General features: G+C 65.1%; 48 protein-coding genes and 2 pseudogenes (1 of these 50 running past the window's edge). 13 read left to right on the plus strand and 37 right to left on the minus strand.

Annotated features, from left to right (window positions below; all coding sequences use genetic code 11):
- The first annotated feature begins 372 nt into the window (after nt 1-372).
- Nucleotides 373-816, plus strand: a complete 444-nt coding sequence (locus ACPEES_RS07480) for a hypothetical protein (RefSeq protein ID WP_435102653.1) — start codon at nt 373-375, stop codon at nt 814-816.
- Here the strand turns inward: ACPEES_RS07480 and ACPEES_RS07485 are convergent.
- Nucleotides 810-1,058: pseudogene (locus ACPEES_RS07485) on the minus strand (integrase core domain-containing protein); the annotation flags it as partial. The gene ACPEES_RS07480 and the pseudogene ACPEES_RS07485 sit on opposite strands and share 7 nt — an antisense overlap.
- Between ACPEES_RS07485 and ACPEES_RS07490 the strand changes: the two are divergent.
- On the plus strand, nt 1,018-1,626 hold the full coding sequence (locus ACPEES_RS07490; RefSeq protein WP_435102655.1) for an RHS repeat-associated core domain-containing protein: 609 nt from the start codon (nt 1,018-1,020) through the stop codon (nt 1,624-1,626). The pseudogene ACPEES_RS07485 and the gene ACPEES_RS07490 overlap by 41 nt on opposite strands.
- 314 nt (nt 1,627-1,940) lie before the next feature.
- Nucleotides 1,941-3,434: a protein adenylyltransferase SelO gene (locus ACPEES_RS07495; protein WP_435102657.1), complete on the plus strand. Its 1,494-nt coding sequence runs from the start codon at nt 1,941-1,943 to the stop codon at nt 3,432-3,434.
- 128 nt (nt 3,435-3,562) lie between these two features.
- Here ACPEES_RS07495 and ACPEES_RS07500 read toward each other — a convergent pair whose 3' ends face one another.
- From ACPEES_RS07500 to ACPEES_RS07520, 5 genes are all read right to left on the minus strand, one after another.
- Nucleotides 3,563-4,648 (minus strand): BMP family ABC transporter substrate-binding protein, encoded by a 1,086-nt coding sequence (locus tag ACPEES_RS07500; protein ID WP_435102659.1) that lies wholly within the window; start codon nt 4,646-4,648, stop codon nt 3,563-3,565.
- A 43-nt stretch (nt 4,649-4,691) separates the two neighbouring features.
- Nucleotides 4,692-5,627: an ABC transporter permease gene (locus ACPEES_RS07505; protein WP_435102661.1), complete on the minus strand. Its 936-nt coding sequence runs from the start codon at nt 5,625-5,627 to the stop codon at nt 4,692-4,694.
- Nucleotides 5,624-6,703 (minus strand): ABC transporter permease, encoded by a 1,080-nt coding sequence (locus ACPEES_RS07510; RefSeq protein ID WP_435102663.1) that lies wholly within the window; start codon nt 6,701-6,703, stop codon nt 5,624-5,626. Before ACPEES_RS07510 ends, ACPEES_RS07505 begins: the two co-directional genes overlap by 4 nt.
- Nucleotides 6,693-8,288 (minus strand): ABC transporter ATP-binding protein, encoded by a 1,596-nt coding sequence (locus tag ACPEES_RS07515; RefSeq protein ID WP_435102665.1) that lies wholly within the window; start codon nt 8,286-8,288, stop codon nt 6,693-6,695. Before ACPEES_RS07515 ends, ACPEES_RS07510 begins: the two co-directional genes overlap by 11 nt.
- A 522-nt stretch (nt 8,289-8,810) precedes the next feature.
- The gene (locus ACPEES_RS07520) at nt 8,811-9,716 is read right to left on the minus strand and encodes a LysR family transcriptional regulator (RefSeq protein WP_435102667.1); all 906 of its coding nucleotides are present in this window, start codon (nt 9,714-9,716) and stop codon (nt 8,811-8,813) included.
- Between the two features lie 139 nt (nt 9,717-9,855).
- On the opposite strand from ACPEES_RS07520, the gene ACPEES_RS07525 reads away from it, so the two are divergent.
- Together ACPEES_RS07525 and ACPEES_RS07530 are read left to right on the plus strand one after the other, a co-directional pair.
- Nucleotides 9,856-10,629 carry an SDR family oxidoreductase gene (locus tag ACPEES_RS07525; protein ID WP_435102669.1) on the plus strand — a complete coding sequence of 258 codons (774 nt, stop codon included), beginning with the start codon at nt 9,856-9,858 and terminating at the stop codon, nt 10,627-10,629.
- 152 nt (nt 10,630-10,781) lie between these two features.
- Nucleotides 10,782-11,159, plus strand: a complete 378-nt coding sequence (locus ACPEES_RS07530) for a potassium channel family protein (protein WP_435102671.1) — start codon at nt 10,782-10,784, stop codon at nt 11,157-11,159.
- 482 nt (nt 11,160-11,641) lie between these two features.
- On the opposite strand, the gene ACPEES_RS07535 is transcribed toward ACPEES_RS07530, so the two are convergent.
- The 5 genes from ACPEES_RS07535 to ACPEES_RS07555 all read right to left on the minus strand — a co-directional run bounded on the left by ACPEES_RS07535 (nt 11,642) and on the right by ACPEES_RS07555 (nt 15,988).
- Nucleotides 11,642-12,760 (minus strand): TRAP transporter substrate-binding protein, encoded by a 1,119-nt coding sequence (locus ACPEES_RS07535; RefSeq protein WP_435102673.1) that lies wholly within the window; start codon nt 12,758-12,760, stop codon nt 11,642-11,644.
- Nucleotides 12,761-12,834: 74 nt separating this feature from the next.
- Nucleotides 12,835-14,157: a TRAP transporter large permease gene (locus ACPEES_RS07540; RefSeq protein ID WP_435102675.1), complete on the minus strand. Its 1,323-nt coding sequence runs from the start codon at nt 14,155-14,157 to the stop codon at nt 12,835-12,837.
- Nucleotides 14,154-14,729, minus strand: a complete 576-nt coding sequence (locus ACPEES_RS07545) for a TRAP transporter small permease subunit (protein WP_435102677.1) — start codon at nt 14,727-14,729, stop codon at nt 14,154-14,156. The genes ACPEES_RS07540 and ACPEES_RS07545 overlap by 4 nt, the downstream gene beginning before the upstream one ends.
- 249 nt (nt 14,730-14,978) lie before the next feature.
- The gene (locus tag ACPEES_RS07550) at nt 14,979-15,323 is read right to left on the minus strand and encodes a DUF2782 domain-containing protein (protein WP_435102679.1); all 345 of its coding nucleotides are present in this window, start codon (nt 15,321-15,323) and stop codon (nt 14,979-14,981) included.
- On the minus strand, nt 15,320-15,988 hold the full coding sequence (locus tag ACPEES_RS07555) for a TIGR00730 family Rossman fold protein (protein WP_435102906.1): 669 nt from the start codon (nt 15,986-15,988) through the stop codon (nt 15,320-15,322). The genes ACPEES_RS07550 and ACPEES_RS07555 overlap by 4 nt, the downstream gene beginning before the upstream one ends.
- Nucleotides 15,989-16,207: 219 nt before the next feature.
- Between ACPEES_RS07555 and polA the strand changes: the two genes are divergently transcribed.
- The gene (polA, locus tag ACPEES_RS07560; protein WP_435102681.1) at nt 16,208-18,931 is read left to right on the plus strand and encodes a DNA polymerase I; all 2,724 of its coding nucleotides are present in this window, start codon (nt 16,208-16,210) and stop codon (nt 18,929-18,931) included.
- A gap of 582 nt (nt 18,932-19,513) precedes the next feature.
- On the opposite strand, the gene yihA is transcribed toward polA, so the two are convergent.
- The 9 genes and pseudogenes from yihA to ACPEES_RS07605 form a co-directional block, all read right to left on the minus strand.
- Nucleotides 19,514-20,137, minus strand: coding sequence for a ribosome biogenesis GTP-binding protein YihA/YsxC (yihA, locus tag ACPEES_RS07565; RefSeq protein WP_435102683.1), 624 nt, complete (start codon nt 20,135-20,137; stop codon nt 19,514-19,516).
- A gap of 162 nt (nt 20,138-20,299) precedes the next feature.
- On the minus strand, nt 20,300-21,277 hold the full coding sequence (locus ACPEES_RS07570) for a helix-turn-helix transcriptional regulator (protein WP_435102685.1): 978 nt from the start codon (nt 21,275-21,277) through the stop codon (nt 20,300-20,302).
- Between the two features lie 264 nt (nt 21,278-21,541).
- Entirely contained in the window at nt 21,542-22,786 is a 1,245-nt protein-coding gene (locus ACPEES_RS07575) for an MFS transporter (protein WP_435102687.1), read from the minus strand.
- The gene (locus ACPEES_RS07580) at nt 22,783-23,829 is read right to left on the minus strand and encodes a methyltransferase (protein WP_435102689.1); all 1,047 of its coding nucleotides are present in this window, start codon (nt 23,827-23,829) and stop codon (nt 22,783-22,785) included. The genes ACPEES_RS07575 and ACPEES_RS07580 overlap by 4 nt, the downstream gene beginning before the upstream one ends.
- 10 nt (nt 23,830-23,839) lie before the next feature.
- Nucleotides 23,840-25,756 carry a TonB-dependent receptor gene (locus tag ACPEES_RS07585; RefSeq protein WP_435102691.1) on the minus strand — a complete coding sequence of 639 codons (1,917 nt, stop codon included), beginning with the start codon at nt 25,754-25,756 and terminating at the stop codon, nt 23,840-23,842.
- A gap of 264 nt (nt 25,757-26,020) precedes the next feature.
- Nucleotides 26,021-26,566, minus strand: a complete 546-nt coding sequence (locus ACPEES_RS07590) for a hypothetical protein (RefSeq protein WP_435102693.1) — start codon at nt 26,564-26,566, stop codon at nt 26,021-26,023.
- The gene (locus tag ACPEES_RS07595; RefSeq protein ID WP_435102695.1) at nt 26,563-27,807 is read right to left on the minus strand and encodes an MFS transporter; all 1,245 of its coding nucleotides are present in this window, start codon (nt 27,805-27,807) and stop codon (nt 26,563-26,565) included. The genes ACPEES_RS07590 and ACPEES_RS07595 overlap by 4 nt, the downstream gene beginning before the upstream one ends.
- Entirely contained in the window at nt 27,804-28,091 is a 288-nt protein-coding gene (locus tag ACPEES_RS07600; protein ID WP_435102908.1) for an acyl-CoA dehydrogenase family protein, read from the minus strand. The genes ACPEES_RS07595 and ACPEES_RS07600 overlap by 4 nt, the downstream gene beginning before the upstream one ends.
- Before the next feature lie 24 nt (nt 28,092-28,115).
- Nucleotides 28,116-28,408, minus strand: a pseudogene (locus ACPEES_RS07605) (ThiF family adenylyltransferase); the annotation flags it as partial.
- Nucleotides 28,409-28,688: 280 nt separating this feature from the next.
- Between ACPEES_RS07605 and ACPEES_RS07610 the strand changes: the two are divergent.
- The 3 genes from ACPEES_RS07610 (at nt 28,689) to ACPEES_RS07620 (ending at nt 31,373) form a co-directional block, all read left to right on the plus strand.
- Nucleotides 28,689-29,330, plus strand: a complete 642-nt coding sequence (locus ACPEES_RS07610) for a c-type cytochrome (RefSeq protein ID WP_435102697.1) — start codon at nt 28,689-28,691, stop codon at nt 29,328-29,330.
- A gap of 368 nt (nt 29,331-29,698) precedes the next feature.
- Complete coding sequence (locus ACPEES_RS07615) at nt 29,699-30,316, plus strand: thiol:disulfide interchange protein DsbA/DsbL (protein WP_435102699.1); 618 nt, start codon at nt 29,699-29,701, stop codon at nt 30,314-30,316.
- Between the two features lie 241 nt (nt 30,317-30,557).
- The gene (locus ACPEES_RS07620) at nt 30,558-31,373 is read left to right on the plus strand and encodes an endonuclease/exonuclease/phosphatase family protein (protein WP_435102910.1); all 816 of its coding nucleotides are present in this window, start codon (nt 30,558-30,560) and stop codon (nt 31,371-31,373) included.
- 9 nt (nt 31,374-31,382) lie between these two features.
- Here ACPEES_RS07620 and ACPEES_RS07625 read toward each other — a convergent pair whose 3' ends face one another.
- The 3 genes from ACPEES_RS07625 to ACPEES_RS07635 all read right to left on the minus strand — a co-directional run bounded on the left by ACPEES_RS07625 (nt 31,383) and on the right by ACPEES_RS07635 (nt 36,662).
- Nucleotides 31,383-33,566, minus strand: coding sequence for a sensor domain-containing protein (locus ACPEES_RS07625; protein WP_435102701.1), 2,184 nt, complete (start codon nt 33,564-33,566; stop codon nt 31,383-31,385).
- A 163-nt stretch (nt 33,567-33,729) separates the two neighbouring features.
- Nucleotides 33,730-35,109: an aminotransferase gene (locus tag ACPEES_RS07630; protein WP_435102703.1), complete on the minus strand. Its 1,380-nt coding sequence runs from the start codon at nt 35,107-35,109 to the stop codon at nt 33,730-33,732.
- Between the two features lie 50 nt (nt 35,110-35,159).
- The gene (locus ACPEES_RS07635; RefSeq protein WP_435102705.1) at nt 35,160-36,662 is read right to left on the minus strand and encodes an aldehyde dehydrogenase; all 1,503 of its coding nucleotides are present in this window, start codon (nt 36,660-36,662) and stop codon (nt 35,160-35,162) included.
- A gap of 130 nt (nt 36,663-36,792) precedes the next feature.
- Between ACPEES_RS07635 and ACPEES_RS07640 the strand changes: the two genes are divergently transcribed.
- Nucleotides 36,793-37,611, plus strand: a complete 819-nt coding sequence (locus ACPEES_RS07640) for a gamma-glutamyl-gamma-aminobutyrate hydrolase family protein (RefSeq protein WP_435102707.1) — start codon at nt 36,793-36,795, stop codon at nt 37,609-37,611.
- A 184-nt stretch (nt 37,612-37,795) separates the two neighbouring features.
- Here ACPEES_RS07640 and ACPEES_RS07645 read toward each other — a convergent pair whose 3' ends face one another.
- Nucleotides 37,796-38,515, minus strand: a complete 720-nt coding sequence (locus tag ACPEES_RS07645) for a GntR family transcriptional regulator (protein ID WP_435102709.1) — start codon at nt 38,513-38,515, stop codon at nt 37,796-37,798.
- A gap of 157 nt (nt 38,516-38,672) precedes the next feature.
- Here ACPEES_RS07645 and ACPEES_RS07650 point away from each other — a divergent pair, with 157 nt between their 5' ends.
- From ACPEES_RS07650 to speB, 3 genes are all read left to right on the plus strand, one after another.
- Nucleotides 38,673-40,049, plus strand: coding sequence for a glutamine synthetase family protein (locus tag ACPEES_RS07650; RefSeq protein ID WP_435102711.1), 1,377 nt, complete (start codon nt 38,673-38,675; stop codon nt 40,047-40,049).
- A gap of 18 nt (nt 40,050-40,067) precedes the next feature.
- Nucleotides 40,068-41,414 (plus strand): FAD-binding oxidoreductase, encoded by a 1,347-nt coding sequence (locus ACPEES_RS07655; RefSeq protein WP_435102713.1) that lies wholly within the window; start codon nt 40,068-40,070, stop codon nt 41,412-41,414.
- Nucleotides 41,415-41,567: 153 nt separating this feature from the next.
- The gene (gene speB / locus ACPEES_RS07660; protein ID WP_435102715.1) at nt 41,568-42,527 is read left to right on the plus strand and encodes an agmatinase; all 960 of its coding nucleotides are present in this window, start codon (nt 41,568-41,570) and stop codon (nt 42,525-42,527) included.
- Between the two features lie 362 nt (nt 42,528-42,889).
- On the opposite strand, the gene ACPEES_RS07665 is transcribed toward speB, so the two are convergent.
- The 13 genes from ACPEES_RS07665 to ACPEES_RS07725 form a co-directional block, all read right to left on the minus strand.
- Entirely contained in the window at nt 42,890-43,636 is a 747-nt protein-coding gene (locus ACPEES_RS07665) for a LuxR C-terminal-related transcriptional regulator (protein WP_435102717.1), read from the minus strand.
- Nucleotides 43,637-43,715: 79 nt separating this feature from the next.
- A complete protein-coding gene (locus ACPEES_RS07670; RefSeq protein WP_435102719.1) occupies nt 43,716-43,940 on the minus strand; it encodes a hypothetical protein in 225 nt (74 codons plus the stop codon).
- A gap of 49 nt (nt 43,941-43,989) precedes the next feature.
- Nucleotides 43,990-44,940: an ATP-grasp domain-containing protein gene (locus tag ACPEES_RS07675; protein WP_435102721.1), complete on the minus strand. Its 951-nt coding sequence runs from the start codon at nt 44,938-44,940 to the stop codon at nt 43,990-43,992.
- Nucleotides 44,918-47,038: a peptidase domain-containing ABC transporter gene (locus ACPEES_RS07680; protein WP_435102723.1), complete on the minus strand. Its 2,121-nt coding sequence runs from the start codon at nt 47,036-47,038 to the stop codon at nt 44,918-44,920. Before ACPEES_RS07680 ends, ACPEES_RS07675 begins: the two co-directional genes overlap by 23 nt.
- Entirely contained in the window at nt 47,039-48,286 is a 1,248-nt protein-coding gene (locus ACPEES_RS07685) for an HlyD family secretion protein (protein WP_435102725.1), read from the minus strand.
- Nucleotides 48,283-49,629: a TolC family outer membrane protein gene (locus ACPEES_RS07690; protein WP_435102727.1), complete on the minus strand. Its 1,347-nt coding sequence runs from the start codon at nt 49,627-49,629 to the stop codon at nt 48,283-48,285. The genes ACPEES_RS07685 and ACPEES_RS07690 overlap by 4 nt, the downstream gene beginning before the upstream one ends.
- Before the next feature lie 880 nt (nt 49,630-50,509).
- Nucleotides 50,510-50,671 carry a hypothetical protein gene (locus ACPEES_RS07695; RefSeq protein WP_435102729.1) on the minus strand — a complete coding sequence of 54 codons (162 nt, stop codon included), beginning with the start codon at nt 50,669-50,671 and terminating at the stop codon, nt 50,510-50,512.
- A gap of 537 nt (nt 50,672-51,208) precedes the next feature.
- The gene (locus tag ACPEES_RS07700; RefSeq protein ID WP_435102731.1) at nt 51,209-52,573 is read right to left on the minus strand and encodes a glutamine synthetase family protein; all 1,365 of its coding nucleotides are present in this window, start codon (nt 52,571-52,573) and stop codon (nt 51,209-51,211) included.
- 77 nt (nt 52,574-52,650) lie between these two features.
- Nucleotides 52,651-53,724 (minus strand): ABC transporter substrate-binding protein, encoded by a 1,074-nt coding sequence (locus ACPEES_RS07705; RefSeq protein ID WP_435102733.1) that lies wholly within the window; start codon nt 53,722-53,724, stop codon nt 52,651-52,653.
- 50 nt (nt 53,725-53,774) lie between these two features.
- Entirely contained in the window at nt 53,775-54,578 is an 804-nt protein-coding gene (locus tag ACPEES_RS07710; protein WP_435102735.1) for an ABC transporter permease, read from the minus strand.
- Nucleotides 54,575-55,498: an ABC transporter permease gene (locus ACPEES_RS07715; RefSeq protein WP_435102737.1), complete on the minus strand. Its 924-nt coding sequence runs from the start codon at nt 55,496-55,498 to the stop codon at nt 54,575-54,577. The genes ACPEES_RS07710 and ACPEES_RS07715 overlap by 4 nt, the downstream gene beginning before the upstream one ends.
- An 11-nt stretch (nt 55,499-55,509) precedes the next feature.
- Complete coding sequence (locus ACPEES_RS07720; protein WP_435102739.1) at nt 55,510-56,646, minus strand: ABC transporter ATP-binding protein; 1,137 nt, start codon at nt 56,644-56,646, stop codon at nt 55,510-55,512.
- A gap of 41 nt (nt 56,647-56,687) precedes the next feature.
- Nucleotides 56,688-57,275, minus strand: partial view of an NAD(P)/FAD-dependent oxidoreductase gene (locus ACPEES_RS07725; protein ID WP_435102741.1) — the end only. Its footprint extends 693 nt past the window's final position; only the last 588 of its 1,281 coding nucleotides appear in the window; its start codon lies beyond the right edge, outside the window; the stop codon is at nt 56,688-56,690.

Here is a 57,275-nt window from a genome sequence, read left to right on the forward strand (position 1 = left end):
CCCGTGCAGGCGATGAAACACTGGTACGCTGACAGGCCCGATCTATTTCACAAAAAGCCACGGAATCGTCCGGGACCCGACAACTACGCTGGCCCTGACCTAGGGAAACAGGCGGAAGAGTTGTTCTCGTCAGCCGGAGAGTATGGTAAGTGCGTGCTGGTCTGTGGGGGGAACACCATTGCAGGCGAAGTGATTTCGCAAGCCCGCGATAAGGTGGTAACTGAGATTGGTGAGAGAGCAACTGGCCGGCTCGGACAAATGTGCAGGTTTGTGTCCAAAAAAGTACTTCCGGTAGTTGGTCCCGTATCTACACTTAATTCCGTGAGGAAAATGTCTGGATGCTTTGTCGATTGTCGCTAGGTTGGAGTCAAGGTGAAACATCGCAAGGAAAGTAAGGTAGAAAGAATTGTCTTCGCGGTGGGTGTGTGCGTCATCACCGTATTGATTGTTGCGTCTACCTTTTTGATTCATCTTGTTTTCAATTCTAGGGTTGAAAGTTTTGAGCTGGGGCAGGTTTTTGCGGAAGAGAACTTATGGGATACGACTAAGGGGTTGGTTGTTTCCGCGCTTCTGGTTGGCATCGTCTATCTAGTGAGAGGGCGGACGCCCGAATGGCGAGTGTCCTCTTTGCGGCTTAGCTATCAGTTACTTATTTTTGGGGTTGTTCTGTTAATGTTGGGGGGTGGTATTTTTGTGTCTGGAAGTTTTTATGGTCTGTCTTTCGGAGAAAAAAATTGGCTTGTAGCCGCGCCGGTTTTGGTTGTCGGAATCCTGTTAATTGGCATCGCGATATGGCGTAGACTGGTCGGTCAGTAGATGTCGAGACTCTGGTGATCGTATACCAGTTTTCGGAATAACTCGGGCCGATCCTGTTGCCGGGCCTTGAGGGTCTGCACCGGCGTGCGGTGATGCAGCACGCGCTGCGGAATATGGTGGTTGTAGAGCCGATTGTAGTCGCGCAGCGTCTGCTCGAGACCGGCGGCCGCATTGAAGCGGGTCGTGCGCAGAATGTCGGCGATGCGGCCGTTGAATCGCTCCACCAGGCCGTTGGTCTCGGGCTGCGAGGTCACCGAGGACACCAACCCCGGCTTCCAGCCCTTCGGCTTCGCCGGCGGGCTCTACGATCCGGACACCGACCTCGTGCGCTTCGGGGCGCGGGACTATGATCCGGAGATGGGGCGGTGGACCGCGAAGGATCCGATCTTGTTCCGGGGCGGCGATACGAACCTCTTCGGCTATGTGCTCATGGATCCGGTGAACGGCATTGATCCTTCTGGCTTGTTCGATTACGGATCTCTTCTAACCGACATGGGCAAGGGGATGACTGTTGGCTTCATCGGTGGGTTTTTGGCGGGTGCCTCGACAACTGCCGGCATGGGCGCTATCCCATCGGGCATATCCGCCGCTCTGGTTGGGGGAATGGCCACCGGGTTTAATAACATATCCGACCAGCTTAGCGATGCAGACGGCGATGGGATCCCCAATGGCGAAGATCCCTTTCCAAATTATGGAACTGATAGCTCCAATGACGGAGACGGCGATGGTGTCCCCGACCTCCTCGATGGTGACGACGGGAACTCGGGAGGGGATGAAGACGACCAAGGCGGCGGGAGCTGTCCACGCTGACGCGCCAATAGAGAAGTCTCAGCAGAGGAAGCAGATGTGACAGCCACGGACGCACTAAATTGGGGGTTGCGGGTTGGAGCGGGATGGGGTGTGGTCATGTCGCTCCTTGAGGGCGATTGTGATTATGCGGTTACTGGGCTTATCGCTTTCCCCGTCGGTGGCTATATATTGTGGCTACTATGGTGGCGACGGATTAAGCAGCGCAACGAGTAATGCCACTTCCGTCGCGCACTTCAAGGCTCGACAGGCGTTGACGCAGGCGGCTTGAGCCCTGACAGTCGTTGAATCAACCGTCTGCAAGGTGATTATCCACCATGAGCCTGGTCGAAGCGCGTGAGCCGTTCGCGCTGGACGTTCTCGATACCGGTTTGCCGGAGGCGGCTTACGAGCGTGTTGCGCCGACACCGGTGCAGGCGCCGGAGCTGTTGCGTCTGAATCGGCCGCTGGCCGCGGAGCTGGGGCTGGACGCCGGGGCGCTGGCGTCGCCGGCGGGGGTCGAGGTGCTCGCGGGTTCCCGGGTGCCCGAGGGGGTCTCGCCCCTCGCGATGGCCTACGCCGGCCACCAGTTCGGGAACTGGGTGCCGAGCCTCGGCGACGGCCGTGCGGTGCTGCTGGGCGAGGTGGTGGACCGTGCCGGGGTGCGCCGCGATCTCCAGCTCAAGGGCGCCGGCCGCACGCCGTTTTCGCGTATGGGCGACGGCCGTGCGGCGCTGGGGCCAGTGTTACGCGAGTACGTCGTCAGCGAGGGTATGGCCGGGCTGGGCATTCCGACCACCCGGGCATTGGCGATGGTAACCACCGGGGAGCGCGTGTTCCGTCAACGCGCGGAACCCGGTGCCGTGCTCACGCGGGTTTCGGCGAGTCACGTCCGCGTCGGCACGTTCGAGTATTTCGCCCGCCGCGGTGACCGTGAGACCGTGCGTGCGCTCGCCGATTACGTCATCCAGCGTCATTATCCGCATCTCGCCGAGGCGGGAGCGCCCTACCAGGCGCTATTCGAGGCCATTGCGGAGCGTACCGGTGAGCTCATCGCGCAGTGGATGCTGGTGGGCTTCATCCACGGCGTGATGAATACCGACAACATCGCCATCAGCGGCGAGACCATCGATTACGGTCCCTGCGCGTTCATGGACGGCTACCATCCCGACACCGTCTACAGCTCCATCGATCTGGGCGGGCGGTACGCGTACAACCAACAGCCGCCTATCGGCCAGTGGAATCTGGCTCGGCTCGCGGAGTGCCTGCTGCCGTTGTTCAGCGAGGACGAGGAACAGGCCATGGACATCGCGTACGCCGGGCTGGATGCCTACGCCAGGCGTTTCGATGAGGTTTATCAGCAGGGGCTGATTGCCAAGATCGGGCTCTCGGAACGCCGGGAGGGCGATGTCGACCTGGCTTCTGATCTGCTCGGCTGCATGGCAGAGCAGCGGGCGGATTTCACGCTGACGTTCCGGCGTCTGGCGGATGTCGCTGGCGGCCATGCCGAGGCGGATGAGCCGGTGCGGGCACTGTTCGGCGACGCGACGGCGTTCGACGGCTGGGTCGCTCGCTGGCGCGAGCGCCTGGCCGCGGAGACGCGTGACGATGGCGCCCGCCGCGCCGCCATGCGGGCGGTGAACCCCGCCTACATCCCGCGCAATCATCGCGTTCAGCAAGTGATCGATGCGGCGGAAGCGGGGGATATGGCGCCACTGGACGAGTTGCTCACCGTGGTCGCCCGGCCCTATGACGATCACGAGGCGTTGGCGGATTACGCGCGGCCGCCGGCGCCGGACGAGGTCGTTCGGCAGACGTTTTGCGGGACGTGAACGGGGAAATAGCCTCGCGCCTCGCAGAATCAAACGCGCCCTTTGTGGTCTTTCGTGTTCTTGGCGTTCAGTCCGCCTTCGATCGGGCCGCCGGCACGTGGTATGCCGACGACCCGGTCAGATGCTGCCTACTGCTGCGGGAGCTTGGAGGCGACGCCCTGGACGTAGTAATCCATACGCAGGAGCTCGTCGTCGGACAGGGCTTCGCCTTTGGCGGCTTTCTCGGTGCCGTCCTTGGCGACCACCGGGCCGGCGAACGGGTGTAGCTCGCCGCTGACGATGGCCTCGCGGGCTTTCTCGACCTTGCCGCGCACGCCTTCCGGCACTGCGTCGCTGAACGCGGCAATGTCCACCATGCCCGAGGCGATGCCCCCCCAGACGTTGCGGGAGCTCCACTCACCGTTGAGAACTTCCCGGGCGCGCTTGGTGTAGAAGTCGCCCCATTCGTGCACCACCGCCGTCAGATGGCTTTCGCCGCCGTACTTGGACATGTCCGAGTGGTAGGCGATGGCGAACTTGTCGCGCTCGGCGGCGGCCTGAACCACGGCGTGGGAATCGGTGTGGTGGGTAACCACATCGGCGCCCTGGTCCATGAGGGTCTCGGCGGCCTGGCGCGCCTTGGACGGGTCGTACCAGGCGTTGATCCAGATGACGTTCACCGCCACTTCCGGATTCACTGCCCGCGCACCGCGGGTGAAGGCGTTGATCGCACGAATTACCTCGGGGATCGGGAAAGCGGCGACGAAGCCGAGCTTGTTCGTTTCGGTCTTCGCGCCCGCGACCATGCCGGCGAGGTAGCGACCTTCGTAGAGCCGCGGCATGTAGGTGCCCACGTTGTCGGCGCGCTTGTAGCCGGTGGCGTGCTCGAACGCGGTGTCGGGGAAGCGTTTGGCCACCTTGATGGTGGGGTTCATGTAACCGAATGACGTGGTGAAGACCAGGTCGGCGCCCCCGCTGGCGAGCTGCTGGATCACGCGCTCGGCGTCCGCGCCCTCGGGGACGTTCTCCACGTACTGCGTCGTGACCTTGTCGCCGAGGGCTTCTTCCATGGCCTTGCGGCCCTGGTCGTGCTGATAGGTCCAGCCGGCGTCGCCGATGGGGCTGACGTAAACGAAGCCCACCTTGATGGAGTCCTCCGCGGCGAGGGCCGAGGCGGAGAACGCCGCCGCAGCAAGGCCCGCCGTGAGCGCCTTGGTTATTGTGCGTTTGAGCATCGGTTGCCTCCTTGAGGTCACAGTGGCCGCGGCGTGATGCCGCTCAGCCGGTGGCGAAGAAGGGTTTGGTCAGCGAAGCGGGACGGTTGAGCCGCAGCTTCGTCTGATCCCGCGAAAGCAGCACCAGGACCACGATGGTGGCCAGGTAGGGCAGGCTCGACAGCGCCTGGGAGGGAATGGGCACCCCGAGGCCCTGGAGCTCGAATCCCAGCCGGGTAATGCCGCCGAAGAGGTAGGCCCCCACGAGCACACGCCCCGGGCGCCAGGAGGCGAACACCACCAGTGCCACCGCGATCCAGCCGCGGCCGGCGACCAGGTTCTCCACCCACAGATGTGGTTCCACCAGTGACATGTAGGCACCGCCGAGCCCGGCGAGGGAGCCGCCGACGCAGACCGCGAGATAGCGGAGGGCGATTACCGGGTAGCCCATGGCATGGGCGGATTCCGGGGATTCGCCCACGGCCCGCATCACCAGACCTGCGCGGGTGTGGTAGGTGAACACGATGATCGCTACGCCGAGAGCGAGGCTCACGTATACCATGGGGTCCTGGCTGAAGACGATGGGCCCGACGATGGGCAGGTCCGAGAGTACCGGGATGTCGAGCTTGGCGAGTCCCTTGATGCCCTCGCCCTCGTACGGTCGGCCCATGAATGCCGACAGCCCCACGCCGAAGATGGTGAGCGCGAGCCCCGAGGCCACCTGATTGGCCCGGAAAGTCTGGGTGAGCACGGCGAACAGCGCCGCCATCACCGCCCCGGCGACCATGGAGGCGACGAAGCCGAGCACCTGGCTGTCGGACTCCACGAAGGCGATGAACCCGGTCACCGCACCCACGAGCATCATGCCCTCGGTACCCAGGTTGAGGACGCCGGTCTTCTCGGCGAGGAACTCGCCGAGCCCGGCGAGCACCAGGGGTGTGCCCATGACCAGCGTGGCCGCGAGCCAGGTGACGACGTTGAATCCTCCGATCTCGATCATGCCGCCTCCTCTGCGCTGCGGCCGGTGATGCGCACGCGGAAGTTCACGAACAGGTCCACCGCCAGAATGAAGAACAGCAGCATGCCCTGGAACACGCCGGTGACCGAGTCCGGTACCTGCAGGGCGATCTGCGCGGTCTCGCCACCCAGGTAGATCAGCGCCATCAAAAGCCCGGCGAAGAGGATGCCCACCGGGTGCAGTCGCCCGAGGTAGGCGACGATGATCGCGGCGAAGCCGTATTCCGGTGAAATGTCGGGCAGGAGCTGGCCGATGGGCCCGGCTACCTCGTTCACCCCGGCGAGGCCGGCGGCGCCACCGCCGATGAGCAGGCTCAGCCAGGTCATGCGCGCGGCGTTGATGCCGGCGTAGTGGGCGGCGGCGGGCGCGAGCCCGGCGGCGCGGATCTGGAAGCCCAGATGCAGACGCGTGAGCAGTAGGTAGAGCCCGGCCAGCGCGGCGAGGGCGATGAGGAAGGCGAAGTTGATACGCATGCCCTCCACCAGCGGCGACCAGGTAGCGGCCTCGTGGAACAGTCGCGACTCCGGAAAGCCGAAGCCCTCGGGATTGCGCAGCGGGCCGTTGACGAGGTAGACGAGCAGCAGCTCGGCGACGTAGACGAGCATCAGGCTCACCAGGATCTCGTTGGTGTTGAAGCGGGTGCGCAGAAACGCGGGAATGGCCGCCCAGGCCATGCCGCCTAGGGTGCCGGCGAGGATCATCAGCGGCAGCAGCCACCAGGCATCCACGCCGTGGAAGGCGAGTGCCACACCGCCACCACAGATGCCACCGAGAATGAGCTGACCCTCGGCGCCGATGTTCCAGACACCCGCGCGAAAGCCCACCGTGAGCCCGGCGGCGATGAGGATGAGCGGGGCGGCCTTGATGGTGAGCTCGCCGAGGCCGTACAGGCTCGCCACCGGCTGCACGAAGAATACGTAGAACGCGTTGACGGGCGCCTTGCCCAGGGCGGCGAAGACCACCAGGCCGAAGACGAGCGTCAGCACGCCCGCGATGAGCGGCGAGGCGTAAAGCATTGCCCTGGATGGCTCGGGGCGTTTCTCCAGTTTAAGCGCCATGGTCCGCCACCTCCTCTGCCGCGGGAATCTCACGCGGTACCTCGCCGGCTCCGGGGAACAGGCCGCCCATCCAGCGGCCGATTTCCTCGTAGGAGGTCTCGGCGACCGCGCGGGCGGGGGAGAGGTGGCCGTTGAAGATCACCGCGACCCGGTCGGAGATCTCGAAGAGCTCGTCGAGATCCTCCGAGAACACGATGGTGGCGCAGCCGGCGGTGCGCAGATCCACCAGCGCCTGATGGATGGCCGCGGCGGCGCCCACGTCCACGCCCCAGGTGGGCTGGCCGGCGATCAGCACCCGCGGTGACTGCAGGATCTCGCGACCGACGATGAACTTCTGCAGGTTGCCCCCGGAGAGGCTGCGCGCCTGCACGGACACGTTCGGGCAGCGCACGTCGAAGCGCTGGCGGATACGCTCCGCGAGCTCGCGCGCCCTGGCGTAGCGGATCATTCCGCGATGCACGAGCCCCTGGTGGGCACCGGTGAGCAGGGTGTTCTCCACCAGCGCCATCTCCGGCACCGAGCCGCGGCCCAGGCGCTCCTCGGGCACGAAGGCGAGGCCGAGGCGCCGGCGTTGGTCGGGCCCGAGGGTGCCCACGGGCTCACCGTCGATGGTGATCTGGCCGGCCGATGGCGCGGGCCACTCCCCGGAGAGCAGGCGCATGAGCTCTGCCTGGCCGTTGCCCGACACGCCGGCGATGCCCATGATCTCGCCGCCGTGAACGGCCAGGTTCATGTCCACCAGACTCACGCCGAAGGGGTCGCGGGTCGGGCGCGTGAGCCCCTCGAGCGCCAGTACCGGTTCCGGCGTCGGGGTGGCGGCGGGGCGTTCCGCCTGGGGAAGCTGGGTGCCGATCATCATCTCGGCGAGGCTCCTGGGCGTCTCCTCGCTCGGAGTGCAGTGCGCGGACACCCGCCCCTGGCGCAGCACCGTCGCCGATTCGCACAGGGCCTGGATCTCGCCGAGCTTGTGGCTGATGTAGAGGATGCTGATGCCCTCGTCGCGCAGCTGGCGCAGCGTCTCGAACAGCCGGTCGACCTCGCGTGGCGTGAGCACCGAGGTGGGCTCGTCCATGATCAGCAGGCCCGGGTGCTGAAGCAGGCAGCGCACGATCTCCACGCGCTGGCGCTCGCCCACGGAGAGGTTGAGCACGGTGCGCCGCGGGTCCAGCGGCAGCCCGTAGAGCTCGGAGACCTCCACGATTCGCGTGTCGAGTGCCCGCCGGTCGCCGGGCTCGTCGAGCCCGAGAGCGATGTTCTCGGCGATGGTCAGCGTCTCGAACAGGGAGAAGTGCTGAAAAACCATGCCGATGCCCAGGTGCCGCGCCTGGGCTGGCGAGGCGATGGTCACCGGATCGCCTTCCCAGTGGATGTTGCCGCTGTCGGGCTGGTGGACCCCGTAGATGCACTTCACCAGCGTACTCTTGCCGGCGCCATTCTCGCCGAGCAGGGCGTGGATCTCGCCCGGGGCGACCTGCAGGTCCACCCGGTCGTTGGCAAGAACGCCGGGAAAGCGCTTGCTTACGCCTTTGAGCTCCAGGCGCGGGATCGAATGCCGGACGCCGGCTTCAGCCGCCGTTTGCTCCATGATGATGCTCGCTCCCCTTTGCGTGCGGGTGGCCCGCTGTGCACCGAATCGATGCATCGGCGCACAGCATCGGCACGCGTTTGCAACCAGTGTGCCCGTTCACGTCCTGCCGTGCAGGTGCGTACTGAACGGGCCGATCAAATGAACGCAAAAAACGTTCCTGATTGTCGCCAAAGATGGTGGGCAGGGGGCATGGCACCGGCGGCCCGGGTGGCCGCCCACGGGGGCGCAGCAGTGCGGTGATCGTACATGGCTCTCCTCCGTCGTGGCCCGTTGCGCGGGCTCTTTGCGTCTGCGGCGGCTTTGCCGCCGTCTGGTGTTGTCGCACGGCGATCGGGATGCGATTGCACCCAGAAATTGCCTACAGACAAAGCTGTATCGGTATACAAGAAAAGTCAACAATTATTCGGAGACTGCGGGAGCTGCCCGCAACAGGCGGCAGGAACTGGCGACAACCAGCAACGCTGACTATAGGCTTTGTCGTCTCTCAGGGCACTAGCAGGTTGTTGAGCAACGCAATGGTTAGTCAATCACGCCATTGGCTTTAAGCACGTCTGAGATCCACTCCTGAAACACCCTGATCCGCGATGGCAGGTTCCGGCGTTTCGCATACAGAAACGATAGTTGCATCGCCGGAGGACGGAGCTGGGGCGCGATCTCGACCAGTTCGCCTGACGCCAGCAGGTCCTGCACGTCGAACTTCGGGATCTGGATCACGCCCAGGCCTGCGCGGGCGCTGGCGATATAGGCTTCCGCATTGTCCACGGTGATCAGGCTCTTGGTCGCCAGCGTTCTGGTCCTGGCCCCGTCGACATACTCCCATTCCGCCTCGGGATACGGACGACGCGCGGCGTAGTTCACGACGTAGTGGCCCGGAAGATCATCGAGCTCTTCCGGCACACCGTGTTCTGCGAGATAGCCCGGGCTGGCGCAGTTGATCAGCTCGACATCGCCGAGCTTGCGGCATATCAGCTCGGAATCGGTGAGTGCCCCCACTCGTATCACGCAATCGACGCCTTCGGAGATGATGTCGACGAGCCGGTCGGTCATGCTCAACTCCAACTCGATGCCCGGGTGTGCCTGCAGGAAGCCCGGCAACGCCGGAATGACAATGCGACGACCGATCCGGCTTGGCATATCGATCCGCAAACGACCCTGAACGGTGTCCGGGTCCGGGTGAAACATCTGCTCCGATGCCTCGACGGCGTCGACGATCTCCCGCGCCGCTTCGAGAAACTGCAACCCGTCATGGGTGGCCGTCACCTGTCGCGTGGTGCGCCGTAGGAGTTGAGTCTTCAGGCGGTCTTCGAGCGTCTGGATTTCGGTGGAGACGGTCGAACGGGGCAGATTCATCGCCTCGGCGGCCCGTGTGAAGTTGCCGCTCTCCATCACCTGAATGAAAACCTGCATCTGGCGAAACCTGTCCATCGCGCCCCACCTTGATTGTTCGTGAATATCGACAACTGCTGTCGATTCCGGCTGATTTATACATCAGATGCTACCGGTATAGCGTGTTCCGGACGACGCGGCGAATCGCTGTGTCCGTTCAGCAACGAAGGAGGCGAACATGTCCAGGAACAGCATCGAGGGGAAGGTCGTTCTGATCGCCGGCGGCGCGAAGAATCTTGGCGGGCTGCTCGCCCGCGACCTCGCGGGACACGGCGCCAAGGCGGTGGCGATCCACTACAACAGCGACAGCGCTCGCGAGGCGGCTGATGAAACCGCCACCGCCGTGCGCGAAGCCGGCGCCGAAGCGGCGACGTTTCAGGCGGACCTGACCACCGCCGCGGCCAACGAGAAGCTTTTCGCCGACGTGGTCGCGAAGCTCGGCCAACCGGATATCGCCGTCAACACGGTGGGCATGGTGCTCAAGAAGCCAATGGTCGACATCACGGAGGACGAATACGACCGGATGTCCGCCGTGAACGCCAAGTCCGCGTTCTTCTTCCTCAAGGAGTGCGGTCGCAACGTGGCCGATAACGGCAAGGTCTGCACGATCGTGACGTCGCTGTTGGGCGCGTACACCCCGTTCTACGCCACCTATGCCGGGCTCAAGGCGCCGGTCGAGCATTTCACTCGCGCCGCGTCCAAGGAGTTCGGCGAGCGTGGCATCTCCGTCACCGCGATCGGCCCCGGACCGATGGACACACCCTTCTTCTATCCGGCGGAAAGCGAGGAGGCCGTGCAATTCCACAAGACCGCCGCGGCGCTGTCGCCATTCTCCGGTAGTGGCCTGACCGAGATCGAGGATATCGTGCCCCACGTGCGCTTCATGGTCTCGGAAGGCTGGTGGATGACCGGCCAGACCATCCTGGTCAACGGCGGCTATACCACCAAGTGACACCCCGCCAGGCTGGCGGGCTGCGCGCGCCAGCCCGGACGTCCCCGAGCGCTTCGGCGAAACCGGCACGGGCAAGGGGGCTGGCTCGACCCCGAGCCTGTGCGGCCGGACTCGTTAATTCGTATGCACCGAGCCCCGAGGCCGCGCTGGCGGTGTTTATCACCTCCATCACCTATCACGCCGTGATGTGCGTCGTGCTGGCGCTCTACACCTTTCGCGCACCCACGGTCCTCACCGACGTGGTGCTCGCCGCGACTTCGCTGTATCTCGTGATCGGTTCCGGATTCGCGGCGATCCTGTCGCTCATCGAGTGGCTGGCTCCGGGGTCGTTCGTCGCCAGCTCCGGGGCCGAGATCACATGGCAGAAAATGGTCTACTACAGCTATGTCACGCTGACGACGCTGGGCTATGGCGATATCACGCCCGTCGGCTTCTACGCCCAGGCCTTCGCCTCCCTGGAGGACGTCGTGGGCGTGCTCTACACCGTGATCCTGCTCTCGCGGCTGGTCGGGCTTCATGCCAGCAAGTAGGAAGTTCCCTCTTTGCGCTGAGAACGCTCGCCCGTTGCCGCCAGTGTTTTGTTTCAGAATTTCGTTGCATTGCTGAGAGCCCGGCTCTCGCCAGGGCCAGGCACGGCGACGAGTCGTAGCAGGGCCTACGGCGAGGAGGCGCAACACCGCCCTGGCGAGGCTGGGGCGTTTCCTTCGGGCGCGCCATGACGCGCAGGAATGCAACGAAATTCTGATACAGGACACCAGTCGAGCACCGTATCCATCAGTATCCGCAGTTTGCGGATCGGGAGATCCGCCGGCACCCGCGGCTCTACGGAGCATATCCCCAGCGGCTGAATGTCCGGATTCCGCACCCATTTCACCGATCACTGGTGGTCCCACTAGCGGCGGGTGTGCATGAGCTTGCCGAATCCGCAGGAAGGCGGGCGCAGAGAAGCGAAAGACACCTGCGGGCGGGCAATGCCCGCCCCCGATAGCGGAGGCGGGCGGAGAGGGCCGGGCTATTCGCCCGTGCCGATGAGCGCGGAGACATCCATCTGGGGCACGGCGAAGCTCGTGTAGCTGTGCTCGGCGACGCCGTACCAGGCGTACTGGCTATCCCGGAACTCCTTCCACTGGCGATAGACCTTGGCCCAGGTTTCGTTCTCGCTGGCCAGGTCCTCGTACATCTCGAAGGCGTTCTTCTGGGCGGCTGCCATGATCTCGTCCGAGTAGGTGCGCAGCTTCACGCCCTTGTCCAGCAGGCGCTTGAGCGCCGCGGGGTTGCGCGTGTCGTAGCGCGAGATCATGAGCTGGTTGGATTCCGCGGCGGCGACCCTGAGCGCGTTCTGGTAGTCCTTGGGCAGCTTGTCGAACTCGTCCCGGTTGAAGTAGACGGAAAGCTGTGCGCTTGGCTCCCACCAGCTGGGGGCGTAGTAGTACTCGGCGGCCTGGTAGAAGCCGAGCTTCTCGTCGTCGTACGGGCCCACCCACTCCGTGGCATCGATGACGCCGCGTTCCAGCGCCGGGAAGATTTCCGCGGCCGCCAGCGTCTGCACGTTGACGCCGAGAGAGTCCATCACCTTGCCGCCGAAGCCGGGGATGCGCATTTTCAGGCCTTTCAGGGAGGCGAGGTCCGGCACTTCCCTGCGGAACCAGCCGCCCATCTGGCAGGTGGTGTTACCGGCCGGATAGGCGTAGATGTTGAAGTCCGAGAAGACCTCGTCGTTCATCAGCTCGATGCCGCCGGCCTGGTACATCCAGGCATTCTGCATACGCGCGGTGAAGCCGAAGGGGATCGTGGTGTCGATCGCGAGTGCCGGGTTCTTGCCCACGTAATAGTACGAGGCGGTGTGACCGGCCTGAACCGTCCCTGCCTGGACGGCGTCGAGAACCTGCAGGCCGCCGACGAGCTCGCCGCCGGCGTAGGGGCGGATGTCGAAGCGCCCGCCGGTGAGCTCCTTGACGCGTTCGGCGATGTGCTCGGCGCCACCGAAAATGGTGTCCAGGCTGGTGGGCCAGCTCGTGGCCATGCGCCAGCGCACCCGTGGCGACTGGGCGTGGACGTACGGGGCACCTACGCTGGCGGCACCGGCGACGGCGCCGAGGCCGGCGGTTTTGACGAAGTCACGACGCTTCATGTCTCTCTCCTCGTCGGGTTGTTGTGGTTACCCGGCCCCGCTTCCCCGCGGAGCCCAACCGGGTTCTTCAGTGATCAGGGTACCAACCAGTTCACCAACGGCGGATAGACGATCACCAGGGTCAGGCCGATGATCTGGATGGCGATGAAGGGGATTACCCCTCGGTAGATCTCATATGTGTGGATCGAGGCCGGCGTCACGCCGCGGAGGTAGAACAGCGAGAAACCGAACGGGGGCGTCAGGAACGAGGTCTGCAGGTTCATGGCGATGATCACGCCGAACCACACCAGGTCGATGTCGAGCACCTGTGCCGCCGGAACCAGCAGCGGCAGCACGATGAAAGCGATCTCGAAGAAGTCGATGAAAAAGCCCAGGCCGAAGACCACCAGGTTGGCGACGATGAGAAAGCCGATCTCGCCGCCGGGGAGGTTGGTGAGCATGTCCTCGATCCACAGATCGCCGTAGAAGCCCCGGAAGATCAGGCTGAAGGCGCGCGATCCCACGAGGATGAACATCACCATGGCGGTCAGCCGCGTGGTGGCGTCCATGGTGTCGGTCAGTGCCTTCAGGGTCAGGCGGCGGTTGGCCGCGGCCAGCACGGTTGCACCCAGGGCGCCGAAGGCGCCGGCCTCCGTCGGCGTGGCGATACCGGCGAAGATGGTCCCGAGCACCACGATGATCAGCAGCAGCGGCGGGATCATGACCAGTAGCACCCGCGCCAGCAGCGCGGGAAGGTTCGCCGGTCGGTCCTCCGGGGGCAGGGCCGGCGCCGCGCTTGGCTTGACCAGCGCCACGCCGCCGGCGTACAGGGCGTACATGGTCGCGAGCGCCACCCCGGGCAGCAGCGAGCCCCGGAAGAGATCCCCCACGGAGACGCCGATCTGGTCGGCGAGCACGATGAGGACCACGCTCGGCGGAATGACCTGGCCGAGGGTGCCCGAGGCGGCGATTACCCCGGTGGAGAGCACGCGCGAGTAGCCATAGCGCATCATTACCGGCAGCGAGATCAGCCCCATGGCAACCACGGTGGCGCCCACGACGCCGGTGGCTGCCGCGAGCAGCGTACCCACGACGACCACCGAAAGGGCCAGCCCGCCACGCATGGGGCCGAAGAGCTGGCCCATGGTCTTGAGCAGGTCCTCGGCGAGCCCGGAGCGCTCGAGCATGGTGCCCATGAAGATGAAATAAGGCACCGCCAGCAGCGTGTAATTCTCCATGATGGAGTACACGCCCTGGGGCAGGGCCGTGAGCAGGTTGAAGTCGAACGCGCCCACGGCAATGCCCACGGGCACGAACGCCAGCGCCGCGCCGGCGAGGGCGAAGGCGACGGGATAGCCGGAGAAGATGAAGACCAGCGCGGCGAGGAACATCAGCCCCGCATAGTGTTCCAGCATCATAGGTTGCGCACCCGCTCATCGTCGGCGTTCGGGGTGTCGTCCTGGAGCCGCTCGCGGTCGCCGGTGAGCACGGCGGCCGCCTTGATCGCCTGGGAGATGCCCTGCAGGCCCAGCAGTACGAACGCCACCGGGACCACCGTCTTGATGGGGTAGCGCGGCAGGCCGCCCGGGTTGCCGGACATCTCCAGTGTCTGCCAGGAGAACGACACCCACTTGATCGACAGCCACGTGAGCAGCACGCAGAAGGGCAGCAGGAAGAGCAGCGTGCCGGCCAGGTCCACGATGGCTCGGCCACGCTCGCCGAGCTGGCCGTAGACCACGTCCACGCGGACGTGGCCGTTGCTGTTGAGTGTGTACGACGCCCCCAGCAGGAAGAGGATACCGAAGAGATACCACTGTGCCTCGAGGTAGGCGTTGGAGGCGAGGTTTTCGCCGATGTAGGCGCCGAGGTAGCGTACGGTGGCGTTATACACGCCGATGAGAATCATCAGCAGGCCGAGCCAGTACACCAGGCGGCCGACCCAGCGGTTGAGCCCGTCGATGTAGCGGGCGATTGTCAGCAAGCCCTGCATGGCCGCTCCCCTTGCCTGTGGACGGCATCGGTTGGATTCCGCCCCCATGGTGTTATCGGCGCCCGCAGGGACTGCCGGTTGCCGGCGAGTTACGGCGCGCCATTGTTATTCGGCCGGCTACGGCACGGTTGACGCCGCCAGCGCCGGTCTCCAGGCCGATCGGTCCTGTGGTCGGACCAATGCCCGCGAACGCTAGCGGGCGCGCGCGCGGGCGTCAAGGCCAAGACGCGGTGCGGGAAGCGGCGGCGGTTACCAGCGCAGCAGCTCCCACTGATGGATGTCGGGGGCGTCCAGATTGTCCGGGTAGCGGCTCTCGAAGCTGCCGTCACCGTTGGCGTCGTAGAGGAAGTAGGGCGGCCCCCAGCCCGGATCGATGCGCACTGCGTAGACCTGGCCGGCAACGCTGTACTCGCGGATCTCCGCCCAGGGCCGGCTGACGATGGTGACGCTCGGCTCGATGGGCTCGCCGAGGGTAAGCTCGTCGGGGGGCGGCGGCGGGACCACGTTGACATCGGCGTCGCCGTCCTCCGCCGCGGATGCGGTGACGCAGACGGTGAGGACGGCGGCCAGAGCGAACGCTCGTATGCGCATCATAGGTCCACGAGAATGTCGGCCTCGGCCTGGGAGGGTTCGAAGCCGCGGCGCTCGTAGTGATCGAAGATGGCGTCGACCACTGCCTGGGGCTCGTCGATGACCTGGAAGAGGTCCATGTCCTCGGCGTTGATGGTGCCCTCTGCCACCAGGCTGTCCCGGAACCAGTCAATGAGACCCTGCCAGTACCCGGCACCCACCAGGATGATGGGTATGCGCCGGGTCTTGCCGGTCTGTACCAGCGTGAGGATCTCCGCGAGCTCGTCGAGCGTTCCGAAGCCGCCCGGCAGTACCACGTACGCCGAGGCGTACTTCACGAACATCACCTTGCGCGAGAAGAAGTGGCGGAAGTTGAGCGCGATGTCCTGATAAGGGTTGCCGGACTGCTCGTGGGGGAGCTGAATGTTGAGCCCGATGCTCGGCGACTTGCCCGCGAACGCCCCCTTGTTGGCGGCTTCCATGATGCCCGGGCCACCGCCGCTGACCACTGAGAAACCGGCGTCCGAGAGGGCGTGGGCGATCTCTTCGGCGAGCTTGTACCAGGCATGGTCGGGCGGTGTTCGCGCCGAGCCGAACATGCTCACCGACGGTTTGATGCGGGCCAGGCGTTCGAACCCCTCCACGAACTCCGCCATGATCTGGAAGATCTTCCATGACTCCCGGGTCATCACCGAGTCGTTGAGCGGCGGGCGCTCCCGCTCGTCGAACTTGCCGCGACGCTGCTCGGTCAAGGCGCTCCCTCCCTTACCTTGTGCTGGGATTCCACTGTAACGCCGGGGTCGGTCTTGTACCATATGCACGCTTCGCCGACGGATTCCCGGACGGCCTGCGCGCAGGCGCCCGCACCGACACCCGACGTACACCGAGACAGCCACGGGCACCCAGCCATGAGCGAGAACAACCCCCTGATCCTGGTCGACGGCTCCTCCTATCTCTACCGTGCCTACCACGCTCTCCCGCCGCTGTCGACGAGCGCCGGCGAGCCAACCGGTGCGATCTACGGTGTGGTCAACATGCTGCGCAAGCTGCTGGAGGACTATCCCGGCAGCTCCATCGGCGTGGTTTTCGATGCCCCCGGCCGCACCTTCCGCGATGACCTGTTCGATGAATACAAGGCCAATCGTCCGCCCATGCCGGATGACCTTCGCAGCCAGCGCGGACCGCTCACCGAGATCGTCGAGGCCATGGGGCTGCCACTCATCGAGGTCGCGGGGGTGGAGGCCGACGACGTCATCGGTACGCTCGCGGTACAGGCCCATGCGGCGAGCCGCGAGCTGGTGGTCTCCACCGGCGACAAGGACATGGCGCAGCTCGTCAACGACCGGGTGACCTTGCTCAACACGATGTCCGGCACGGTGCTGGACGTGGAGGGCGTGCGCGAGAAGTTCGGCGTGGAGCCCGGCCAGATCGTCGACTACCTGGCGCTCGTGGGGGACACCTCGGACAACATCCCCGGTGTGCCCGGGGTGGGGCCGAAAACCGCGGTGGCGCTGCTCGGCCACTTCGGCGACCTGGAGGCGATGTACGCGCGTCTCGACGAGGTCGCGGAGGTCAAGGTGCGCGGCGCGAAGAGTCTGGGCAAGAAGCTCGAGTCGAACCGGGAGCAGGCGTTCCTGTCGCGGGACCTGGCCACCATTCGCTGTGACCTGGCGCTGGATGTCCGCCCTGACGGTATTCAGCGCGGTGAGCCCGATGTCGATCGGCTCGCACAGTTATACCGTCGCTACGAGTTCGGCCGATGGTTGGCAGAGCTTCAGGCGGACGATCCGGACGCTGGCAAGGCGGAGACCGAGCAGGTCGACGCGGCCTACGAGAGTGTGCGCGACGAGGCGGCGCTGACGCGCTGGATCGAGCGCCTGCAGGCGGCGCAGTGCTTCGCCTTCGATCTCGAGACCGACAGCCTTGAATACATGAACGCCAATATCGTGGGGCTGTCCTTCGCCGTGACCGTCGGCGAGGCGGCCTATGTGCCCGTGGCCCACACTGGCGAGGGGGCGGACGGGCAGCTCGACCGCGAAACTGTACTCGAACGCCTGCGCCCGCTGCTCGAGGACGACGCCCAGGCCAAGGTGGGGCAAAACCTCAAGTACGACATGTCGGTGCTCGCGCGTTACGGCATCACCCTGGCAGGGGTACGCTTCGACACCATGCTGGAGTCCTACTGTCTCGACTCCACCGCCACTCGCCACGACATGGACTCCCTCGCCCAGAAGTACCTCGGGCACAAGACCATCAAGTTCGAGGATGTGGCGGGCAAAGGTGCCAAGCAGCTCACTTTCGATCAGGTGGCGGTGGACACGGCCACGGAGTATGCCGCCGAGGACGCCGACATCACCTTGCGGCTGCACGAGACGCTGTGGCCACAGCTCGAGGCCCTGGCCGGGCCGGCGACGGTATTCCGGGACATCGAGATGCCGCTGCTGCCGGTGCTTTCGCGCATGGAGCGCACCGGCGTTCGGGTGGACCGCGATCTGCTCGCCCGTCAGAGCGGGGAGCTGGCCGAGCAGATGGATGCTATCGAGGCGCAGGCCTATTCTGCTGCCGACGGCGAGTTCAACCTGAGCTCTCCCAAGCAGATCCAGGAGATTCTTTTCGAGCGTCAGGGCCTGCCGGTGCTACAGAAGACGCCCAAGGGCCAGCCGTCGACGGCCGAGTCGGTGCTCGAGGAGCTCGCCGCCCGTGGCCATGAGCTACCGCGGCTGATTCTCGAACACCGTGGGCTCGCCAAGCTCAAGTCCACTTATACGGACAAGCTGCCGAAGCTCATCCACCCGCAAACCGGGCGCGTACATACTTCCTACCATCAGGCGGTGGCGGCCACGGGGCGGCTGTCGTCATCCGATCCCAACCTGCAGAATATCCCGGTGCGCAGCCCGGAAGGACGGCGCATCCGCCGTGCTTTCATCCCCCGCGAGGGCTGCCGGCTGATGGCGGCGGACTACTCGCAGGTCGAGCTGCGCATCATGGCGCACCTCTCCGGCGACGAGGGGCTGACCCGCGCCTTCGCCGCCGGCGAGGACATTCATCGCGCCACCGCCGCGGAAGTCTTCGGCAGCGCGCCGGAGAGTGTCACCGGTGAGCAGCGGCGCGCCGCCAAGGCCATCAACTTCGGCCTGATCTACGGCATGTCCGCCTATGGTCTCGCCCGCCAGCTCGGTATCGAACGCGGTGATGCCCAGGCGTACGTGGACCGCTATTTCGAGCGCTACCCCGGCGTGCACGAATTCATGGAACGCACCCGGCGCGAGGCGCGTGAGCGCGGCTACGTCGAGACCGTTTTCGGCCGCCGGCTGTACCTGCCCGAGATAAGCAGTCGCAACGCCCAGCGCCGCCAGTATGCGGAACGCACTGCCATCAACGCGCCCATGCAGGGTACCGCGGCGGACATCATCAAGCGGGCGATGATCCGTGTCGACGACTGGCTCGCGCGTGAGCACGACGACGTGTTCATGGTCATGCAGGTACACGATGAGCTGGTCTTCGAGGTTCCGGAGTCCGATGTGGAAACGATTGCCGAACGCGTCGCGGACTACATGCAGGCCGCGGCGGAGCTCGAGGTGCCGCTCGAGGTGGAAGTAGGTGTCGGCGAGAACTGGGAAGCCGCGCACTGAGCGTGCGAATCGCGGCGGTTTGTGGCGCGGTTCACAGGCGTTTTGAGGGGTGCCCGACGAGTGGTTGCGAATTCGTCGACGCCGGGACTGGAACCTTTTGCCATTTATGCTGTCATTATAGTTAGCGCCAGTGCCCGGCGCGGCCCGCTAGTCCCTCCTCTACAGGAAAGCGGGCCAACTCGACCCGGCCCTGCCCCCAAGGTCGGGTCGCTTGCCCCGGGGCGCCACCCCCCATGGCTCCCGGGGTTTTTTCTGTCCGCGGCCAGCGGCCGCGAGTTCAAAGTGTGAAGTTCAAAGCACAACGATGCCGATCGTGGTGGCGGTTGCCACTTTGAACTTTACACTTGCCGCTTTTCACTCAACTCCCAGCCACTCATCCAGCCGGGTAGGTCGGCTGCTCTTGGCAGCCGACTCTCCCCGCACGGGCTCCGCCCTCCGCGCCCCGCAGCCGACACTCCGGTGCCGGCATGTCGGCCAGCGCTTCGCGCTCGTCGCTCATGTAGCGCTTGCTACACCACGCTCCTCGCGCCTTGCGAGAACGCCCGACAGCCTCGCTGACACGTGGCATTACCTATGATCGGATTAGTAGCTTTCCGCTTGCTGCTTTTCGCTTTCCTCCAGCCACTCATCGAGCTGTCGGTGCAGCGCTTCGATGCCGTCGCCCTTGGCGGCGGAGAACAGCTGCGCGCTGGTCTGGGGGAAGTCGCGGTCGAGCTCGGAGCGCACGCGTTGCAGGGTGCTCATGCCGGGGCCGCGCTTGAGTTTGTCCGCCTTGGTCAGAAGCACGTGGGCGGGCAGGCCCGCCTGCACGCACCATTCGAGCATCTGCCGGTCGAAGTCGGTGAGCGGATGGCGCACGTCCATGATGATGACCAGTCCGCGCAGGCTCTCGCGGGCGGCGAGGTACTCGGGCAGCGCCCGCTGCCAGTGCGCGCGCATCTTCGCCGGCACCTTGGCGTAGCCATAGCCCGGCAGGTCGATGAGCCGGCGGCTCTCGTCCAGGGGAAAGACGTTGATCGCCTGGGTGCGGCCTGGTGTCTTGCTCGTGCGCGCCAGCGATTTCTGTCCGGTGAGGGCGTTGATCGCGCTCGATTTACCGGAGTTGGAGCGACCGGCGAAGGCGACTTCCGAGCCGGTATCCGGCGGCAGATGGCTAACGTCGGGCGCGCTCAGCAGGAAACGGGCCTTGTGGTAGAGCGGATTCATGTCGGTCGGCGCGGTGGTTAGGGTAGCCGGGAATTCTCCCAGATGGCGCGCCGGGAGGGCTAGTGCCCTGGAACACGAATTCGTTGTATTTCGGCGCGTCATGGCGCCGCTGTCGCAAGGCGGCAGCACCATGACGCGTCCGAAGGGAGAGCCCCGGTCTTGTCACGGCGGTGTTGCGCCTCCTCGCCGTAGCGCCGAGGGCGTGCATCCGTAACGCTTGCGGAACGACTGGGCGAAGTGGCTGGCGCTACTGAACCCGAACATGAAGGCGATGTCGGTAATGCTGAATCGATCCCTTCGGAGCTCCAACCTGGCTTGTTCCAGACGATACTCGCGGAGCCAGTCGAAGACCGTCTGCCCGTACAGGTGCCGAAAGCATCGGTTCAGCCGTGTATGGCTCATGCCCACATCGGCGGCGAGTGCCTCCAGCGACGGGGGCGTGACGAGGTCGCTGGCGAGCCGTTCGATCACGCAATGGACTTTTCTCCGGTCGCACTCGGACAGGCGTTGATGCTCGCGGTTGTCCCCCCGGGCGATCGGAGTAATCCAGCGGCCGAGCAGTTCCAGGCAGTGGCCTTCCGCCAAAAGCCTGTCCGCGGGCGAGTCCAGCGGGTTGTTCACCAGCCGCGAGATCCAGATTTGCGTCAATTCCCGGCGCCCCACTCGGACGGTGGTAAGTGCGGGGATGTCGTGTCCGCCGACAGCGGCTCCGAATGCCTGCCGGATTCGCCCGCTGGCATACTTGATCACCGCCATTTCGCTGTGCTCGCCAGCCGGCGTGCGCCGGATGAGGTGTGCGTCCGCCGTTTGCATGACCCATACGTCACCGGGCTCGACACGGTGGCGCACGGTGCTGTCCGCGAACGTGAATTCCGTGCGCCCGCGCAAGCCGAATACCAGCAGCGTCATGGGCTCGGGATATCGAATGGACGAATGGTAGGGGTGCCGGAACCAGCAGTTGCTTCGCGTGATGGAGATATCCGAGCAGATACGGCCGGTGACGAACTGTGTTTCCCCCTCCACGGCCGGCAGGCTTCGGCGGTGCCACCTGCCGATGGGCAGCGGCCGATAGGTGCTGAAATGCTCATCCAGGAGCAGGACGTTTCGCCGGTGACTGGTGGCGGCTGCGCGATTATCCATGCGCGTTCCTTGTTACAAATGAGAGTCATTTGCACAAAAAGATGCTAATGGTACCGCTTCTGCCGGTCAACAGCCGCCAGCGTTCCGTGGTTGGACCCCGGGCCGTTGCAAGCATGGTTACCTGCCCTGAAACCGCGATGTGTCAACAGGCTCTGGATGTGATGTTTTGAACTGCCCTCCTCAATGTGGCGCTGTGTCAGAGGGTTACGCCGTCCGCAACATGCCCCACGGAACGTTGGGGACGGGCAGGTCGAAACATCATCTCTAGCAGGCCGCTTCGGGTGTGATGTCTTGCGCTTGTTGCGCCGCCGCGGCGATTGCGTGGCGGCTCGCCATCGCGAGTGCCAGCACGCCCAGCATTGCCACGGTAAGGGCGAGCAGCATGCCGGGATAGCCGAAGCGGTCGAGGAGCATACCCGCCAACATCGGCACTGCCAGCCGACTCAGGGTGAACAGGCTCGCCTGGATGCCATAGTCCGCGGCTTGGAACCGCGGCCGCGTGAAGTACATCATCAGGCCGAAGGCCATTGCCGAGGTGGTGCCGGTCGCTGCCGCAACCAGTGCCGCGGCAGCCACGAGTGCCGTCGTTCCCGCGTCCACCCACGTTAGGGCGGTGAGCATGGCCAGGGCGGCGAGACCGAGACCGGCGAATGCCGGGGCCGCGCGGGTCACCCCCAACATCCGGGTCAAGCGTCCGCCACCCAGACTAGCGGCGGCGCCGACGGCACCGCCGCCGACACCGGCGATCCAGGCTACCGGGGTCACGCCGAGACCATGGTCGAGCAGCAGGGGCTTGAGATACAGCCAGGCCGCGCCGAGGAACGGGAAGCAGAAGACCAGCAGACACGTCCAGGGCCCTGCCGCAGTCTGACCGAAATAGCCGCGCAGTACCCGCGTAGCGCCGGCCGCCGGCCGGAACGGACCCGCCGATACCGGCTCACGAACCATGGCAAGCGACGCCGCGCCCGCGGCGAGGAAGGCCGCCATCAGGACAAAAGGCGCATGCCAGCCCCATTGGGCATGAAAGACCAGCATGACGCCGCCGCCGGCGATGGCGCCCAGGAACAGAACCGCCGAACGGATGCTTCCGGCGCGCAGGCGTTGCGATGCCGGAAGCGTTCTGATCGCCAGGGCGTTCAGTGGGATGTCTGCCCAGATTGCCAGCAGGCTCGCACCCAGCGCGAGCGCAAATAGCGTCCAGTGGCTGTCGAGCATCTCACGCGAGCCGATTATCATGAGTAGCAGGGCGAGAATCAGGCAGAGAACGATGGTCCACGCCTTGTAACCGGCGCCCTTGAATCTGAAACGTTCCACCGGCACCGCCAGCAGGAACTTGAACACGGCCGGCAGCCCGACGAGCTGGAAGATCCCGATCTCCGTGCCGGACCAGCCCTGCTGGCGCATGACGAGCGGCAACCCGAGCAGGAGATAGATGCTCGGCGTGGCCAGAGCGAAGTTGAGCCATCCGAAGACCGCGTGGTGTAGGCCGTATCCTTGGCGAGTCGTCATTCCGGCCCCGCCTTGGCGATCAGCACCTGGATGGGCGTCATGGGAAAACTGCTGACCTCGAACCCCCGGACGTGGGCGAACCCGGCCTCCTGCATGGCCGATGCAAGCTCCCCTTCGCGGGTGACATGGCAGCCGCGCATCAGCAGCGGCAGGTAGTACGGAAGCACGCGTGCCGCCGCGACGGCCGACTCCGGGATCTCCGCATGGGCGCTGACGAGTACGCCACCGGTGCGCAGGGCCCGGCGAATCTTCTCCAGCATTCCCCGGATATCCGGGACGAAATGCAACACCGACGAGCACCAGACGAAGTCGTAGCCATCGCCGATGCCGTCGGCGATGAGGTCGCCGCCGCGGACGGACAGGCGGGCGGTCAGGCGCGCGTGCTCGATGTTGTCACGTGCGACGGTCACGGGTTCGGGCAGATCGTAGATCACCCCGTGCAGTGCCGGGTTCGCCCGCGCCAGCTCGATGGCCACCAGGCCCGGGCCTCCGCCCAGGTCGAGAAAGCGTTGCGCGTCCCGGAGCTCGCCGGCACGCTCCAATACCGACACCGCTGCCCGGGCGGTCACGGCATATTGTTCCTGGCCGATTTGCGCTTGCGCCGCGGCCGCCCATGCCGATGCGTTTGCCGTTGCCGGCGCATCGCCCGTTCCCGTGGGCTCGCGGTGCAGGTGATCGCCAAGATGCTGCCCGAATCGCCGCAGCGACGACAGGCGAAATGCCCAGGCCCCGGCGCAGTATTCGGGGGCGTCTTTGACCAGGTAGCGGCGGGCGACGTCGGCGCTGCGGTACATCCAGGGGGTTGCGGCTCCGCGGCTGGTGCGCACGCGGGTCACCAGCTCCATGCTCCAGAGCAGCTCGAGCAGGTGCCCGGTGTTGGCCGGGTCCAGGTCGAGCCGTTGCGCCACCGCAGCGGCGCTAGCCGGTTGGGTGAGAGCCGTGAACAGATCCAGCTCCAACGCCGTTCGCAGGGCGTCAGCCTTGACCGAGCACAGCGCCAGATCCCAGTAGCGCTGCAGCGGGTGAGAGCTCTTGTAGTCCATGGCACCTCTGTCAGAAGTCATAGGTCACACGCAGCCCGACCTCGCGCGGCGGGCTGTAGATGGTCGCCATGCCGTTGAGGTACCCGACCGCGTCATATTCCCGGTCGGTGGCATTGCGGACGTAGGCGGTAAGGTCGAAGCGGTCGCCGACGTAGCCGCCGGCGAGATCGAGCAGGAGGTAGCCGTCGCGGTGGTTGTCGTTGGCCACGTCCAGGTAGGTCTCGCTCGCTCCGCTCAGCGTGGCGCGTGCGTACCACCCTCGCGGCGCGTCATAGCGGATGCCGAGGTGGCCGGTCAGGGTCGGGGCGAACGGATTGCGGTTGCCGGTGAAATCGTCGTCGCCGACGCGGAAGTGACGGAACCGCGTGCGATTGGCGCTGAGCGCCGTGCGGATCCGCCAACCGGCGCCGGCCAGGTAGTCAGCCTCGATCTCCGCCCCGGTGGAACGTGCCGAGGCGGCGTTGGTGATGAACACCTGCCCCGGCGCCGCCATCTGCTGCACCTGCATGTCCCGGACGTCCATGGTGTAGGCGGCGGCGGCATACCGCAGTCGGCCGTCCATCGCACGGCCACGCACGCCGAGCTCGTATGAGCGCACGGTTTCCGGGTCGTAGCCCGCGAACTCGGCGGCGGGTGCGAAGGCATTGAAGCCACCGGCCCGGTATCCTTTGGAAACGCTTACGTAGGCCCGGGCCTCGGTGCTCAGGGCATATTGCAGCGCGACCTTCGGCGAGAAGCGTGTCCAGTCCGCACTGCGGTCGTCGTCACCGGTGGGGGTGAGGGTGACTTCATTGCGCTCCAGGCGGGCGCCGGTTGCCAGCGTCCAGCGGCCCGTGACGGGAATGCTCCAGTGGCTGAACAGCGCCGCGGCGCTTGTGTCGACGTCGGCATCGGTGATGGTGCGGCCCATGGGGAGTTTCTGCACGAAGTGCAGATCGTTGCGTTGGCGGTCGCCGTACACGCCGGCCACACCTCGCGTGCTGCCGAGCGATCCCTCCAGGCGGAGCTCCTGGGAGAGGTTACGCAGGCGATAATCGCGCGCGATGTGTGTGCGGTTTCCGGGCATGAAGTCCGTGTCCTGCTGAACCCGGTCATGGAATGCGTTGCGCGCGGTGATCGAGCGCAGCCGCCAGCGCTCGCTCAACCGGCTGGCGATGTCCAGGGAGACGGTCTCGCCGGAAGACCGGTTCCAGCTCGGGGTTCCGGAGCGTACCGTCAGCCTCGGGGTATCCACCGCGCCCCAGCGCGATCCGCCGTCATCGAACGACTGGTGGGCATAGCGTGCGGTCACCTCGGTACGCCGCGTCGGCGTCCAGCGCAGGGCCAGCCGGCCATGACGGCGCTCGCGGTCGTCCTCGGTAGCACTCCGGTAGTCGTTGTCTATGAAGCCGTCCTGTTTCAGCCATGCGCCGGACGCGCTCGCGTAGAGGGTGTCGCCAACGATGGGCCCGTCGAGGAAAAAACGCAGCGACCGGCGCTTGCGGGAGCCCGCTTCGGCCGACACCGTGGCATTCGGCAGCTCGTCCGGCTGACGCGTGTGGATGCTCACCACCCCGGCTTCCGCGTTACGCCCGTACAGCGTGGACTGCGGACCCCGGAGCACTTCGACCCGTTCCACGCCCACCAGCGAGTCCGCGAAACCCTGGCCCATCAGGGTGGGGACGCCATCCACCAGCAACAGGGTGGAGGCAGAGAAGGCCATCGGGTCCGCGGAGAGCCCCCGCATGACGGGCGGGTTGAGTCCGGACTGGCCGCTCGGCTGGAAACCGAATCCCGGCACGCGCCGGGAAAGCGTCGAGAGATCGTCCACGCCATCGGCTTCCAGCTCGTAGCCATCGAGCACCGAGACGCTGGCGGGGACGTCTTCCAGCCGCTGCGGCTGCTTGTGGGCATCTACGGAGATTGCGGGCAGCTCTGTCTCGGCCATGGCGGGTGCGCCGGAGTTGGCGAGCAGCAGAAGGACGAGCCAGAGGCCACGGGGCTGGCTGCCGGTTGCGCCATTGCGGCTGTGTCGGTCTGATAGTGGTATTCGCGATTTTACGGCGCAAATACTATTGAGTATTAATTTTGCCATTATGACGTTCTGTAGGTCTCCGTACTCATCCGGGTTACCGCATGGCATGCCGCTTCGGTGTGTCTGTTTGGGCAGATGTCGACGCCGTTATCCCCGATCGGGGGCGATACCGGTCGCTCAGCAATCGTCGGGAGCGATGTGCCCGGCCAGAACGGCCAGTGTCGCCATGAGCAGGAAGCTGCCCCATGGCGACTCGACCGTCTCCAGAGTCTGCGGCTCCGTGCGATAACGACACCCTTGAAAGACGCCCCGGGTTTCGGGGGCGGTGGCGTTGCGGCACCCGGTGAAGAACGGGCTGTGAATGACACTGGCTATCTGTTTCTGGGCACGGTCGTGCCACCGGTCACTGTCCGGGGTGAGCTTGGCGACCAAGAGCATGGCGAGTGCGGCGATCACCGCCGCCGATGGATCGGGGGGCGCCGAGGGGGTATCCAGCCTGTCCGGCGGCAGTGCCGTCGGCCGCGACGCTGCCCAGAACCCGCCGATCCAGGAACCGCCCCGTGACGGAACCCAGCGGGTGCCGCCACCCCGTGCATATAGCGGAAAGGCGTTGCCGCACGCTTCATCGACGACATCCAGCCGACGGGCGAGCGCCCCGAGGGCATCGATGAGCTCGGGATTCGTCAGCCGCTGGCTGTTGCCGGGCCGGTAGCAGCTCGTCATTCGCGGCCCCTCGATGGCGCCATTGCCAGCCGTGCGTCGTGTCCGCGACGGGCCGCTTGCAACGCCAGTGCCAGGGCACAGCCGAACAGCAACACGCCGATCAGGGCGATCCAGGCCGCCGTGTATCCGCCCGGTGATGCCACGATTGCACCGTAGCCGGGTGGCCCGACCGCGAGTCCCGCGAAGAATGCCGCGGACACCAACCCGGATGTGGTGGCGACCGAGCCGAAGGAGGAGGTATCGCGAACCAGCATGCCCATGGCAATCGCGTTGGTTGCTACCGCGGTGAATCCAAGCCCTACGGCGCCGGTCCATAGTCGCCAATGGCTGGCGGGGCCTGCGAACAACGTCACCACGATGGCGAACGCCGCGAGCACGATCAGCGTGGCTAGCAGCGGCGACTCGTCACGTAGTCGCGCGCTCAAAGGTGTCAGCAGAATGCGCGAGAGGATGCCGGTCGCACCGAACACGGCCACCATCGATCCGGCCTGGGCGGGCGGCATGCCCTGATGTGTCGCAAACGAGGGCAGGAATGTCACGAATCCCGATAGCGCCACACCGACGCTGAACTGCACTGCAATTAGCAGACCCAGAAGCCGGTTCGGGCGTGCGAGACGGAAACCCACGCCACGCGGCGTGTGCTCGCCAGGTGTGAGCAACGGTGCGCAAACCGCCAACACTGCGGCGACAGGCGCTATCAGCCCGAACGCCGCACGCCAGCCGAACGCAGTGGCAATGCCCGGCAGTGCCAGCCCGGCGAACAAAGCGGCCACCTGGACTCCGGCCTGCTTCAGTCCAACGGCCGCGGCCTTTTTCGCCGGCGGTATCCGCTGGGCGATCAGCAGGTTCGTCACAGGGTTCGCCAGCGCCTGGGCTATGCCGCAGACAGCGACGGCCGCGATCAGCCCAGGGAAATGGGGTACCGTCGCGATCAGGCCGAATGCGGCGGCGATGGCACCGAAAAGGATGACGACGGAGCGACGTGATCCCGTGCGGTCGACAAAGGCGCCGGCCCATGGGGACAGCACGGCCGCCAGGCCGAAGGAGCTCATGACGAAGTAGCCGAGCAGTCCGGCCTCGATGCCGAGGTCCCGGGTAATGAACGGCCCCAGTGTGCTGACGGCGTAGAGCACCAGCATCGGCAGTGTCATGGCGGCCATCAGCACGACCCGCAGCGTAACGTGCGTAAGTGGGGACTGAAGACTCGGGACAGTGGTCGTGGCGTTCCCTGTTCCGGTCATCGGTCGATGCCTCGCAGCAGTCGGTCCGGTCTCGTCATTCGTGGTGTTCCTGGCGTTGATCGGGCGAGGGTGCGTCGAAATCGAACGTCCGGCCTTCGCGCCAGCGGTCGAGGATTCGGTGTCCCACCGCGCTGACGAGTGCCTCGTCGGTGCCATTCCATGATGCGCGTGGCGCGTGCCGTCCTGTAGATGCCGGACAGCGGCGTCAGCTCGCTGAGGCCTTCCGCGCCGAACACCTGGGTGGCCGAATCGCACGCCGTGTTGAGTGCCCGGGCCGCCGCCATCTTCGCCGCGTTGACCTCGGCGGTCGTGTCCCTGGCGCTCTCCGATTTCAAACGGTCCACATCCGAGACGCCATGGATTATCTGCCGCTGGAGGTTCGACGTTTCGACGGTGTCGAAATCGATGACCCCCAGCGTGCCGACTCCCGCATTAATGCCGGCGACCCGAGCCCGCCCGCTCCGATCGCGAGCACCCGGCTGCTCTTCAGTCGCCGCTGGCCGTCCATTCCGACTTCAGGCACCAGCAGATGGCGGCTGTAGCGGGCGATTTCCGCGTTGCTCAAGGTGGCTGCTGGTTCGACGATTGCCGGTAGTCTCATGACCGAGTGGCCCTCTCCCTGCTGCTTGAGAAGACCCTAGCGGCAGCGATTGTCTGCCAGCCATCAATCCGCGAGCACGGGTCAGCAAATGGCGAACGGCGGCGCGCTGCCCGATGGTTGCCAAATTGACCCCCCGGGGGGCGGCTGGTATAAATGCGGGCTGCTTCAAGGGGCTGCGCCGCCGTGCAATATGGCGGGCGCACGCGGGCGCTAGCGCGATCCCGATTCCAGCCAACCTGATCCCCTGATAGGCCCAGCCGCTACAGGAGAGCGCTGCAACATGATCAACAGCCGGTTGTTCGTCATCGCCGTTGCGATGCTGCTAGCCGTTGCCTCTGCCGCCCATGCCGCTGGTGATGCCGAGGCGGGTAAGGGCAAAGCCGCCGCCTGCGCCGCCTGCCATGGCGCCAATGGCAACAGTGCCAACCCCCAATGGCCGAATATCGCCGGGCAGCACGAGGGTTACCTGTATCAGCAGCTCAAGCATTTCAAGAGCGGCGAGCGCAACAATCCGGTGATGGCCGGCCAGGTCGCCAACCTGTCCGACCAGGATATGCAGGATCTCGCCGCCTATTTCGCGGGCCTGGAGATGGAAGTCGGGGCCGCCAACGAGGACGTCGCCGCCCAGGGCGAATCCATATGGCGCGGCGGTATCCCCGAGCGCAACGTACCCGCCTGCGCGGCTTGCCACGGGCCCGGCGGCGACGGTATGAAGGGCGCGGGCTATCCCAAGCTCGGGGGGCAGAAGGCGACCTATCTCGTCAGCCAGCTCCAGGCATACCGCTCCGGCGAGCGTAACGGTTACGACGCGGCCACGATCATGGTTGATGTCGCAAGCTCGCTCACCGACGAGGAGATCGAGGCGGTCGCCTCCTTCGCTTCGGGGCTTTACCTGCCGGATAATGGTGCCGACGGCGAGTAGGACATTCCGACGACCCAAGTGGTTGATCGAGAAGGGGGCGGTTTTTCACCGCCCCTTCGTCGTTGTGGCCCGGCTATCTCTGGATTGGCGCGTGCATCGTACCGAAGCGGGCATGCATCGTGCCGGTGCGTGAACCGCATCACGCGCCGCCGCTTGCCCCGGGCTTGCGCCGGTGCGCGGGCCGCCGCAAGAATGGAGCTCTTCGGCGGGGTGTCGGTGCGGTGCAGGGAACCCCGGCGCGCCGTCCGCGGTCACTGAGGCGGTGGTGCTGACGCGCCTCCCGAGCCGCATGTTCAGGGCATAGCCGCCGGCGGACAGCGGCGACCCGAATTCGATGATCCCGATCGAGAACAAGAGGAACGCTTAGAATGGCACGATGGACTGCAGCCTTGCTGGCGATGGTTTTCTCTCTCGGTGCCGTTGCCGCCGAGCCCCAGGCGGGCAATGAGTACCGCGTGCTCTCCGAGCCGCAACCGGTGGATGCGGAGGGTGCGGTGCAGGTGCGCGAGTTCTTTTCCTATGGCTGCCCGCACTGCTTTGATTTCAACCCGCTTCTCCAGGACTGGCAGTCGAGCATGAGCGAGTCGGTGAGCGTCGAGCACGTGCCGGTGACCTTCGGTCGCGATTCCTGGGCACTGCTGGCGAAGGCCTATTACGTCGCCGATGCCCTGGGAGTGCTGGACAAGACCCACGACCCGCTGTTCGCCGCCATCCACGAGGACGGCCGCCGATTCGAGTCGCCCGAAGCGATCGCCGAGTTCTATGCCGAGCAGGGCGTCGACGAGGAGGAGGCGCTCAAGGCCTTCGATTCCTTCGCCGTCACCATGAAGATGCGCCGGGCCGAACGCCTCGTGCGTGACTACGGCGTTCGCGCGACGCCGACACTGGCGGTGGCCGGCAAGTACGTCATCGGCGTGCGTGAGGCCGGTGGCCAGAGCGGCATGCTGGAGGTTGCCGGTTACCTCGTCGACAAGGAGCAGCAGTAGGGCCTGTTGGCTGCCCCCCGGCACGTCGCGTTGGGTCGATGTTCGGTCGGGCCGTCGAGCCGCCGGCAGGTGAAATCGGCGTAGCTGGGCTGCGGCGTGCCGCGTTATCTGCGTCACCGTGGCGGCATCAGGGCCATTTGGTGGTTCCGAATGAACGACGAGCAATGCAGCCAGCATGGAGCTACGGCTCGACCCGCAGCGGGGACGTGACGTGCCCGGGGATGATCAACACACTCTGACCATGGCCGCTACCGCTACCGCTGCCGATGCGCCCCCGAAGTCGCCTGCCACCGGCGGGGGTGCTGTCCTGCGGCTGATGAGCTACAACATCCAGACCGGCATCGAGACCCGCTACTACCACCATTACCTCACCCGCGGCTGGCGTCATCTTTTGCCCCACGGTGAGCGACGCGGCAACCTCGATCGCATCGGTGAGCTCATCCGCGACTTCGACATCGTCGGCCTGCAGGAGCTCGATGCGGGCAGTCTGCGTAGCGGTTTCGTCAACCAGACACGCTATCTCGCCAGTGGCGGGAATTTTCCTTACTGGCACTTCCAGACCAACCGCCGGATCGGCCGCCTCGCCCAGCACAGTAACGGCGTCCTCTCCCGCTTCCGGCCGCTGGAAGTGCGGGATCACAAGCTGCCCGGCATGATCCCCGGACGCGGTGCACTGATGCTGCGTTTCGGCGGTCCGGCGGAAAGTCTCAATGTGGTGCTACTGCACCTGGCGCTCGGGCGTCGTACGCGGCTGCGCCAGCTTGCCTACGTTGCGGAGCTGGTGAACCGTTACCGGCACACCGTGATCATGGGCGACCTGAACTGCCTGTCGGACAGCCCGGAGATGCGGCTGCTCCGCCGGCATACGGATCTCCACGAGCCGGTGCACGAGCTGCACACCTACCCGAGCTGGGAACCCAGGCGCAACATCGACCATATCCTGGTATCGCCATCGATCACCGTCCGCGCCGCGGAAGTGCTGGACTATCCGCTTTCCGACCATCTGCCCATCACCATGGAAGTGGAGCTGCCACCGGAGGTGGTGCTGGTCGCCTGACGAGGCCGCTCACGCGAGCGTGAGCGGCCTGTGCCACAGCCTTTGGGCCTCGGCGAGGGGCACCGGGGGGCTGAGGATGTAACCCTGGCAGAGGTCGCATCCGGCCTCGCCGAGGAAGTCGAGTTGGGCACAGGTTTCCACGCCCTCGGCCACCGTGGTCAGCTGCAGCTGCCGGGCCATGGCGATGATGGCCCGGACGATGGCGCGGTCGTCCTCGTCGTGGGTGATGTCCTGGATGAACGAGCGATCGATCTTGAGCACGCTGGTGGGGAGCTGCTTGAGCTTGCCGAGAGCGGAATAGCCGGTGCCGAAGTCGTCCACCGCGACGCCTATGCCCATCCGGCGGCAGTGTCGCAGATGCTCGATGCCTACCTGGTCCGGCTCCATGAGCACACTTTCGGTGATCTCGAGCTCGAGCAGCGAGGCCGGCAGCCCGTACCGGGCGAGTGTGTACTCAAGACAGCGGGAGAGCGAGTCGTCGAGAAGCTGTCGCGGCGAAACGTTGAGCGCTACGCGGGGGCGTTCGGTGCCCGGCCATTTGGAGAGATCCTCGCAGACCTGGCGGATGACCCACTCCCCCAGGCCGTGGATGAGGCCGCTGCGCTCGGCTATGGGGATGAATTCATCCGGTGCGATCGTTCCGAGGTGCGGGTCGTCCAGGCGTAGCAGCGCCTCGAAACCGGTTATGTGCCCATCGCCAATCCTGACCTGGGGCTGGTAGACAAGGCGGAAATCGCCCTGGTCCAGGGCATGGCGAAGGCGTACCAGCACCGCATTGTGACGTGCCGCACTTTCGCGCAGGGCAGGCAGGTAGCGTTCCGTTTGCCCCCGGCCGTGCTGGCGGGCACGCCCCAGGGCCATCTCGGCGGCGCGAATCAGCCCATCGGCGCTGCTGGCATCGTCGGGAAAGTGCGCGCTGCCGGCACAACACGATAGCCGCATTTCGTGGCCTTCAATGCGCATGGCCCGGGAAAGGTGATCGTGCAGTACCTGGGCGCGCGCAGCCGCCTCGGCGCCATCACGCGCGGGGAAGGTCATCAGGAATTCGTCGCCGCCCCAGCGTCCGAGAAGCTCCCCCGGCTCCAGCGCTGCCTGGAGGCGGCTGGCGACCTGGCGCAGGACATGATCGCCCACGTGGTGGCCGAGCACGTCGTTGATGAGTCGGGAGTCGTCGAGGTCGAGCAGTACCACGCCGAAAGCGCTGCTGTCGCTCACGCGCTGGTCGAGACGTTCGCGCTGGAGCTGGCGGTTGGGCAGATCGGTGAGCCGGTCGTAGTAGGCGAGGCGGAAAATGCGCTCCTCGCTAGCCCGGCGTTGCAGGGCGCTGGCAACGAGCTCTCCCACCGCCGTCAGGAATTCGCGCTCCTGCAGTGACCACTCCCGCGGGGCTGCGACGGTATCGAAACCCACGATCCCTCGGAGCGTCCCGGAGTACACGACAGGGACCAGCATCAGCGCGCATGCCCCGCGCGCGGCGAAGATGTCGCGCTCGCCCGCCGCCGCCGCCGGCAGCTCGTTCAGGTCGCCGACGCAGATGGTCTCGCGGCGGTTCAGCCGTTCCATCAGCCAGGGTAGCTCCGCGGTGGCGACGCGTTTGTCACCGATAGCGGGGCGCTCGAGGCCCTCGCGCCGCCAGCCGTGGCTGTTGACGAGATAGCGCCCGCCGTCTTCGACGCCGTATACGTAGGTGCGGTCGATGCGGAAGTGCTCGCCGATCTCGGCGAGCGCTTCGTCGACGCCGCGGTGGATGCGGTCCGGTGGCAGGTTGACGAAGCGCGTCGAGATTCGCCCTAGCAGGGCCGTGGCGCGGTAACGGGCGGCCAGTGCCGCATCGATGCGCCGGTGGGCGGTGATATCCCGGGCGATCAGCAGCGCGCTGTGTTCGTCCACTGGCTGGACGAGTGCATCGAATTCCCGGTCACCCTGGGGAAAGGGCAGGCAGTAGTGCAGGCGCTTCACGCGCGCCTCGTCGATGGCGGCGTGAACCGCTTCGATACAGCGTGCCGCCGGCCCGGGCGGCAGCAGCTCGTCGACGCGGCGGCCGAGGAGTTGCTCGGCGGGCGCGAGCAGGAGCGGCGAGTCGTTGACCCGCAGGTAACGGCCGTCGCGATCCAGAATCACGACGACGTCACTGGTCGCACTCAGCAGCGCCTGCAATTCCTTGCCGGTGAATTGTGTCCTGGCGTCCCTCATGCCTTCAGCCCCCGCCGCGGCGAAGGCCCGCCGGGCCCCCTCACGCCCGAAAATGAAATCGTGACAGGGGTGCCAATCTACCTGCTTCAGCGTCGACGGAAAACCGCTTCCTTTCCGGATCGTGACCGCCTCAGCACCCGTGCCCCGGGAAGCCTTGCCAGCGTCAGGAACCTGTCAGGCGTGAGGCGGCTTCGTCGAGTACCATGCGCGCGCGGTCGACCAGATCATCGATCTGCGCGCAGGTGATGACCAGGGGCGGGCTTACCACCAGCGCATCGCCCACCGAACGCATTACCACACCATGTTCGACGGCGAGATCGCGGCAGAGCGTGCCGAGTGCACCGGCGCGTTCATAATGGGTACCCTGCGCGGCCTCACGATCCAGCTCGAGGCCGCCGAGCAGTCCGACACCACGGACCTCCGCGGCAAGGGGGTGGCTGCCGAGCTCGCGCCAGCGCCGCTGAAGGTGGGGGGCGATCTCGTCGCGTGCGCGAGCGATCAGGCCTTCGTCCCGCATCAGTCGCACGTTGGCGGCGGCGACCGCGCAGGCGACCGGGTGGCCCGAGTACGTGAAGCCGTGACAGAACTCGCCACCGGCGTCGACGAGCACGTCCGCCACGGTATCGCGCACGACTACCCCGCCGATGGGCTGGTAACCGGAGGACAGCCCCTTGGCGATGGGCATGAGATCGGGCTCGAGGCCGTAGTAGTCGCTGCCGAACCATTGCCCGAGTCGTCCGAAGCCACAGATCACTTCGTCGACCACCAGCAGGATGTCGCGCTCGCGACAGATGCGCTGGATCTCCGGCCAGTACGAGTCCGGTGGCACGATCACGCCGCCGGCGCCCTGGACCGGTTCGGCAACGAAGGCGGCGACGTGCTCGGCGCCGAGTGCGTCGATGCGCCGTTCCAGCGCCCGCGCCATTTCCACGCCGAACGCTTCGCGGTCTAGCCGGCGGTCGCTGGCGAACCAGTTGGGCTCGTCGATGTGCTCGATACCGGCAATGGGCAGCCCGCCCTGGGCGTGCATGGGCGCCATGCCCCCGAGGCTCGCTCCGCCCATGGTGCTGCCGTGGTAGGCGTTGCGTCGCGAGATCAGCACCTGCTTGTCCGGCCGGCCGCGTGCAGCCCAGTAGTGACGCGCCATGCGGATGACGGTGTCATTGGCCTCGGAGCCGGAGTTGGTGAAGAACACGTGATCCATGCCCGCCGGGGTTATCTCGGCGAGCAGCGCGGCGAGCTCGGTCGCCGGCGGGTGGGAGCACTGGAAGAAGGTATTGTAGTAGGGCAACTTCTCGAGCTGCGCAGTGGCCGCCTCGACCAGCTCGCGCCGGCCGTAGCCCACGTTGACGCACCACAGTCCGGCCATGGCGTCGAGCAGGCGCCGCCCCTCGGCGTCCCACAGGTAGACGCCTTCGGCGTGGGTAATCATCCGGCTGCCGCGGGCGTTCAATGCTGCGGCGTCGGTGAACGGGTGCAGGTGATGGCGGCGGTCGAGTGCCTGCCAGTGCTCGGCAGCGACGTTGGGGGCGGTAGCGGTCATGTGCGGTGTTCTCCTCCTCGAGGGCGGGGTGCCGGGCACCCCGCCGGACACTACTCGCCGAGCGCGATCCAGGTGGTCTTGAGCTCGGTGTACTTCTCCAGCGCGTGAAGGGATTTGTCCCGCCCCATGCCGGACTGCTTGTACCCACCGAACGGCACCGTGATGTCGTCGTCGTCGTAGCAGTTCACCCAGACCATGCCGGCCCGCAGGGCTCGCGAGATCCGATGGGCTCGGTTTATGTCACGGGTCCACACGGCCGCGGCGAGGCCGTACTGTGTGTCGTTGGCCACGCGCACTGCTTCCTCGGCGTCGGCGACCGGGATGGTGGCGAGAACGGGGCCGAAGATCTCCTCCCGGGCGATGCGCATGTGATTGCCCACGCCATCGAAGACGGTGGGCTCGATGAAGAAACCGCCGGAATCCTCCCGTGCGCGCCGGCCGCCGGTGGCCACGGTCGCCCCCTCGCCTCGGCCCACTTCGATGTAGTCGAGCACCCGCTGCATCTGATCGTCGTCCACCATTGCGCCGAGCCTTGTGGCCGGGTCCAGGGGGTCGCCGGGCGTTCGGGCGCGGGCGTGCTCGACCACGCGCTCAATGAGCGTCTCGTGCACGGATGCCTCGACGATGAGCCGCGAGCCCGCGGTGCAGACTTCGCCCTGATTCAGGAAGATTCCCTGGGCGGCGGCCGCAGCCGCTGCATCCAGGTCCGGGGCGTCGGCGAGGACGATATTCGGGGATTTGCCGCCGCACTCCAGGCCCACACGCTTCATGTTGGACTGGCCGGCGTACTGCAGGAAGAGCTTGCCCACTTCCGTGGAGCCGGTGAAACCGATGGCGTCCACGTCCCGGTGCAGCCCCAGGGCCTTGCCCGTGGTGGGGCCGAATCCCGGCAGCACGTTCAGCACGCCCTCGGGCAGCCCGGCCTCCATCGCGAGCTCGGCGAGGCGGATGGCGGTGAGCGGGCTCTGTTCCGCGGGCTTGAGGATGACCGAGTTGCCCGCGGCGAGCGCCGGCGCCACCTTCCAGCCGGCCATTTTGAGCGGGAAATTCCACGGCACCACCGCTGCGACAACGCCCAGGGGCTCGCGGGTAACGGTGGCGAGGACGTCATCGCCGGTGGGAGCGGTCTCGCCGTAGACCTTGTCGATCGCCTCGGCGTACCAGTCGAAGGTGGCCGCCGCCGAGGGGATATCGATGGTGCTGCTCTCGGCGACGGGCTTGCCCATGTCCAGGGTTTCCAGGGCCGCGAGCTCGCCGGCGTGCTCGCGGATCAGGCCAGCGAGGCGACGCAGCACCGCCTTGCGCGCCACCGGCGGCTGCCCCGCCCAGCGGCGGTTCTCGAAGGCTTCGCGGGCGGCGGTGACGGCGCGGTCCACGTCCTCGGCGTCGGTCTCGGCGACGTTCGCGATCACCCGGCCGGTGGCCGGATTCACGCACTCGAAGGTCTTGCCCGAGGCGGCTGCGGTGAAACGGCCATCGATGAAAGCTAGGTTTCGGATGCTCAGGGCCTCGGCGAGGGCCTGCCACTGCTGCTGGGTCTGGGGCAGGGACATGATTGGTTCTCCTCCGCGTATGAATGGCAGACGCTGTCCGTCGGCGTTGACGGTCTGCGTGATTTTGTGATCACAATAGTCCCGAGCAACGACCGGCGCAACACCCGCAGGCGCCGTGGAGGAGGAAACGATGAGTGGTTCGCGGCCGCGGATCGGCGTGCCGGTCGATGTCAAGCACGTCTCGGGCGAGTCCTTTCACGGCGTTGGGGAGAAGTACATTGCGGCGCTGGCGCATGGCGCTGGCGCGTTGCCGCTGTTGCTGCCGGCTCTTGGTGAGGGCGCGGAAATGGCGGCGCTTACGGGTTTCATGTCGCCGGACGAGATCCTGGAAGGCCTGGACGGACTCTTTCTCACCGGCAGCCCGTCGAACCTCGCACCATGGCGCTACGGCGGCGCCGGCGAGGGTGTGGGGCCGTTCGACCCTCAGCGCGACGAGACCACGCTTGCTCTGCTGCGCGCCGCGCTCGACAGGGATCTGCCGGTCCTGGCGGTCTGCCGCGGCTTCCAGGAGCTCAACGTCATCTGTGGCGGTACGTTGTGCGCCGCCGTGCACGAGCGGCCCGGGCGCATGGATCACCGTGAAGACCATGATCTGCCCCGCGCCGAGCGCTACCAGCCGGCGCACCCGGTCCGCCTCGCCGCCGATGGTCTGCTCGCGCGCCTCGCCGGCAGCGAGGAGGTGATGGTGAACTCCCTGCACGGGCAGGGCGTCGACCGCCCGGGCGATGGCCTCGTGGTGGAGGCCACTGCGCCGGACGGTCTGATCGAAGCCGTCCGCCTGCCCGGTCATCGGTTCGTGATGGGCGTGCAGTGGCACCCGGAGTGGCAGTTCGCTGAGAATCCCCTCTCGCGTGCGCTGTTCGCCGCCTTCGGAGACGCGGCACGCCGAAGGCGCGCCGCAGTAGCAAGTTGCAAGTTCCAAGTTGAAAGTGGCGGGTTCGTGCCGTAGGCCGGACACGGGCGAGCGCGAGCGAGCTCGTGGCCGGCATGACTGCGGCGCGGCGTAGCCGCCCATTAGTTAACCGTTCAAGGTTTCACGTTGAAAGCGGCCAAGCCGGCACCCACCGTGCCGTTCCAGCCGCCACTTGGAGCTTGCAACTTTGCACTTTCAACCGAGAAACGGCCGCCGGCCGTTACGCCTCCCCCCGTGCCTCCAGGCTCTGCCAGTCCGCCTCGGTCAGTGAGCCCAGTCCCTCGCGCACGTCCGCTTCCACTGCGAAACGCAGGGCGCCGGTGTCCCGGCGTTCCACGGCGCGTAGCGCCTCGGCGTGGCGGTCGACGAGGTAGTCCACGCCCACGTGCCGGATGGCCAGCCGCATGAACGGGCTGAACTGCAGCCACACGCTCTCGATGAGCGGCATCACCACCGCTGCGCGCCCTACGTTGTAGAAGGTGAAGTGGAACTGCCGGTGGCGGTGCAGATACGCGGGAATGTCCCCCGCGCTGATGGCCTCGTCCACCTGGTCGTTGAGTTGCCACAGGCGGTCCAGGCGTTCGTTGTCGATGGATGGCAGGGCACGCTCGGCGGCCAGGGTTTCCAACGCCACGCGGGTGGCGCAGAGATCGTCGAGTTTCTCCCGGGTCATTCGCGGTACGGATACGCGGCGGTTGCCGTGGGCCTCCAGGGCGCGTTCGGCCACCAGCCGTCGCAGCGCCTCGCGCACGGGTGTGGGGCTGACATCGAGCATCGCCGCGATGCCCCGCAGTGTCACGCTGCGCCCGGGAACGAACTGCCCGCTGAGAATCGCCTCCTTGAGCTGGCGGTAGACCCACTCCTGGCGGGTAATCGCTTCCTCGTCCAGGGCGACGGGCGTGAGCAGGGTCTCGTCAGGGGCGCTGGCCGGTGCCGCCATGGCGTTGTCTCCTTCGCGTAGCCGGCGGGTTCACTGCGATCATACCAAATTTGATCACAAAGTCTTGCGGTCCATCCCAGCGGCTGCTAATTTGTGATCACAAATGGCGCAGCCGCTACCGGCATCGCGCCACGAGGAGGAGACGAGGAGCCCAGCCATGACAGACGGCGTACCCACGGGGGTCACCGTGTCCCCAGACGTCAAGGCGTTTCTCGGCCGCACGCCGGAGCCCGAGTTCGTCGAAGCGTTCATTACCGATATCAACGGTATAGCCCGCGGCAAGCGCCTGCCGGCCGCGTCGTTGCCCCGCCTCTATGGCAAGGGTCTCTGCCTGCCGGCATCCACGCTGGTGCTCGACGTCTGGGGGGAAGAGGTTGCCGAGACGGGCCTGATCTTCGAGACCGGGGATGCGGACCATACCTGTTACCCGGTGCCCGGCAGTCTGCGGCCGCTGCCCTGGAGCGAGCGGCCCGGCGGTCAGCTTCTGCTTCAGATGCTCACGCCCGAAGGTGGGCCGTTTCCCGGGGATCCGCGCAACATCCTCGCAGGGGTCGTGGCGCGGCTCGGCGAGCTCGGCGTGACGCCGGTTGTCGCCACCGAACTCGAATTCCGTCTCTTCGACGCCGAGCCCGGTCCCGACGGTCGGCCCAGGCCGCCGTCGATGGCGACCCGCGGGGGCAGCCGCTCGCAGCTCTTCGGGCTGGATGAGCTGGAGTCCCTGGACGGCCTGTTCGCGGACATCGAAAAGGCCTGCGAGGCTCAGGGTTTGCCCGCGGATACCCTGATCGCCGAACAAAGCGAGGGGCAGTACGAGATCAACCTGACCCACGTAGCCGACCCGCTACTGGCCGCCGATCAGGCCGTGTTGCTGAAGCGCACCATCAAGGCCTGCGCGCGCCGCCATGGCCTGGTGGCGAGCTTCATGGCGAAACCGTTCGGCGATCAGTCGGGTAACGGTATGCATGTGCACGTGAGCCTCGTCGACGGGGACCAGCGCAATGTGTTCGCCGGCGACGAGGCGATGAGCACCGTGTTGCGCCATGCCGTGGGCGGTTTGCTGGCGACCATGGAGGAAACCACTGCCATCTGCGCGCCCCACGCCAACTCCTTCCGGCGCTTTCAACCCGGCAGTCACGTGCCCATGGCACCCACCTGGGGCGTGGACAACCGCACCACGGCGCTGCGCCTGCCGCTCGCCGAGCCGTCGGCGAGCCGTATCGAGCACCGGGTGGCCGGCGCCGACGCCAATCCGTATCTGGTCGTCGCCAACGTGCTCGCGGGTATTCATTACGGCATCACCGGCAGCGTCGAGCCACCGCCACAGACGCGGGGCAGCGCCTATGAGCAGGTCGCCGCCAGCCTGCCCGACGAATGGGGTGAGGCGATCGCTGCATTCGAACGCTCGCCGTTCGTGGCCGACTACCTCGGGGAGACGTATCGGCGCTGGTTCGCGGCCTGCAAGCGCCAGGAGCGCGAGCGGCTGCGCCGGGACGTGCCCGCGAGCGAGTACGACGCCTACCTCGGGACCATCTAGGGCCTAATCGGGGGAGCCATGAATACCACCGCCAACGCCACGTCATCGTCCACCACTGCCGAGCGCCGCGTCGAGCCGGCGGCGACGGGCACGCCGCACGCGGCTTCCTACTACGCCGCAACCGCGCACCCGGCTCCGCCGCGCCCGCCGCTCGCCGGCCGTGAGCGCGCGGACGTGTGCGTGGTCGGCGCGGGGTTTTCCGGGCTCGCGACGGCGTTGTCCCTCGCTGAGCGCGGCTACCACGTGGTAGTGCTGGAGGCCGCAAGGGTCGGCTGGGGCGCCAGCGGGCGCAACGGTGGTCAGATCGTCAACGGCTACAGTCGTGATCTGGACGTTGTGGAGAAGCGCTACGGCACCGCCGCCGCCGAGGCCCTGGGCAGCATGGCCTTCGAGGGCGGTGACATCATTCGCGAGCGGGCCGCGCGTTACGGCATCGACTGCGATCTGCGCGAAGGCGGGGTTTTCGCCGCCCTGAACCGCCGCCAGCTTCACGAACTGGAGGGCCAGGTGGCGAGCTGGCAGCGCTTTGGCCATTCCGGGCTGGAGCTTCTCGACGAGCAGGGCATTCGCCATCACACGAACACCGGCCTCTATGTCGGCGGCTTGCTCGACCGCTGGGGCGGCCACATCCACCCACTCAACCTCGCGCTCGGCGAGGCCGCGGCGCTGGAAGGGCTGGGTGGCGTGATACACGAGGATTCCCCGGTCACCGAGGTGGTCTCCGGAGCGACCCCTACGGTGCGTACCGCCGACGGCGCGGTGGAAGCGGACCACGTGGTGGTCTGCGGCAACGCCTACCTGGGGCACGCGGTTCCGGCGCTGCGCGACAAGGTGATGCCGGTGAGCACCCAGGTGATCGCCACCGAACCCCTCGGCGAGGAGACCGCGCGGCGGCTGATGCCGGCCGGTACCTGCGTCGAGGACTGCAACTACATGCTCGATTACTATCGCATGACCGCCGATCACCGCCTGCTCTTCGGCGGCGGCACCGTCTATGGCGGCACCACGCCGGCCAACATCATCGGCAAGCTGCGCCCGCACCTCGCGCGCACGTTCCCGGAGATCGCGAATGTGCGAATCGACTACGCCTGGAGCGGCAACTTCGCGCTGACACTCACGCGTATTCCGCACCTGGGGCGGCTGCACGATCGTGTGTACTTCACCCACGGCTACAGCGGCCATGGCGTCACGACCACACATCTCGCCGGGCGCCTTATCGCGGAGGCGATCGATGGCGAGCCCGAGCGCTTTGACGCGTTCGCCAGTCTGCGCAACTACCCGTTCCCCGGTGGCCGGCTGCTGCGGGTGCCTCTGTCGGTGCTCGGTTCCTGGTACTACCAGGCACGCGAGAAGCTGGGGCTGTAGCCCGGCGCGCGCTTCACGCCGCGCGCCGCCACCACCGAGTCACGTTTACCGACCGGCCACGGACGACTTTGCACCACGGAGGGTGCGCTTTTTTTCCGGTCCGGGACGTCTGCGGTGAGCGCACCACGGACACGACTTCTGGGAGAGACTGCGATGCACTCGGGTGATCAAGCCTTTCGCAAGGCGAGCCTCTACGGGCGCGCCGCGGACATGACCTACGGCGGCGCCCTGAGCTATCTCCGACGCAAGTACACGCGGGATCTGACCGGGGTGGACGTGGCCGTTACCGGTATCCCCTTCGACAACGCCACCAGCAACCGCCCCGGTGCGCGCTTTGGCCCGCGCGCGGTGCGCGAGGCCTCCACCCAGCTCGCCGAGTTGCCGGCCTTCCCGTGGGGATTCGATCCGTTCCGGTACCTCGCGGTGAGCGATTACGGTGACTGCTTCCTCGATTTCGGGCATCCCGAAACGGTCGTGGAGGCCGTGCAGGACCATGCCGCCGGGATACTCGCCGGGGGCGCCTCCATGCTCACCTTCGGCGGTGATCACTTTGTTACCTATCCCCTGCTGCGCGCCCACGTGGACGTACACGGGCCGCTGTCGCTCATCCATTTCGACGCCCATCCGGACACCTGGCCGGACGAGCCGGGGCGGCTCGATCACGGCAGCATGTTCACCCGCGCGGTCAAGGAGGGCCTGGTGGACCCGGAGCGCTCAGTGCAGATCGGCATCCGCACCCACAGCCAGCCCCGTGGATTCACGGTGCTGGATGCGCCCTGGGTGCATGCCAACGGCCCGCAGGCGGTGATCGAGACCATCGCCGACGTGGTGGGCGATCACAAGGCCTACCTCACTTTCGACATCGACTGCCTGGACCCCGCCTATGCGCCAGGCACGGGCACGCCGGTGGCCGGCGGTCTCACCAGCGCCCAGGCGCTTGCGATCCTGCGCGGGCTCGGCGATCGCAATCTCGTCGGCATGGACGTGGTGGAGGTGGCACCCGCTTACGACCACGCCGAGATCACCGCCATCGCCGCCGCCACCCTGGGTCACGATTACCTTTGCCTGCTCGCCGACCGCCGGCGTGCGGCGGGTGAGACGCCGAAGGGCTGAGAGCCAATCCTTTCCGTTCATGCGTGTTGGGGGCGGGCGCCTGGGCTCACCCCCCCTTTTCTCCTGCTTCGACCGGGTGTAGCGCTCTTGCGCGAAGACACCAGGATGAACGGGCACTAGTGCCTCAGGGCCAAGCCAGAATGCGTTGTCGCATACGTCGACGACCGCGATACGCGGCGCGCCATTGCATGACAATTACCGCCAGGTAAGTTTTCCGAGGTGTGGGCGTTGGTTTTGAACGGAGGTCGGATACTCCGGCCCTCGCTGTCTCACACTCGCAGCAGAAGGTATTATTGCCCAGGAGCTGATTACCCGGACCCCGACATGTAACCGCTTGCCCGGTTCGCTCTCCGTATCGTGTGTCACTCGTTTGTGAAAAATCCGGATTTCTGAGCGCAAATGATGGCTTCGTGCCGGCGACGGACGCCTATTTTTTTGTAGATGTTTTGAAGGTGGAAATGCACCGTCCTTTTCGATATACCCAGAGAATCGGAGATAGACAGTGCGCTGGTGCTGCAGGCGGCTAACCTGAGAACCTGTTTTTCCCGGGTCGTGAGGTTGGGATACATGTGGCCAAGATGTCGCCCTATATCCAAAAAATGTTTTTGAACACAGGTGGCAATGGCTGGCAAGGTGCATTCGGTAAGATAACGGAGCTCCTCGGTAAACTGCCGGCTCAATGTCTCGAACACCAGAAGAAGCTCGCGGGCCATGTTCTGGTCCGGCCACGCTTCCCGGCAAGCTCCAAGCATTCGCTGGTATTGTCGTGATACGCCATAGGCCGTTGCCGTCTCACAATGTCTGATATCGTCAATGAGCGAGTCGGCCTCGTAAACCGTCTTGAGGTGTTCGAGATCGCCGATTGAAAGGTGCTGCACCGGATCGATATGGAAGTCGCCCCAGCCCTCCGGACGGATACACACGCACGAGAGGTCATCAGGCTGCAGGCTGTCTCCGACGGCCACGTCCCAGCTGTAGATCTTGAACCGTTCGAACTCGACCATCGAATGGATGTGTCCGACGAGTCGGCTCATATCGCCACCGATACCCTCTCGAGCCGCTTCCGCTACGATCTGTTGAGCTGCACGCCATTGCGTTGTGGTTAACATCCATCCATCTCCTTGGAACGCGATGTCTGGGTGTCGTGTACGCCGCCCCGAGGGAAGTCGCCGCGGGGCGGCTTGGGGGCTAGGAAGAGGCGCCTTTCTCACTCATGGCCATTGTGGTCAGGGTGGCTTCGCCACTGCCCTCACCCATGACCGTCGTTGTCAGTTCGCCACCGCCCTCTTCTCCGACGGCAAACGTGGTATAAAATGACGACGCCCAGGCGGCAGTAAATCCGAGACGTCCGCCACTGACTTGCTCGATTTCACGTTCGGACAACTCCTGATCCAATCCGAAAATATGGGACATCGTTTCCTCCTTTTTCGATGTCGTGGTCGTTGCGGGCGAATTGGCCCGATTACCCCGTGGGCTCTGCGTCGACCATGGCCCTGGCCAAATGGTCGGCGACATCGAGCCCGACTTTCCTGGAAAGCCCCACGAACATGGGGCTGGGGTTTGCTTCCAGAAAATAGAGTTTTCCTTTTTCGTCGATCCGCCAATCGATGGCGGTCCAGCGCATGTGTAGCCGGTGACAGATCTGGCGTGACCACTGCGCGATCTGCTCCGGCGTGTTTCGCCAAATGAGTCGGTGGGTGGGATCTGCGCGAAAGTCGAGCGTCGTCGCTTCAATCTCCACCGAAAAGACGCTTTCACCGATTACGAACGTTCGCAGATTGGTGCCTTCCACACACTGTTGCAATGTGACCGGGCTAGATCGGAAAACGCGTGTCAAGCGATCCCTGTCCATGAGTTCGTCCGTAACCTTCCGGGTTCGGGAACCGCCAAACACCGGTTTGTGGATGAGCGGTTTGCACGTGGCAGAAAATGTGGTTGCCGTTTCAGGGTCATTGGTCATCAAGGTTCGGGGCGTAGGAATACCGAGTTGCGCAACGTGGCGGAATTGCACCGGCTTGATTCGGTGCATGGCCCAGGCTTCATAGCCGTTGAACCAGGCGGGCCCTTCCGCGTGTAGCAGCGACTCCAGTAAACTCTGACTGTCCCTCTGGCTGACCCGGTCGACTGCGTTGTCGCCGATCTTGACGGGATCGACGCCTAGATAGCTCCGCCAGTACACGCTGCGGAAATCGGACATTCGGTATCTGCAGCCCGACAACGACAGGCTGATTTCGCCTTGAGGGTCGTAGCTAATGGTTGCCTCCGCCGGGAAGCGCCGGCTGTCAAAAATGACCGGCTGCGCCCGTAAATTTTCCAGCGCATGGGCGACGGCCTGGACGTGCTCACACTGTTGGTCGCCCAGAATCAGAACCCGGGGACGTTGATCGTTATTACGACGCCCGACGTAGTTCATGAAGCTGGCCTCCTTGCAGCGCGACCACGCGGTCGGCCATCTGGATGGTCGTTTCCCGGTGAGCGATGAGGATTCGGGTGATGTTGAGCTGGCGCAGATGGTGGTTCACCTGCTGCTCGGTTTGCGGGTCCAGGTGACTCGTGGCTTCGTCGAGAAAGAGCAGCCGGGGCTGGCGGTAAAGGGCCCGGGCGATCAGCAGCCGTTGTTTCTGGCCGCCGGACAGCGTTGTGCCCATATCGCCAACAAGGCTGTTATATCCCATGGGCATGGCGGCGATGTCGTGGTGAATGCAGGCCAGTTGAGCGCAGCGCTCGATCCAGGCCTGGTCCGCCTGCGGATCGAAGAAGCTGATGTTGTCGGCGATGGCGCCGGACATCAGCTGGTCCTCCTGCATCACCGCCGCTATCTGGCTGCGGTAATGGCGCAGGCCCAGGCGTTCGAGTTCCATCCCGTCCACCGAAACCTGGCCGCTGTTGGGTGGCAGCAATCCCAGCATGATCTTCATGAAGGTGGTCTTGCCGCATCCCGAAGGTCCGACCAGGGCCACCGCTTCACCGGATTCCACGCGAAGGCTGAGATCACGGAAAAGGTCCGGATCGTTGGGGGAGTAGCGGTAGCACACCTGTGACACTTCCAAGTTTCCTGAGAGGGGCGGGCCGTTCTCCGCGGGGCTGGCGTCCAGGGTCTTTTCGGAGGGTGTCTTCGCAATATCCGCGATACGGGTCAGATGCAGCCTGATCATCTTGAATTCCATGGCCTTTTCGATCAGGGCGTTGGCCTTTTCCGTAAACTGGCGCTTGTAGGATACGAAGGCGTAGAGCATGCCCACCGTGAGGGAATTTTCCAGCACCTGGCTGGCTCCCAGATAAATGACGGCAATGTTTTCCAGGCCGAACAGCAAACCATTGACCGTATCGAAACCGATCCGAAACTTCCCCAGCCGGATACCGGTGTTGATCACGTCCGCATAGCGGTTTTGCCAAAGCGTCTGTCGGTCCACCTCCTTGCCGAACAGCTTGATACTCTGAATTCCCCGGACGGTCTCCATGAAGTTGGATTGCTCGGAAGCACCGGCGACGATGGTTTCTTCCGTAAGGTTGCGGAAAGGGCGGAACAGCGCTAACCGGAATGCCAGAAAAGCGGCCACCACCCCGAGTACGATTGTCGCGAGCAAGGGGCTGTAGAGAAAAAGCAACACCACCAAGAGAATGGACATGAGTCCATCCACAATGGCCTCCACGAAACCGGTGGTAAGTAGTTCCTTGACTTGATCGATCGAATTGAACCGGGAAACGGTGTCGCCAATATGCCGGGTTTCGAAGTAACTCAGTGGCAGGCGTATCAAATGACGGAACAGGTTGTTCGCCATCTGGATGTTGAGGGTATTACCGATCACCAGAATCACATACGATCGGAAAGCCCGGGTGGTCACCTCGATCAGCACCAACATCAAAAATCCGAGCGCCAGGACCGCCAGGAGGTTTTCGTCGTGACTGACCAGTGCCTCGTCCACCACGAGTTGCATGTAGAAGGGGCTGCCCAGGGCGAAGACCTGCAACGCGAAGGACAGCACCAGGATCTGGATCAGCGCCCGCTTGAAGCCCGTAATGCGGTCCCAGAAATCCGACAGTCCCATGGACTGGCGTTCGTCCTTCTGCTCGAAGCCGGCTGCCGGCATTAGCTCCAGCACCACGCCGGTAAAGTGCTTGGAAACCGTCTCCCAATCCAGGTCTCGGCGCCCCCGCGCCGGATCGTGGATGCTGATGCCCTGGCGCCCGACGTCCTTCAATACGACGAAATGGTTCATATCCCAGTGCAGCACCGCCGGCGTCTTGACGTCCTTGAGCTGTTCGAGCTCTACCCGCAGTGCCCTGGGAGCCAACTTCATGGCGTCGGCCGTTTCCATCAGGCTCTTCAGGGTGGCGCCCTTGAGGGAGATGGGGTAGTGGCGGCGCAGGGTGACCAAGTCATACCGGTGCCCGTGGAAGCCTGCGACCATCGCCAGGCAGGCCAGCCCGCATTCGGCCATCTCGGTCTGCAGGATCACCGGAAGCCGCCGGCGGCTGGAGAACTGAAGGAGCGAAACGGGAGACTGCATCTAGAGGGCTCCCTCAAGCGCGTACAGGGGTTTCAGAATCCATTGATAGAGCGGGCGTTCGTCCAGCAGGATGTCGGCCTCGAACGTCATTCCGGATTGCAGGGGAAGATTCTGTCCGTAGGCGAGCACATCCTGACGGTTGAGGCTCGCAGTGGCCCGGTATACGGGCTCGCGGACTTCGAGGGGCGCGGACACTTCCCGGGGTGATAGCACCGTTTTGGCGACGCGTTCGATGTGGCTGTCGTAGACGCCGAACCGCTCATAGGGGAAAGCGTCATACCGCATTTCGACGTCCAGACCGGTTTCTACGAAACCAATGGCCCGGGTCGGAACGAGGAGTTCCGCTTGCAGTTGCTCGTCTTTGGGCAGGATCGCCAGCACGGGCCGCCTTGGGCCGATATTCTGTCCCGGGGCGATCTGCAATGACGTAATACGGCCAGAAATGGGCGCTTCGATGGAGTAGGACCGCTCCCCTTTGTATTGCACGGACTGCTGGTCCAGGCGTGCAATCTTGGCCTTGAGCCGGTCGATCTCTTCCGCGGTCTCCGGGCCGAGGGAGGCCAATTCAAACTCCGCGGACTGAAGGCTGGCCCGTTCGGAGATCAGGGACTTATCCAATTGTTGCAGCTTCTGGCGTTCATCCAGGTAACGCTGGTAATGCTCCTGGTAACGGTTCTCGGAAATGAGTTGCTCTTCATGGAGCTCGCGTAGCGATTCATACTGGTCACGCGCTAATGCCAGCCGCTCGTGTTGAAGTTCTTTCTGACTCTCCAATTGGGCGATTTCTGCCTTACTATTGGCAATGCGGCTCTCTAGATGATCTTTGCGCCGCGCTTTGCGGGTATATTGGCGCTCGATGCGCTGTTGCAGCAACGTCTCTTGTTGCTCGAGCAAATCGATCAGCAGAGCATTGACGGCATCGCCATTGCCCAGCGAACGATCCGTCTCCACGTCAACGAGCACATCCCCTTGCTCGACGGCGTCCCCGGACTGCACGTGCAGTCTGGAAACGGTGCCGGCCTGGGCCGGATGAACCTGTACCAGACCCGCTTCCGGCACCAAATAGCCTTGTACGGTTTCCTTGCGGGTGTAGGTGCCCAGGACCAGGTAGGCCACCAATGCAACGAGCGTCAAAACTATAGCTATCGTTACCATAGCCATTGACAGTGGCTGGGTGAGAATCACATCACCCCAGAGCCGCTCCCGCTGGTGGTTGAGGGCTTCTTCACGAAACAAGGGCTGGTTCATCTCTTCCCCACCCAGCGGTTGAAGGCTTTCATCCGGTCTTCGTCGAGCGATCCGCCCAGGCGGTGTAGGCGGGCCAGGGCGAGGATCAGGTCAAAGCGGGCGTCGTTGAGTGTTTCTATCGCCGCAAAGTGCTCCCGGCGGGCGCGGACCACATCCACGAGGTCGCGGACCCCTGCCCGATAGCCCTTTTCCGCCGTGGTAACCGCCAACTCCTGTGCGGACACCGCTTCCTCAGCCGCGGTTATGGCCCGTTGTTGAATCCGTACGGCGTGGAACTGTGTCTTTATGCCGTTGAATACGTCCTGGCGTACCTGCCGGTGCCTGCCTTTGGCCTGGCCATAACGGTGCGATGCCTCACGCCGGTCGGCGACGAGGCGACCACCCGAGTACAGTGGCATTTCCAGTTGCACGCCGATGGTGGCTGTATTGGTTGCGAGTTGGTCACCGCCGCGTATGCCGGCATCGGCGGCGCTGGCCGCATCGTGCTGATAGCTCAGGTCGAGGGAGAGCCGCGGATAGCGCGCGGATTGTGCGGCCGAGGCTTCTTCTCGTGCCGCTTGGCGTGCTCGACGAACCTTTCGTAACCTGGGGTTGGTCGCTTGTGCGCGATTGAGCCATTGTGACAAAGGGAAGCTGTCATCCAACGACGGGAGGGCGGAAGGAAGCAAGGCTTGGATACGTGGCAAGGGCTTGCCAGCCATTGATTCCAACTTCCGCAGGCGCTGGTCGACCCGCTCTTCTGACCGGATAAGCGAAACCTCGACCCGCTTGGTCTCTGCCTTGATTTCCTGGACTTCCAGGAGGGAGGCGGTGCCGGCGTCCAGCTCCCTTTCAATCCGTTCCCGCTGGCGCCTGGCGGCCTTCAGCTCAGCTTCCCGCGTCAGGCGCTGGCTTTGGGCGCGCAGGGCCTCGAAATAGGCCTCGACCACGCGTAGCCGGAAGCGCTGCAGCGTCTGCCGGAACCGCGCTTCCGCGCTTCTGGCCTCAGCCTTTCCGGCCCGGTATGCGTACCAGCTTTCCAGATTGAACAGCGGTTGTGACAGCGTCGCCTGGTAGATCTCGCGAGGAAAGTGCTCGTCCGAGGCGGGAACGACACCTGTAACCCCCTCCGAACGCTGTTCCAGCCGGGCATACTCGGCGGAAACCGTTAGGGAAGGCAGCAACCTAGAGCGTGACCGGGCAAGTACCTGCCTTTCCGCCCGAAGCCGTTCACGGGCGGCCTGCAGTTCCGGGGCGTGCTCCAGGGCAAGCTGGTAGACAGTCAACAAGTCCGGTGTGTTAGCTGCTTTCGCCATGCTGGTGCCGCTGCACAGGAGAGCAAGCGTGCCCAGCACGACGGTCATGGTGTTCCTTTCCATAACCTTCGTCGTCCGTGACAGTCGCAATATCTAGCCAGTGAAAGCCTCGTGCTTGTCGGGCGACGGACTGTAGGTTTGCGGATAGGCGATATTCAATAGGGGATAAAGAAGGGTTGAGAGTGTTGTGATTGATGTCACAGTAATGCATCTCATTCGCAAAACCTGTCACACGTGACAGTTGTCCACGCTTGGAAGTCTGATCTACGGTCATCGCGCTGCTGTTCGACCGGTCGCAGGAGCAACAGTCTTTGGATGTTGAACGATTTGGACCAAGGAGAAACCAGCATGCGTGAATTGGACATGCAGGAAGTGGAGCGAGTTAGTGGCGGTGTGGATTGGGGAGCCGTTGGAGCGGGTCTTGGATCCGTGGGGCTTGGTGTCGCGATCGCTGGAACGCCTGTCGGTTGGGTGGGCGCGACCGGCGCGACGCTATTCTCATTCGGAGGAGGCTACGCAATTGGGCATGGATTATGGATTGATGAACGAGGTTGATGAATCAATCTTTTTAAGCGCCCCTTTTTGAAGGGGCGCTTACGTTCAGTAGTTGGTTGATCGGGATGAAAATGTATCTCTTGCTGGTTTTGGTTGCCACGTTGGTGTTTGTGGGCGTCTTTTGGTTTTTTGGGTGGGTGGAGTCGCAGGGGGAGCATAAGAGTAATATGTTCTTTTTCTTTGTTTGTATCTCAATAATTATGGGGGTTTTTGCCGCTATTTATAGCTCTACGTCTGGATAACGGGTCTCGTGAGTACGTCTCTTTGTTTTTTCTGACCTGTAGCCCTGCGTTGTCCGGAAGATTTTGCGGTCATTTTAAATGACCTTGGTTCAGTGCGATTATCGCCAGAGGGACGCTTTGAAATAGGCTTGCTAGAGTTTAAAAATCAAGTGCAACGTCTTTTTGATGAATCGATTGAGCTCTTGGACCATTGCCTCCTCAGACGCGTGCCAGCCGAATGTTTTGCGCAGTCGCTGATTGAGCAATCGGGCGATGTCGTTGAGCTGCGCCTGGCTGACCTCGGTGAGATCCATGTGTAGCTTTCCCTGTCAATCACCGGTTTTTGGAGCCCTCGGGCTGTCGGGACAGACACGCGATGGGTGGCATATCGCGCAGCTATTCGTTGGTACGCCGCTCGTTGGCGATTCGGGTGCGGCGGTAGGTGGGTTGCTCCAGCGACAGCGCCAGGATTCGTCCTGCGACCTGCGACCTGCGAGGCGACGCGATGCCGGAGTGAGTTGCACGGTCCGCGCTTCTCCTCGGGCAGCGCGACCTCACCGCCGATCTGGAAGGCGAGGCGCACCTCGTAAAGTTGTCGTGGTGATAGCCCATCATCTTGCAGGCCCGGGAAACGTTGACGAGCTCCTCGGGGAGTCGCAGCGGCGAGCGCTTGTGCTTGTAGCCGCTTAGTGCGAGCGGTCATCGGGTGTTCTCCCGGTCAGACTGGCTTGGTTTGGCGACTACCATTCCAACCGGAGACCCCGGCGCCCGCCCCGCGGCCTATCAGCGGGGCGGAGCTGCCGAAACTATACTCAATTACCCTAGTAGTAAGGGGTCCCGCTACGGATTTTTTAAACTCGCAGCAACAGGTATTCCCGCTCCCAGGAGCTGATCACCCGGGCGTAGGCGAGGTGCTCGGTGCGCTTGACCGAGAGGTAGGTGCGGGTGAAGTGATCGCCGAGGAGCTCGGCGATTTCCTCGCAACGCTCAAGCGCGTCCAGGGCGCGGCCCAGGTCCGCCGGCAGGTGGTGGCCGACGCGGTAGGCGGAGTCGCGCAGCGGCGGGCGCGGCTCGAGTTGCTGGACCATGCCCAGGTAGCCGCAGGCGAGGGAGGTCGCCATCAACAGGTAGGGGTTCACGTCCGCGCCGGCGAGGCGGTTCTCCACCCGAGTGCCCGCGGGGTCGGAATGGGGTACCCGCAGGCCCACGGTGCGGTTGTCGTAGCCCCATTCGGTGTTGATCGGCGCGGAGGTGTTGGTGATGTTGGGCAGCAGCCGCCGGTAGCTGTTCACGTTGGGGGCGAACAGCGCGAGCGCGTGGGGCAGGTAGCACTGCAGGCCGCCGATGAAGTGGCGGAATAGCGCGCTCGGCTGGCCGTCGCTGCCGGCGAAGACGTTCTCGCCGGTGCGCACATCACGGATGCTCTGGTGCAGGTGCATGGCACTGCCCGGCTCGTTTTCCATGGGCTTGGCCATGAATGTGGCGTACATGCCGTGGGCCAGGGCCACCTCGCGCAGGGAGCGCTTGAAGTAGAAGACCTGATCGGCGAGATCCAGCGCGTCCCCGTGCTGGAAGTTGATCTCCATCTGCCCGGAACCCTCTTCGTGGATGAGGGTATCGATGTCGAGCTCCTGGACCTCGCAGTAGTCGTACATCTGCTCGAACAGCGGGTCGAACTCGTTGACCGCGTCGATGCTGTAGGCCTGATGGCCGATCTCGCGCCGGCCGGAGCGGCCCACCGGGGGCTCCAGGGGGTAGTCCGGGTCGGTATTGGTCTGGACCAGGTAGAATTCCATCTCCGGGGCCACCACCGGGCGCCAGCCGCGTGCCGCGTAGAGATCCAGCACGCGTTTCAACACGTAGCGCGGGCAGCACTCCACCGGATCGCCGTTCAGGTAGTAGCAGTCGTGGATGAGCTGCGCGGTGGGCTCGTGGGCCCAGGGCACCAGGCGGCACGTCGCCGGGTCGGCGACCAGCTCCATGTCCATCTCGATGGGGTTCCAGACCCGGTCCTCGTCGTCGGGATAGTCGCCCGTGGCGGTCTGGATGAAGATGGAGTCCGGCAGCCGGGGGCGGCCGCCCTTGAGGTACTTGAGCGCGGGCAGGATCTTGCCCTTGGGCGTGCCCGTGATGTCGGGCAGCAGGCACTCGACCTCGGTAATCCCGTTGCGGTTGAACCAGTCGGTTAGCGAGTCATCGCTCGTCGCGGCACACATAAATCACCTGGGACCCTGCTTGGTCCATTGTGGTGGTTGGCGATCGGGCGCCCGCGGACCAGCGGGCGCCCCTTCGATCAGCGGGACTGGACTTCCGTCCAGAGCTGTTGACTGAACTTGAGATCGTCACCCTTGAGGCTCGGGGTGAACGCGAGTGTGTCCATCTGCTCCGGCGTCGGCGTGACCGGCGGCTTCTGGAGGATCGGATCGAGCTTCTCCACCGCCGCTTCGTTGGGGCTGGAGTAGTAGGTGTAGTTGGAGAGCTTCGCGCCCATTTCCGCGCTCAGCATGAAGTTGATGAATGCATGCGCGAGCTCCGGGTGTGGGGCTTCCTTGGGAATGACCATGTTGTCCACCCACAGCTCGGTACCTTCCTCGGGCAGCATGAACCCGATGTTCTCGTAGGCTTCCGGATCCTCGCTCTTGTAGAAGATGTAGTCGCCGTTGTAGGTCATGCCGGCATGGACCGATCCACGGGCGATCTGCTGGAGGACGGGCGTACCCTGGATGAAGCCGGAGAAGTTGTCCCGGCGCTTGGTATCCAGCACGAGTTTGGCGGCGCTTTTGAGCTCGTCGCGGCCGGTGCAGTCGTAGCCGTGGCCCAGGTAGGCGCAGGCGGCGCCGAAGACCACCTGGCCGTCGGTCTGTAGCGCGAACGGCTGCTCGCCGTTGAACTCGGGGTCGAAGAGCACCGACCAGCTCTTCGGGGCCTCGCCCAGCGTCTCCTTGTTGTAGACGATGCCCGTGGTGCCCCATTGGTACGCCACGGTGTATTCGTTGCCCGGATCGTAGCTCGGGTCGCGGAACTTGGGCATGAGGTTGTCGATGTTGGGTATCTGCTCGTGGTCGAGCGGCTGCAGCAGACCGGTCTCGATCAGCCGCGGAATGAAGTAGTTGGACGGCACCACGACGTCGTACTGACTACTGCCGCCGGCGCGCAGCTTGGCGAACATCTCGCCGTTGGAATTGAAGTAGTTCTCGACGACTTCGACACCGTGCTCCTTCTCGAATGCCTCGATGATCGCCGGGTCCATGTACTGCGACCAGTTGAACAGGTACAGCGTGTCCGCCTCTTGTGCGTGCGCTGCGCCGGCGGCGGCCAGACCGGCGACCGCGGCGGCGATCAGGGCTGTGCGTTTCGAATGTGACATGGCTGCTCTCTCCTCGTGGGTCGTCGTTCTGAAAGAGTCGTTTTCGCGGCTCATCCGCGCACCGGCCGCGCCCGCTGGATGGCGAAGCTGATCACGGCGGCGGTGAATACCGCGGCGATCATGAGCGTGGCGATGGCGTTGACTTCGGGGGTGATGCCTTTCTTGATCGCGCTCCAGACGTAGATCGGCAGCGTGGTGCTCTCCGGCCCGGCAGTGAAGAAGCTGATCACGAAGTCGTCGATGGACAGGGTGAACGCCAGGAAGAACGCCGAGATGATGGCCGGGCGCAGCACCGGCACGATGAAGTAGCGTGCGCGCTGGATGGGGTTGGCGTAGAGGTCGTTGCAGGCCTCGAAGAGCTGCGGATCGAGCCCCACCAGGCGGGAGTAGACCAGTAGCGCCACGAACGGCACCTGGAAGGTGACGTGGGCGATGATCATCGTTCCCAGTCCCGGCTCGAGGATGCCGAAGGCCTGGTGCAGGGAGACGAAGAAGGTCATCTCCGAGATGCCGTAGACGATGTCCGGCATCACGATGGGCAGATAGATGAACCAGATCAGCCAGTTGAGCCGGAGGTGGCGGTACTTGTACATGCCGTAGCCAACGAGCGTGCCGAGCACCGTCGCCAGCGTCGATGAGGCGACTGCCAGTACCAGACTGTTCTGGAACGCCGCGATGATCACGTCGTTGCTGAATAGCCGCTGGTACCATTTCAGCGAGAATTCGGTGAGCCGCGCCGCCGAGTTGGCCTCGTTGAAGGAGAACAGCACCACTACCGCGAGCGGGGCATAGAGGAAGGCGAGCGTCAGGTACCAGAACACCCCGAGCCCGCGCTGGAATCCCGTGCGTTTCACAGTACCACCTCCTGGTCGCCGCCGAGTCGGCGCCCGACGCGACGCAATACCTGCAGTCCGGCCAGGGTGGCGGCGATCATGATCATCGCGCCCGCGGCGCCGAGGGGCCAGTTGGCGGCCTCGGAGAACTGGCGGGCGACGAGGTTGCCGAGCATCATGGCCTTGCCGCCGCCGAGTAGCTCGGGGATGACGTACATGCCGAAGGCGGGAATCGAGACCAGTACGGTACCGGCCATCAGGCCCGGCAGCGTCTGCGGCAGCACCGCGTGAATGAATGCGCGCACCGGGTTGGCGAAGAGATCCCGTGCCGCTTCCACCTGAGCCATGTCGAGCTTCTCGAATGCCGCGTACAGCGGCAGCACCATGAACGGCAGGAAGTTGTAGACCAGCCCCACCACCACGGCGAACTGCGACGGGAAGAGCCCCATCTGCGGGTCGGCGAAACCCACGGCGGCGGCCAGGTTGGACACGGGCGTATTGGGCGCGAGGATGTTCATCCAGCCCACCGCGCGGATCACCTGGTTGGTCCAAGACGGCACCACCACGGCCAGCAGCATCAGGGGGCGTACGTGTGCCGGGCGGGTGGTGATGTAATAGGCCACCGGATAGGCGATGGCGATCACCAGCGAAGTGGCGAGCGTGGTCTGCCAGACCGAGCGCAGCAGGGTGTAGAGATTCCCCGGGCTCCATCCGAGGAAGCCGAAGCCGGCGAGCTCGTGGAACGCCTGGGTGGTCAGGGGCATCTGCGGCAGGCCGTAGGCGCCGTTGGTCATGAAGGCGATGCCCATGAGGTAAGCGCTGGGCAGCACCAGGAAAACCACGATCCAGACGATGCCGGGGGCGATGGTGGCGAGCAGGTGCCAGGTGTCGCGGCCCAGGCGTGGTGCGGCGGCCGGTTGTGGAGTGGCGGCGATCTGCATGGCAGCGACCCTCAGTCGTCGAGCGTTACCACGCCCTCGGGCGCGATCTCGAGCGTGACGGGCTCCCCCACGTCGAACAGCGCCTGACCGCGGTTGTTGCAGGTGGCGGTGATCTGCGTTTCGCCGCAGGCGAGGCGGTACTCGGCGACACTGCCCCGGTAGAGACGCTCGTCGACACGGGCGGCGAGACGATTGGGCCCCGGTTCGTGGCCGGCAATGAGCTCCAGGGTTTCCGGGCGGATGAGCGCGTGGCCGCCGTCGCCGAAGTTGCCCTGGAGGGTGCCGAGATCGGTGGTGAGAGAGCCCTCGCCCCGGTCGCGCACCGCGAAGAGGTTGGTGTGGCCCATGAAGCGGGCCACGAACAGGTTCTCCGGGTGCTCGTAAACCGTTTGCGGCGGCCCCACCTGCTGAATGCGGCCCCCGTTCAACACGGCGATGCGGTCGCTCATCACCATGGCCTCCTGCTGGTCATGGGTGACGAATACGAAGGTCATGCCCAGGCGCTTCTGGGTGCGCAGCAGCTCCACCTGCAGCTCGCTGCGCAGACCCGCATCCAGCGCCGACAGCGGCTCGTCGAGCAACAGCACGTCCGGCTCGTTGATGAGCGCCCGGGCGAGGGCTATGCGCTGGCGCTGACCGCCGGAGAGCTGGTCGATGCGCCGGTCGAGCAGCTCGCCGATCTTGATGAATGCTGCGGTCTCCTCGACCTTGCGCTGCGCCTGTTTCTTGTCCACACCGCGCATGCGCAGGCCGAAGGCGATGTTCTCGCGCACGTTGAGGTGGGGAAACAGCGCGTAGGACTGGAAGACGGTGTTGACGCTGCGCTTGTGAGGCGGGATGGCGGTGACCGGCTTCTCGCCGATTTTCAGCTCCCCCGCGTTGGGGCGTTCCAGCCCGGCGAGGATACGTAGCAGCGTGGTCTTGCCGCAGCCCGATGGGCCGAGCAATGTGAAGAACTCGCCGGCCTCGACGTCCAGGTCCACGGCGTCGAGGGCGATCACTTCCGGGCCGAAAGCCTTGGTCAGCCCACGCAGGGTGATGGACGAGGCGGAACGGGCTCCGGCGCCGGTTGCCGCGGGTGCCGCGGCGCGCTCGTGCGCGTCCGCCGCACCCGATCGGGCGCCGGTGAAGGTGGCTTCCGCAGTCATGGGCATTCTCTCCTCCTCGCGTGTGCGAAGTCTCGTTATGGTCAGATCAGGTCGCGCATGCGGTAGAAATTGGTGGCGAGCACCAACAGCGGTGTGCGCAGGCGCTCTCCGCCCGGAAAGCGTTGATGGCGCAGGCGGCTGAGCAGGTCGAAGCGTTCCGCCTGGCCGCCGATGGCCTCGGCGAGCAGCCGCCCGGCGAGGCCGGCCAGCGCCATGCCCTGGCCGGAGTAACCCTGGGCGAAGTAGACGTTGCTGCCCACGCGCCCGAAGTGCGGGGCGCGGTTCAGGGTGATGCCCACGCGCCCGCCCCAGCGGTGGGTGACGTGGATGCCTTCGAGCACCGGGAACACCCGCGCGAGCTTTGCTTCCATGCGCTCGCGCAGCCGCCGTGGCTCGCGGCCGTTGTAGCTCACCTGGCCGCCGTAGAGCAGGCGGCGGTCGGCGGAGAGGCGGTAGTAGTCGAGCACGAAGTTGGCGTCGGAGACGGCGTCGTCGTAAGGCAGAGTGTTCGCCACCTGGTGCTCGGTGAGCGGCTCGGTGGCGATGATGTAGTTGCTCACCGGCATGATGCGCCCGCGTAGCGCCGGTTCCAGGTCACCACCGAGGTAGGCGTTGCCGGCGAGCACCAC

This window comes from Arhodomonas sp. AD133 (assembly GCF_051195215.1).
GTDB lineage: Bacteria > Pseudomonadota > Gammaproteobacteria > Nitrococcales > Nitrococcaceae > Arhodomonas.

Coding starts and splice junctions, on each gene's coding strand:
- ACPEES_RS07490 (WP_435102655.1), top strand. CDS start 1,018: ATGCGGCCGTTGAATCGCTCCACCAGGCCGTTGGTCTCGGGCTGCGAG.
- ACPEES_RS07495 (WP_435102657.1), top strand. CDS start 1,941: ATGAGCCTGGTCGAAGCGCGTGAGCCGTTCGCGCTGGACGTTCTCGAT.
- ACPEES_RS07500 (WP_435102659.1), bottom strand. CDS start 4,648: ATGCTCAAACGCACAATAACCAAGGCGCTCACGGCGGGCCTTGCTGCG.
- ACPEES_RS07505 (WP_435102661.1), bottom strand. CDS start 5,627: ATGATCGAGATCGGAGGATTCAACGTCGTCACCTGGCTCGCGGCCACG.
- ACPEES_RS07510 (WP_435102663.1), bottom strand. CDS start 6,703: ATGGCGCTTAAACTGGAGAAACGCCCCGAGCCATCCAGGGCAATGCTT.
- ACPEES_RS07515 (WP_435102665.1), bottom strand. CDS start 8,288: ATGGAGCAAACGGCGGCTGAAGCCGGCGTCCGGCATTCGATCCCGCGC.
- ACPEES_RS07520 (WP_435102667.1), bottom strand. CDS start 9,716: ATGGACAGGTTTCGCCAGATGCAGGTTTTCATTCAGGTGATGGAGAGC.
- ACPEES_RS07525 (WP_435102669.1), top strand. CDS start 9,856: ATGTCCAGGAACAGCATCGAGGGGAAGGTCGTTCTGATCGCCGGCGGC.
- ACPEES_RS07535 (WP_435102673.1), bottom strand. CDS start 12,760: ATGAAGCGTCGTGACTTCGTCAAAACCGCCGGCCTCGGCGCCGTCGCC.
- ACPEES_RS07540 (WP_435102675.1), bottom strand. CDS start 14,157: ATGATGCTGGAACACTATGCGGGGCTGATGTTCCTCGCCGCGCTGGTC.
- ACPEES_RS07545 (WP_435102677.1), bottom strand. CDS start 14,729: ATGCAGGGCTTGCTGACAATCGCCCGCTACATCGACGGGCTCAACCGC.
- ACPEES_RS07550 (WP_435102679.1), bottom strand. CDS start 15,323: ATGATGCGCATACGAGCGTTCGCTCTGGCCGCCGTCCTCACCGTCTGC.
- ACPEES_RS07555 (WP_435102906.1), bottom strand. CDS start 15,988: ATGACCCGGGAGTCATGGAAGATCTTCCAGATCATGGCGGAGTTCGTG.
- polA (WP_435102681.1), top strand. CDS start 16,208: ATGAGCGAGAACAACCCCCTGATCCTGGTCGACGGCTCCTCCTATCTC.
- yihA (WP_435102683.1), bottom strand. CDS start 20,137: ATGAATCCGCTCTACCACAAGGCCCGTTTCCTGCTGAGCGCGCCCGAC.
- ACPEES_RS07570 (WP_435102685.1), bottom strand. CDS start 21,277: ATGGATAATCGCGCAGCCGCCACCAGTCACCGGCGAAACGTCCTGCTC.
- ACPEES_RS07575 (WP_435102687.1), bottom strand. CDS start 22,786: ATGACGACTCGCCAAGGATACGGCCTACACCACGCGGTCTTCGGATGG.
- ACPEES_RS07580 (WP_435102689.1), bottom strand. CDS start 23,829: ATGGACTACAAGAGCTCTCACCCGCTGCAGCGCTACTGGGATCTGGCG.
- ACPEES_RS07585 (WP_435102691.1), bottom strand. CDS start 25,756: ATGGCCGAGACAGAGCTGCCCGCAATCTCCGTAGATGCCCACAAGCAG.
- ACPEES_RS07590 (WP_435102693.1), bottom strand. CDS start 26,566: ATGACGAGCTGCTACCGGCCCGGCAACAGCCAGCGGCTGACGAATCCC.
- ACPEES_RS07595 (WP_435102695.1), bottom strand. CDS start 27,807: ATGACCGGAACAGGGAACGCCACGACCACTGTCCCGAGTCTTCAGTCC.
- ACPEES_RS07600 (WP_435102908.1), bottom strand. CDS start 28,091: ATGGCGGCGGCCCGGGCACTCAACACGGCGTGCGATTCGGCCACCCAG.
- ACPEES_RS07610 (WP_435102697.1), top strand. CDS start 28,689: ATGATCAACAGCCGGTTGTTCGTCATCGCCGTTGCGATGCTGCTAGCC.
- ACPEES_RS07615 (WP_435102699.1), top strand. CDS start 29,699: ATGGCACGATGGACTGCAGCCTTGCTGGCGATGGTTTTCTCTCTCGGT.
- ACPEES_RS07620 (WP_435102910.1), top strand. CDS start 30,558: ATGGCCGCTACCGCTACCGCTGCCGATGCGCCCCCGAAGTCGCCTGCC.
- ACPEES_RS07625 (WP_435102701.1), bottom strand. CDS start 33,566: ATGAGGGACGCCAGGACACAATTCACCGGCAAGGAATTGCAGGCGCTG.
- ACPEES_RS07630 (WP_435102703.1), bottom strand. CDS start 35,109: ATGACCGCTACCGCCCCCAACGTCGCTGCCGAGCACTGGCAGGCACTC.
- ACPEES_RS07635 (WP_435102705.1), bottom strand. CDS start 36,662: ATGTCCCTGCCCCAGACCCAGCAGCAGTGGCAGGCCCTCGCCGAGGCC.
- ACPEES_RS07640 (WP_435102707.1), top strand. CDS start 36,793: ATGAGTGGTTCGCGGCCGCGGATCGGCGTGCCGGTCGATGTCAAGCAC.
- ACPEES_RS07645 (WP_435102709.1), bottom strand. CDS start 38,515: ATGGCGGCACCGGCCAGCGCCCCTGACGAGACCCTGCTCACGCCCGTC.
- ACPEES_RS07650 (WP_435102711.1), top strand. CDS start 38,673: ATGACAGACGGCGTACCCACGGGGGTCACCGTGTCCCCAGACGTCAAG.
- ACPEES_RS07655 (WP_435102713.1), top strand. CDS start 40,068: ATGAATACCACCGCCAACGCCACGTCATCGTCCACCACTGCCGAGCGC.
- speB (WP_435102715.1), top strand. CDS start 41,568: ATGCACTCGGGTGATCAAGCCTTTCGCAAGGCGAGCCTCTACGGGCGC.
- ACPEES_RS07665 (WP_435102717.1), bottom strand. CDS start 43,636: ATGTTAACCACAACGCAATGGCGTGCAGCTCAACAGATCGTAGCGGAA.
- ACPEES_RS07670 (WP_435102719.1), bottom strand. CDS start 43,940: ATGTCCCATATTTTCGGATTGGATCAGGAGTTGTCCGAACGTGAAATC.
- ACPEES_RS07675 (WP_435102721.1), bottom strand. CDS start 44,940: ATGAACTACGTCGGGCGTCGTAATAACGATCAACGTCCCCGGGTTCTG.
- ACPEES_RS07680 (WP_435102723.1), bottom strand. CDS start 47,038: ATGCAGTCTCCCGTTTCGCTCCTTCAGTTCTCCAGCCGCCGGCGGCTT.
- ACPEES_RS07685 (WP_435102725.1), bottom strand. CDS start 48,286: ATGAACCAGCCCTTGTTTCGTGAAGAAGCCCTCAACCACCAGCGGGAG.
- ACPEES_RS07690 (WP_435102727.1), bottom strand. CDS start 49,629: ATGACCGTCGTGCTGGGCACGCTTGCTCTCCTGTGCAGCGGCACCAGC.
- ACPEES_RS07695 (WP_435102729.1), bottom strand. CDS start 50,671: ATGGATCTCACCGAGGTCAGCCAGGCGCAGCTCAACGACATCGCCCGA.
- ACPEES_RS07700 (WP_435102731.1), bottom strand. CDS start 52,573: ATGTGTGCCGCGACGAGCGATGACTCGCTAACCGACTGGTTCAACCGC.
- ACPEES_RS07705 (WP_435102733.1), bottom strand. CDS start 53,724: ATGTCACATTCGAAACGCACAGCCCTGATCGCCGCCGCGGTCGCCGGT.
- ACPEES_RS07715 (WP_435102737.1), bottom strand. CDS start 55,498: ATGCAGATCGCCGCCACTCCACAACCGGCCGCCGCACCACGCCTGGGC.
- ACPEES_RS07720 (WP_435102739.1), bottom strand. CDS start 56,646: ATGACTGCGGAAGCCACCTTCACCGGCGCCCGATCGGGTGCGGCGGAC.